At 55.3% G+C, this 55,142-nt stretch carries 64 protein-coding genes (1 of these 64 running past the window's edge); 5 read left to right on the top strand and 59 right to left on the bottom strand.

Translation table 11 applies throughout. The annotated features are described in order from the left end of the window. The 39 genes from B5G28_RS06565 to B5G28_RS06380 all read right to left on the bottom strand — a co-directional run. Positions 1-50 carry the beginning of a DUF2185 domain-containing protein gene (locus B5G28_RS06565; RefSeq protein WP_087247085.1) on the bottom strand. Its footprint begins 5,605 nt before the window's first position, so only the first 50 of its 5,655 coding nucleotides appear in the window; the start codon lies at positions 48-50; its stop codon lies beyond the left edge, outside the window. Between the two features lie 15 nt (positions 51-65). After that, positions 66-416 carry a DUF6547 family protein gene (locus B5G28_RS06560; protein WP_087247083.1) on the bottom strand — a complete coding sequence of 117 codons (351 nt, stop codon included), beginning with the start codon at positions 414-416 and terminating at the stop codon, positions 66-68. A gap of 25 nt (positions 417-441) precedes the next feature. Beyond that, on the bottom strand, positions 442-1,290 hold the full coding sequence (locus tag B5G28_RS06555; RefSeq protein ID WP_087247081.1) for a hypothetical protein: 849 nt from the start codon (positions 1,288-1,290) through the stop codon (positions 442-444). A gap of 92 nt (positions 1,291-1,382) precedes the next feature. Beyond that, positions 1,383-1,952: an RNA 2'-phosphotransferase gene (locus B5G28_RS06550; RefSeq protein ID WP_087247079.1), complete on the bottom strand. Its 570-nt coding sequence runs from the start codon at positions 1,950-1,952 to the stop codon at positions 1,383-1,385. Between the two features lie 16 nt (positions 1,953-1,968). Next, positions 1,969-2,940: a hypothetical protein gene (locus tag B5G28_RS06545; protein ID WP_087247077.1), complete on the bottom strand. Its 972-nt coding sequence runs from the start codon at positions 2,938-2,940 to the stop codon at positions 1,969-1,971. Positions 2,941-2,951: 11 nt separating this feature from the next. Beyond that, a complete protein-coding gene (locus B5G28_RS06540) occupies positions 2,952-3,362 on the bottom strand; it encodes a hypothetical protein (protein ID WP_087247075.1) in 411 nt (136 codons plus the stop codon). Between the two features lie 14 nt (positions 3,363-3,376). Beyond that, entirely contained in the window at positions 3,377-4,063 is a 687-nt protein-coding gene (locus B5G28_RS06535) for a hypothetical protein (protein ID WP_242967494.1), read from the bottom strand. Between the two features lie 16 nt (positions 4,064-4,079). After that, the gene (locus B5G28_RS06530) at positions 4,080-4,376 is read right to left on the bottom strand and encodes a hypothetical protein (RefSeq protein WP_087247071.1); all 297 of its coding nucleotides are present in this window, start codon (positions 4,374-4,376) and stop codon (positions 4,080-4,082) included. 18 nt (positions 4,377-4,394) lie between these two features. Continuing rightward, complete coding sequence (locus B5G28_RS06525; RefSeq protein WP_087247069.1) at positions 4,395-4,724, bottom strand: hypothetical protein; 330 nt, start codon at positions 4,722-4,724, stop codon at positions 4,395-4,397. After that, positions 4,714-5,157 (bottom strand): Imm51 family immunity protein, encoded by a 444-nt coding sequence (locus B5G28_RS06520; protein ID WP_087247067.1) that lies wholly within the window; start codon positions 5,155-5,157, stop codon positions 4,714-4,716. The genes B5G28_RS06525 and B5G28_RS06520 overlap by 11 nt, the downstream gene beginning before the upstream one ends. 23 nt (positions 5,158-5,180) lie before the next feature. Next, the gene (locus B5G28_RS06515) at positions 5,181-5,639 is read right to left on the bottom strand and encodes a C-GCAxxG-C-C family protein (protein WP_242967491.1); all 459 of its coding nucleotides are present in this window, start codon (positions 5,637-5,639) and stop codon (positions 5,181-5,183) included. Further along, entirely contained in the window at positions 5,627-6,496 is an 870-nt protein-coding gene (locus tag B5G28_RS06510) for an NADAR family protein (RefSeq protein ID WP_087247065.1), read from the bottom strand. Before B5G28_RS06510 ends, B5G28_RS06515 begins: the two co-directional genes overlap by 13 nt. 25 nt (positions 6,497-6,521) lie before the next feature. After that, the gene (locus B5G28_RS06505; protein ID WP_204228822.1) at positions 6,522-6,758 is read right to left on the bottom strand and encodes a hypothetical protein; all 237 of its coding nucleotides are present in this window, start codon (positions 6,756-6,758) and stop codon (positions 6,522-6,524) included. A gap of 86 nt (positions 6,759-6,844) precedes the next feature. Beyond that, positions 6,845-7,495: a hypothetical protein gene (locus B5G28_RS06500; RefSeq protein ID WP_144265492.1), complete on the bottom strand. Its 651-nt coding sequence runs from the start codon at positions 7,493-7,495 to the stop codon at positions 6,845-6,847. A gap of 43 nt (positions 7,496-7,538) precedes the next feature. Continuing rightward, complete coding sequence (locus tag B5G28_RS06495) at positions 7,539-9,020, bottom strand: hypothetical protein (protein WP_087247059.1); 1,482 nt, start codon at positions 9,018-9,020, stop codon at positions 7,539-7,541. Positions 9,021-9,104: 84 nt separating this feature from the next. Continuing rightward, positions 9,105-9,674: a hypothetical protein gene (locus B5G28_RS06490; RefSeq protein WP_087247057.1), complete on the bottom strand. Its 570-nt coding sequence runs from the start codon at positions 9,672-9,674 to the stop codon at positions 9,105-9,107. Positions 9,675-9,688: 14 nt separating this feature from the next. Beyond that, entirely contained in the window at positions 9,689-10,648 is a 960-nt protein-coding gene (locus tag B5G28_RS06485; RefSeq protein WP_087247055.1) for an NTF2 fold immunity protein, read from the bottom strand. A 13-nt stretch (positions 10,649-10,661) separates the two neighbouring features. Beyond that, positions 10,662-11,690: a hypothetical protein gene (locus B5G28_RS06480; protein ID WP_087247053.1), complete on the bottom strand. Its 1,029-nt coding sequence runs from the start codon at positions 11,688-11,690 to the stop codon at positions 10,662-10,664. A gap of 30 nt (positions 11,691-11,720) precedes the next feature. Beyond that, positions 11,721-12,485, bottom strand: coding sequence for a DUF4241 domain-containing protein (locus tag B5G28_RS06475; protein WP_242967499.1), 765 nt, complete (start codon positions 12,483-12,485; stop codon positions 11,721-11,723). Between the two features lie 3 nt (positions 12,486-12,488). After that, on the bottom strand, positions 12,489-12,836 hold the full coding sequence (locus tag B5G28_RS06470; protein WP_087247049.1) for a hypothetical protein: 348 nt from the start codon (positions 12,834-12,836) through the stop codon (positions 12,489-12,491). 5 nt (positions 12,837-12,841) lie between these two features. Beyond that, positions 12,842-13,168 carry a DUF5713 family protein gene (locus B5G28_RS06465; protein ID WP_087247047.1) on the bottom strand — a complete coding sequence of 109 codons (327 nt, stop codon included), beginning with the start codon at positions 13,166-13,168 and terminating at the stop codon, positions 12,842-12,844. A 14-nt stretch (positions 13,169-13,182) separates the two neighbouring features. Further along, the gene (locus B5G28_RS06460) at positions 13,183-14,184 is read right to left on the bottom strand and encodes a DKNYY domain-containing protein (RefSeq protein WP_087247045.1); all 1,002 of its coding nucleotides are present in this window, start codon (positions 14,182-14,184) and stop codon (positions 13,183-13,185) included. Further along, positions 14,181-14,735 carry an SUKH-3 domain-containing protein gene (locus tag B5G28_RS06455; protein WP_087247043.1) on the bottom strand — a complete coding sequence of 185 codons (555 nt, stop codon included), beginning with the start codon at positions 14,733-14,735 and terminating at the stop codon, positions 14,181-14,183. Before B5G28_RS06455 ends, B5G28_RS06460 begins: the two co-directional genes overlap by 4 nt. 26 nt (positions 14,736-14,761) lie before the next feature. Next, complete coding sequence (locus tag B5G28_RS06450; protein WP_087247041.1) at positions 14,762-15,397, bottom strand: hypothetical protein; 636 nt, start codon at positions 15,395-15,397, stop codon at positions 14,762-14,764. A gap of 13 nt (positions 15,398-15,410) precedes the next feature. Continuing rightward, positions 15,411-16,250, bottom strand: coding sequence for a DUF2262 domain-containing protein (locus tag B5G28_RS06445; protein WP_087247039.1), 840 nt, complete (start codon positions 16,248-16,250; stop codon positions 15,411-15,413). A 14-nt stretch (positions 16,251-16,264) separates the two neighbouring features. Further along, positions 16,265-16,855, bottom strand: a complete 591-nt coding sequence (locus B5G28_RS06440) for a hypothetical protein (protein WP_087247037.1) — start codon at positions 16,853-16,855, stop codon at positions 16,265-16,267. Positions 16,856-16,869: 14 nt separating this feature from the next. Beyond that, the gene (locus B5G28_RS06435) at positions 16,870-17,490 is read right to left on the bottom strand and encodes a hypothetical protein (RefSeq protein ID WP_087247035.1); all 621 of its coding nucleotides are present in this window, start codon (positions 17,488-17,490) and stop codon (positions 16,870-16,872) included. Positions 17,491-17,494: 4 nt separating this feature from the next. Continuing rightward, positions 17,495-18,574, bottom strand: a complete 1,080-nt coding sequence (locus B5G28_RS06430; RefSeq protein ID WP_087247033.1) for an ankyrin repeat domain-containing protein — start codon at positions 18,572-18,574, stop codon at positions 17,495-17,497. 7 nt (positions 18,575-18,581) lie between these two features. Next, entirely contained in the window at positions 18,582-18,926 is a 345-nt protein-coding gene (locus B5G28_RS06425) for a hypothetical protein (protein WP_087247031.1), read from the bottom strand. 37 nt (positions 18,927-18,963) lie between these two features. Next, positions 18,964-20,103, bottom strand: coding sequence for a hypothetical protein (locus tag B5G28_RS06420; RefSeq protein WP_087247029.1), 1,140 nt, complete (start codon positions 20,101-20,103; stop codon positions 18,964-18,966). Positions 20,104-20,146: 43 nt separating this feature from the next. Then, entirely contained in the window at positions 20,147-20,317 is a 171-nt protein-coding gene (locus B5G28_RS14810; protein ID WP_199648705.1) for a hypothetical protein, read from the bottom strand. A gap of 12 nt (positions 20,318-20,329) precedes the next feature. Beyond that, on the bottom strand, positions 20,330-20,917 hold the full coding sequence (locus tag B5G28_RS06415; RefSeq protein ID WP_087247027.1) for a hypothetical protein: 588 nt from the start codon (positions 20,915-20,917) through the stop codon (positions 20,330-20,332). Then, complete coding sequence (locus B5G28_RS06410; protein ID WP_087247025.1) at positions 20,908-21,288, bottom strand: hypothetical protein; 381 nt, start codon at positions 21,286-21,288, stop codon at positions 20,908-20,910. The genes B5G28_RS06415 and B5G28_RS06410 overlap by 10 nt, the downstream gene beginning before the upstream one ends. Further along, entirely contained in the window at positions 21,285-21,497 is a 213-nt protein-coding gene (locus B5G28_RS06405; protein WP_087247023.1) for a hypothetical protein, read from the bottom strand. The genes B5G28_RS06410 and B5G28_RS06405 overlap by 4 nt, the downstream gene beginning before the upstream one ends. 40 nt (positions 21,498-21,537) lie before the next feature. Further along, on the bottom strand, positions 21,538-22,368 hold the full coding sequence (locus B5G28_RS15000; protein ID WP_242967490.1) for a hypothetical protein: 831 nt from the start codon (positions 22,366-22,368) through the stop codon (positions 21,538-21,540). Between the two features lie 13 nt (positions 22,369-22,381). Next, positions 22,382-22,606 (bottom strand): Imm17 family immunity protein, encoded by a 225-nt coding sequence (locus B5G28_RS06395; protein WP_087247021.1) that lies wholly within the window; start codon positions 22,604-22,606, stop codon positions 22,382-22,384. Between the two features lie 18 nt (positions 22,607-22,624). Then, positions 22,625-23,467 (bottom strand): DUF2262 domain-containing protein, encoded by an 843-nt coding sequence (locus tag B5G28_RS06390; protein WP_087247019.1) that lies wholly within the window; start codon positions 23,465-23,467, stop codon positions 22,625-22,627. Positions 23,468-23,477: 10 nt separating this feature from the next. Next, the gene (locus B5G28_RS06385; protein WP_087247017.1) at positions 23,478-24,860 is read right to left on the bottom strand and encodes a DUF6138 family protein; all 1,383 of its coding nucleotides are present in this window, start codon (positions 24,858-24,860) and stop codon (positions 23,478-23,480) included. A gap of 14 nt (positions 24,861-24,874) precedes the next feature. Beyond that, positions 24,875-25,990 carry a hypothetical protein gene (locus B5G28_RS06380; protein ID WP_087247015.1) on the bottom strand — a complete coding sequence of 372 codons (1,116 nt, stop codon included), beginning with the start codon at positions 25,988-25,990 and terminating at the stop codon, positions 24,875-24,877. Positions 25,991-26,596: 606 nt separating this feature from the next. Here B5G28_RS06380 and B5G28_RS06375 point away from each other — a divergent pair. The 4 genes from B5G28_RS06375 to B5G28_RS06360 all read left to right on the top strand — a co-directional run bounded on the left by B5G28_RS06375 (position 26,597) and on the right by B5G28_RS06360 (position 28,839). Continuing rightward, positions 26,597-27,058 (top strand): low molecular weight protein-tyrosine-phosphatase, encoded by a 462-nt coding sequence (locus B5G28_RS06375; RefSeq protein WP_087247013.1) that lies wholly within the window; start codon positions 26,597-26,599, stop codon positions 27,056-27,058. Between the two features lie 64 nt (positions 27,059-27,122). Continuing rightward, complete coding sequence (locus tag B5G28_RS06370) at positions 27,123-27,359, top strand: hypothetical protein (RefSeq protein WP_087247011.1); 237 nt, start codon at positions 27,123-27,125, stop codon at positions 27,357-27,359. A 29-nt stretch (positions 27,360-27,388) separates the two neighbouring features. Then, a complete protein-coding gene (locus B5G28_RS06365; RefSeq protein ID WP_087247009.1) occupies positions 27,389-28,141 on the top strand; it encodes a class I SAM-dependent methyltransferase in 753 nt (250 codons plus the stop codon). 170 nt (positions 28,142-28,311) lie between these two features. After that, positions 28,312-28,839 (top strand): transposase, encoded by a 528-nt coding sequence (locus B5G28_RS06360; RefSeq protein ID WP_087247007.1) that lies wholly within the window; start codon positions 28,312-28,314, stop codon positions 28,837-28,839. 174 nt (positions 28,840-29,013) lie between these two features. On the opposite strand, the gene B5G28_RS06355 is transcribed toward B5G28_RS06360, so the two are convergent. The 5 genes from B5G28_RS06355 to B5G28_RS06335 all read right to left on the bottom strand — a co-directional run bounded on the left by B5G28_RS06355 (position 29,014) and on the right by B5G28_RS06335 (position 34,380). Then, positions 29,014-30,930, bottom strand: a complete 1,917-nt coding sequence (locus tag B5G28_RS06355; RefSeq protein WP_087247005.1) for a fructose-specific PTS transporter subunit EIIC — start codon at positions 30,928-30,930, stop codon at positions 29,014-29,016. 40 nt (positions 30,931-30,970) lie between these two features. Further along, a complete protein-coding gene (gene pfkB / locus B5G28_RS06350) occupies positions 30,971-31,876 on the bottom strand; it encodes a 1-phosphofructokinase (RefSeq protein ID WP_087247003.1) in 906 nt (301 codons plus the stop codon). Next, the gene (locus B5G28_RS06345; RefSeq protein ID WP_087247001.1) at positions 31,873-32,667 is read right to left on the bottom strand and encodes a DeoR/GlpR family DNA-binding transcription regulator; all 795 of its coding nucleotides are present in this window, start codon (positions 32,665-32,667) and stop codon (positions 31,873-31,875) included. The genes pfkB and B5G28_RS06345 overlap by 4 nt, the downstream gene beginning before the upstream one ends. A gap of 318 nt (positions 32,668-32,985) precedes the next feature. Further along, on the bottom strand, positions 32,986-33,510 hold the full coding sequence (locus B5G28_RS06340) for a flavodoxin domain-containing protein (protein WP_087246999.1): 525 nt from the start codon (positions 33,508-33,510) through the stop codon (positions 32,986-32,988). 108 nt (positions 33,511-33,618) lie between these two features. After that, on the bottom strand, positions 33,619-34,380 hold the full coding sequence (locus B5G28_RS06335; protein WP_087246997.1) for a 4Fe-4S binding protein: 762 nt from the start codon (positions 34,378-34,380) through the stop codon (positions 33,619-33,621). A gap of 166 nt (positions 34,381-34,546) precedes the next feature. Between B5G28_RS06335 and B5G28_RS06330 the strand changes: the two genes are divergently transcribed. After that, positions 34,547-35,020, top strand: a complete 474-nt coding sequence (locus B5G28_RS06330) for an Rrf2 family transcriptional regulator (RefSeq protein WP_087246994.1) — start codon at positions 34,547-34,549, stop codon at positions 35,018-35,020. A 54-nt stretch (positions 35,021-35,074) separates the two neighbouring features. Here the strand turns inward: B5G28_RS06330 and B5G28_RS06325 are convergent, their stop codons facing one another. From B5G28_RS06325 to B5G28_RS14655, 15 genes are all read right to left on the bottom strand, one after another. After that, on the bottom strand, positions 35,075-36,937 hold the full coding sequence (locus B5G28_RS06325) for an ABC transporter ATP-binding protein (protein ID WP_087246992.1): 1,863 nt from the start codon (positions 36,935-36,937) through the stop codon (positions 35,075-35,077). Beyond that, entirely contained in the window at positions 36,924-38,762 is a 1,839-nt protein-coding gene (locus B5G28_RS06320) for an ABC transporter ATP-binding protein (RefSeq protein ID WP_087246990.1), read from the bottom strand. The genes B5G28_RS06325 and B5G28_RS06320 overlap by 14 nt, the downstream gene beginning before the upstream one ends. A 49-nt stretch (positions 38,763-38,811) precedes the next feature. Beyond that, entirely contained in the window at positions 38,812-39,528 is a 717-nt protein-coding gene (locus B5G28_RS06315; RefSeq protein ID WP_087246988.1) for a GHKL domain-containing protein, read from the bottom strand. A 2-nt stretch (positions 39,529-39,530) separates the two neighbouring features. Beyond that, entirely contained in the window at positions 39,531-40,226 is a 696-nt protein-coding gene (locus tag B5G28_RS06310) for a LytTR family DNA-binding domain-containing protein (protein WP_087246986.1), read from the bottom strand. A 180-nt stretch (positions 40,227-40,406) separates the two neighbouring features. After that, a complete protein-coding gene (locus tag B5G28_RS06305; protein WP_087246984.1) occupies positions 40,407-41,138 on the bottom strand; it encodes a GNAT family N-acetyltransferase in 732 nt (243 codons plus the stop codon). A 3-nt stretch (positions 41,139-41,141) separates the two neighbouring features. Then, positions 41,142-41,873: a response regulator transcription factor gene (locus tag B5G28_RS06300; protein WP_087246982.1), complete on the bottom strand. Its 732-nt coding sequence runs from the start codon at positions 41,871-41,873 to the stop codon at positions 41,142-41,144. After that, positions 41,866-44,511: a sensor histidine kinase KdpD gene (locus tag B5G28_RS06295; protein ID WP_087246980.1), complete on the bottom strand. Its 2,646-nt coding sequence runs from the start codon at positions 44,509-44,511 to the stop codon at positions 41,866-41,868. Before B5G28_RS06295 ends, B5G28_RS06300 begins: the two co-directional genes overlap by 8 nt. A 320-nt stretch (positions 44,512-44,831) precedes the next feature. Beyond that, the gene (locus B5G28_RS06290) at positions 44,832-45,026 is read right to left on the bottom strand and encodes a hypothetical protein (RefSeq protein ID WP_087246978.1); all 195 of its coding nucleotides are present in this window, start codon (positions 45,024-45,026) and stop codon (positions 44,832-44,834) included. 185 nt (positions 45,027-45,211) lie between these two features. Continuing rightward, on the bottom strand, positions 45,212-45,871 hold the full coding sequence (kdpC, locus tag B5G28_RS06285; RefSeq protein ID WP_087246976.1) for a potassium-transporting ATPase subunit KdpC: 660 nt from the start codon (positions 45,869-45,871) through the stop codon (positions 45,212-45,214). 14 nt (positions 45,872-45,885) lie between these two features. Further along, positions 45,886-47,937: a potassium-transporting ATPase subunit KdpB gene (gene kdpB, locus B5G28_RS06280; protein WP_087246974.1), complete on the bottom strand. Its 2,052-nt coding sequence runs from the start codon at positions 47,935-47,937 to the stop codon at positions 45,886-45,888. A gap of 16 nt (positions 47,938-47,953) precedes the next feature. Continuing rightward, positions 47,954-49,714 (bottom strand): potassium-transporting ATPase subunit KdpA, encoded by a 1,761-nt coding sequence (locus B5G28_RS06275; RefSeq protein WP_087246972.1) that lies wholly within the window; start codon positions 49,712-49,714, stop codon positions 47,954-47,956. A 225-nt stretch (positions 49,715-49,939) separates the two neighbouring features. Then, the gene (locus B5G28_RS15135; RefSeq protein WP_255396773.1) at positions 49,940-50,074 is read right to left on the bottom strand and encodes a hypothetical protein; all 135 of its coding nucleotides are present in this window, start codon (positions 50,072-50,074) and stop codon (positions 49,940-49,942) included. Positions 50,075-50,287: 213 nt separating this feature from the next. Then, positions 50,288-52,258, bottom strand: coding sequence for a DUF4118 domain-containing protein (locus B5G28_RS06265; RefSeq protein ID WP_242967487.1), 1,971 nt, complete (start codon positions 52,256-52,258; stop codon positions 50,288-50,290). A gap of 466 nt (positions 52,259-52,724) precedes the next feature. Next, positions 52,725-54,428 (bottom strand): recombinase family protein, encoded by a 1,704-nt coding sequence (locus tag B5G28_RS06260; RefSeq protein ID WP_087246966.1) that lies wholly within the window; start codon positions 54,426-54,428, stop codon positions 52,725-52,727. A gap of 267 nt (positions 54,429-54,695) precedes the next feature. Then, positions 54,696-54,857, bottom strand: a complete 162-nt coding sequence (locus tag B5G28_RS14655; protein ID WP_158099592.1) for a hypothetical protein — start codon at positions 54,855-54,857, stop codon at positions 54,696-54,698. Between the last annotated feature and the right edge of the window lie 285 nt (positions 54,858-55,142).

Genomic DNA, 55,142 nt, shown 5'->3' with positions numbered 1-55,142 from the left:
CTGTCATCCGAGCCTCCGATAAAGTTGCCCCAGTATTTTTTGATATACATCTGTCACGCCTCCTTTTATTCCGGCCACTCATCTCCGTCACAACGGCTGATGAAGTCATAGTGCAGGCTCTCAAAATAGTCGTTGGGATAGGCTTCACCGTCCTGATGAAGCTCCAGCCCCTCCAGATCCATCATCTCATTGATATATGCAAGGGTATCGTGGATACCCGCAATATGTTCCTCCTGAAGCATCTCAGCCAGCACACCTTTCTGCTCCGGGGTCAGTGCGGCGAGAAGTTCATTTTTCGCCTTGTTGTCCTCTGTCTTAGGAAAGCCATCGCCCTTGACCCACAGGGCCGTCATGCTGTCTTTCCGCTCCACAAGGCCGTCAATAAATGCTTTATACAGTTCCAGCTCCTTGCTCATGGCAGATCCTCCATTCCCAAGCAATTTACTTTCGGATCAAACTCCCGTCATCAATGAAGGCAGCTTCCCGGATGCGCCGGAGGGATTCCGGTTCCAGCAAAAACTCCCGCAGGTTCGGGTCCTCAAAGAAGGACATGGGGCGCACCTGCGTCGGCCCGGCAACCGCCCACAGCCGCGATGTTGCCAACCGCTCTGCTGTCTGGAGAGCTTTTTCATGCTCGCCCAGATAGAGATAGCGGGCGATGGCATCCCGATAGGAAGAGTCCGCCAGGGGTACGCCCTGAATCTCCTCAAAGAGATCTACGGCATCCCTGGCAGTTCCGAACATACAGCAGTGATTGTACAGCTTCCGTTTGGCGTCTGGCTCATCCGGCGAGAGCTTTTTATTCTGCTCTGCCAGCTTTGCCCAGAGCTGCTCCTTTGTCTGCGGTTCCTCCGGTTCATGGTAAGGATAGTTCTTGTCGTTGTCTGCAAAGGGCATAACGCCCCGCTTGAGGTAGTCCATCAGGATGCCACAGAAACGGTCCCGCTGGGGGAGGCCATTCTCAGCCCGGATACGTTCCTGTTCCTTGGTCAGCGCCTCAATCAGCTCCTGCTCCCGGTGGAGCTGGATGGCGGCCACCGTCATGGCAATCATGTGTTCATCGCTCACATTGCTGTAGTACCACTCCTCCAGCCAGGGAAGGATGGTCAGATCTAAAGCCAGCGCCTTTTCATAATCCATGTTGAAATATGCGACCTCGGCCTTGACCGCTGCTACCTGATGGGGATATTTTCCAGCAAAGGATTCCAGGGTGTCCAAGGCTTCTTCTTTGCCATCCATGATTTCATAGCAGACCATGCGGACTTTCTTGGGAAGTTTCACGACATCCATGTTGACGCCTCCTTCAGCCTTTTTGTAAGTAGTAGGTTCCACACCGGCTCCACAGCCGGGTGTCCAGGGGTTGTTTTCTGCGGTAGTATGGGTCAAGGCTGTTTCAACCCATCCTCCAAGCGTTTCAGATAGATGGCAGGGACCACCTTTGTCAGCCACACGCCGTTGGCGGAACGGTAAAAGGAATACCCGTCCCGTTGCATCTGACCGGCATTCACCAGGTAAATCACAGGCTTGCCGTGCCGCTGGCCTACTTTCTTGGCGGTTTCGGGATCGGGGGACAGATGAACATACAGACGGCTCTGGGGGAGCAGGCCCTGGGCCTCAATGGAGGCAGCAAACCGCTGGGCTGTTCCGTGGTAGAGGGTTTCAGGCGGTTCGGTCAGGGTTAGTTCCACATCCACCTGGATGGAGTGCCCCTGGTTGGCCCGGATTTTGGTTCTGTCCTCGCTGAAGGAATACCGCTGCTTTTCATCGCTCTGCACGATTTCCTCCAGAATGTCCCGATTGATGGAATACTTCTTGCTGATGCCAGCCAGCAGTGCATTGACATCCGCCCAGCCGTGAGCATCCAAATGAATTCCAATGACCTCCGGTTTATGCCGTAGAATCAAACTCATGTATTTGCTGATCCTTGTGAGATCGGGTGCTGTTTCTCTCATGCTGTCCTCCGCATTCTCAAATGAATTCCACCCGGATGATGGGCCGGTAGAAGTCATAGTCGCCGTTCAGTTCATCGTTCTCCTGCACCTCCGGCTTGCAGTGGGGGGAACAGGGCAGGAAACCGAGGAAGATTCCAAGTCCGCCGCAGATGCTGCGCCCGCCATCACCGCCGCAGGTGGTAAACTGCTCGGCCTTCAACACCTCCCGCATATAGGGGTCATAGGCGATGGACAGGCCGAAGAAGTTGGGCTCCTCCATATCGTAGGGTCGGTCCTCGTCCTCATCCATATCCTCGAACCAGTGCAGGTGCATGGAGTAGTCCATTCCATCTCCCCAGGGGAATAGGGTGCGGCACCCGCCGCCGCACAGATAGGCCCACTCGTCTGCCGTAGGTAGCGAGAGCCCCTGCTTTTCCAGCCCGGCAAGGAGGTCATCGTAGTCTGTGCGGTTATAGATACAGATCTGAAAGCCTTTTTCCGTCCGCTCAATGCGTGTTGACTGGTGCAAGGTAAGGCTGTCAAGGTCGCTCCAGGCAAACTCCCGGAACTGCTTCAGCCAGTCAGGATGGGCGGACAGTCTGGGATCGTCCATTGTGACCGTCTCCCAGCAGAGTTCTTCCAGCTTTCGGCCCACCAGCATGGGGCCAATGGCTGCCTGCCGAACGGGAGCCATGCTTTCCCGGATCATCTCCTCTGGGTCCTGTTCCATCTCCCATTCTTGGAACAGATAGTCCAGTTCCTCTCGGCTGTCTTGATCTAGCCCAACCGCGAACCGTTCCCAGCCCAGGGTGACGGTATCGCCGGGAACGAAAACATACTCCCGGCCATCTTTCTCAAATATACCGGTGGTGCAGCTCTGGCCCCAGCGGTCAAAGGTATGCAGGCCGAGAAAAGACATAGTATAACGAGCAGCAAGGCTTTCCATCAGCGCCTGCTTCTCGGTGGTTTCCATTTGATTGAATTGGGTGCGAAATAGTCTTTTGTTCATAGCAAGTCCTCCTACAGCCTATCCAGATTCTCCTGTAGATCGCCCTGCATCAAGTGTTGGGCAATGGCTTGGTTCAGTGCCTTATGGGAGTGATAGGCTGCCTGCTCTACATCGTGGAGGCACTCCGCCATCAATGCCTCTGGCGAAATGCCTTCCCGTTTGCCATAAAGATGGCCGAAGGCATAGCACACAGACTTTAGAAAGTCAAAAATGTAGTCGTGATTTCCGCGCATACTGGGCAGATCATTGAATGAGCCCATACCACCGTATGCCCGAAGATGATGGGCAACCTCCCGCCGCTGATTCCAGTCCTGAATGTCCCGCTCCAACCAGTCGATCCAGTTCTTGAATTCCGGATGGTCTGCCTGAAGGATTGAGCGCAGACAGATCAGAGCCTCAGTATAAATATCTGTCTGTTTCATCAGATTCCTCCCAACTATTTTCCGAAATGCTCCAGATATAAATCCCGCACAGAATAAGGGCCTACAAGGTTCGTTTCCTGCCGGCCATCCCAGGAATACACATGAATTTTGCCCTCGTCCCCAATGTACTGCTGCTCCTCAAAGGATGCAGGGAAGGGGCATCTTTCTACCATGCTCCAGTCGATCTTGGATTTCAGACCATCAAACTCCTCGCGCTTGAGCCTTTTAAAGTTAAACACCAATGCTGCTCCAATCCCATCGAACAGCAAGTCTGCGTATTCTCTGGGGGTGATGCTCTCGCTCACATTGGCGGCATCAACATTCACGTCCAGAACCTTGTTGCCGTAGTTTGTCCAGATTTTATCGGGGGAGAACCAGGTGGTGCGTTCCTCAGAGCCTGCAAAGTCCTCACGGGGATACCATCCGTTTGAGCTGTCCGGCTTGACGCCTTCCCGAAGCGTCCCGTTGTACGGGGAAAGCGGATAATACCGGTGCCGCACCGAATCAAATCGGCCAAAGGCAATTTTCAGCAGATACTTGTGCTTTTCGCTACGCATGAGCTTATGGGGCTTCACAATATGTTCTTCGATCAAACTCCAAATGTACTCATCCACACGGATGGATACACGGGGACGGCTGAATAGTGTGATTTTGTGGGTGTCTGTATCCACATTGAGCCAGACACGATTGATCTCAACCATTGTCATTCCTCGCTTTTCAAAACGCTCCGCTATAAAATCGGCTTTCCCAGATGGCCTCAAATTCCGCCTGCTCTATGATGCAGGCGTGGAATTCCTCGCCCCAGACATGGGCGTTCAATTCCTTCACGGTGGGGATTGGCGTGATCTCGATGGCACCGTCGTAAAGGTCGGGGATGTTGCGGGTGTGGCCGTCGGCAAAGATATCAATGGAGCGATGGGCCAGCCGCTCCTTTTCGGTATCCACTTCATAGAGGATGACTGATGGTTCACCCGCTGGTGCGCCCTCCCAAAAGAGCTTGATGTACTCAATCATATCGATGCCCTCATCGTATCATTTGAAATAGTAATACCAATTCCCGCCAAATTCCCGGTCACATTCCTCCTGTGAGGCAAAGGTGCAGTCCTTGATTCCCTCAATGGGGTAATGACGATTTATCAGCTGCTTTCTGTGATAGGAATTGATCTGTTCTGTCAGGCCGCTCTGCTGCGCCGTCTCTAATTGCGAGTCTGTGGCAAAGATGTAGGACACAAAGTAGTTGTCCGGCTGGATGTAGTAGCCAAACTCAATGGCCTGCTGGATGTCATCGAAGTGGTGTTTTACATCCTCCATGCAGGCTTCTATTACTTTTCGCCATGCAAACTCCTGATCTTTATTTCTCATGTTCCACCTCACCTATACCCAGATAAGTCCCCATCGTTTTTTCATTGTCACAGGCCGCCCGGATCATTTTGGACAGTAGCATCAAATCATCGATGTATTGGGAGTACACGCAGAACACATCTTCGTCGGAGTCGAAGTGAAACAGATCCTCACCGCTATTGTTTTCCTCGAACTCCCGGATCACGCCCCGAACCAGCCGCTCCCAGTCTTCGCTGCTGCCGGTCAGTCCCAGTCGGCGGAATTCCTCCATCCTGAATCCGTCGCTGATTTTTAGAAGAAGGGAGATCGCATAGGGGTGGTGGGGAATAAGAAAGAATGGCGCGATCTGCTCCGGCTTCACCCAGATTTTGAAGGGCGGGCGCGGATCAGGTATCCAGGGCAGCATCTCCCATTGGTCATCCCGTCTATTTCCGTATTGGCAAAAGTCTTTCATGCAATCCCTCTCTTTCCGGCATATCAGGAGCCCAGTTGGCCTCCGTTTGCCGGGCGGAAGAGCCTGCGGCCAGCCAGCAGTTCCTCCAGCTTTTTGGCCAGTTCCTGGACAATGGCGTGGCAGGGGCGTTTGTAGCCTGGTATTTCCAGACATTGCAGCCCGGCACACTGGAGAGTTTCATATTGGTTCAACATAAACAGGGTCAGCTCTGAGATAAGCTGGTATCCCTCCATATTGTCCACGTCGGTGTGGCCTTCCTTGGCAGTCTTTAGGCCGATGATTCCTACCGCCACCGTAAAAGCCCCGCAGCAGGACACTTCCGTCTGCATCCCGATGCCCATTACCGAGAACATCTTGCGGGTTTCCTCGGATAAATGCAGGCCATAGTATTCGTTGCAGGCTCGGAACATAGCTTCGGCACAGGTCAAGTCGGTGTCGATGTGGTAAAAGTTGACCAGTTCGTAGAGTTTCATGTTTCCCATACACTGCTCCAATCGCAAAGCATTTCGTTTTCTGTCACCCGGCGCAGCTCGTCCCGCACCTCCATCAGCGCAAAGCCCAGCAGGTTTTGTCCACGCCACTTCATGGGGTCCTGGGCCTCCGGCGAACTGGCCGCGAGGCGGATGCCCCAGATGGCATCGTAGGGGCTGGCCTCCACCAGCACACTATCTCCGGTGGAAAGGAGAAACTCCCGCAGTTCGCGGTTCTGGCTGAATTTGTGCCAGTTGCCAAACAGCACAATGGCGTACTTGAACTTGTCCCACACCTTCTGGTCAAAGCCCCGTACCCTACGGCCCAGGGCCTTGATCTGCTTGGGATCGCTACACGCCAGGATTTCCTTACGGATTTCCTCGTCGCCAAACAGCTGGGCTTTGCTTGCCATCATATACTGCTCCATGCAGAGGTAGGAGTCAGCCGTCGTATAGAAGTCCTCCATCCACCACTGGCTGAGGCAGCTTTTTGTCAGCTGGCCGTCTTCAGAAGGCTGATGCCCCCAGAACAGGCACAACTCTCGTGTTCTCCCAGCGGCAAACTCCTGCTGAAGCCACTGGCGGGTGTACTTGGGCCGGCCCCCCGGCTGCCACGCATCCACCAAGAAGTCACCATGCTCCAGCACCTCACTGCTGTCCTCGTCATCCCACCAGCCCTTCCAGGTCACCGGTTCAGGAAAGAGGGTGCGATATTCCGTCCGCTCCTCCGGGGAGAGGGTGTCCAGCCAATCGCCAAATCGGTCTATGTAATCTTCCCCATAGCCCATGCGCCAGCCAATGGAGTATCGCTCGATCTCCCGGTGGGCCAGCCAGGGGGGAGGCATGATTTTCTTATCTTGTAGTGCCATAGGGTTTGTCCTTTCCTGTTGACTATTATTGCAGTTCTTCTTTCACATTCAGTGGAACACCGTCCAGAGATGTGATTTGTGCCAACTCTGCTTTGGTCAGGTTTTTCAGGAAAATGCAGTATTCGTCCGGGTGGCCTCCCACAAACTCCATCTTGGCCATCTCAGTTTGCTGTGGATCAGTGATCCACAGGCAAGGGTCTCCTGTTGCCCAAAATCGGGTCAATGTAAGGACTTGACCATTGTAGAGAACTTTCTGTTCCATACCCATACCTCTTACCGCAATTGTCTCTTTTTCTGAGAACATTGTATCATTTTTAAAGTCCTATAAAGTTCCAGACAATGTGCATTTTAGTCTGGAATGGTGATTTCGCAGACCTGTGCCCCAAAGTCTTCCAAGAACAGTTGGACGTTTTCGAGGGAGTCAGGGGAGAAGCTGTCAGAGAGAATCGGAACACCGGTGGCCAATACGGCATCGTCTTGTCCAACCACAAAGGAAACCATGACTGGGGCAGCATTTTCATAGGTGTAGAGGTAGAGGGTGTTTTCATTCAGGCCATCGCAGACGAAGGTGTCCGAAACGGTGCAGATGCTGGCAGCGGCCAAGGTTTCTGCACCGTCCATGGCATTGATCTGGTTGGCTGCGGCACTCTGGATGGCGGCATAGATGCGCTTCTGCAAAGATTCAGAAAAGCCGGACAGATCGGTCTGGCCGGTAAGGCTGGTAACGGCCTGGTCGGAAAACTGGATTTCATAGACGGCTTTGGGCTGGGAGAAGTCCCCCTGGCCAGCGTTTGACAAAATTTCTCTCACAGCGGTATCGCCTGTAAAGAGGGAAACCCAGGCTTCGCTTTGGATTGCTTCGTTCATTTCAGATACCAGTGCAAGGCCCTGACTGTAAAGTTTCGAAGCAGGGGAGGAAGTGGTTTTGCTGTTACAGGCCCCCAAAAAGAGGAGAGCCGACAGAGATATCGCTGGAACAAGAATTTTAAGGTGTTTCATTTTCTGTACCTCCTAATAGCAGAACTCACATTTTATGGATGCATCAAAAATCACGAAGCTCATCAAATTTATCAATCAGGGCGTCTTCCTGGAACGTGTCGCCCGGCAGGGCATCCAGAATACTCCGCAGGGCCATATAAATCTCATCCCGCTCCTCGGTTTCGATGAAGCCCATCTTGTTGAAGGTCTGAGTGTAGGCTGCCACCGCGTCCAGAGCCTTGGCCTGGGCGTCCTCGCCCGGTTCCGCGGCCAGCTTCATCAGCTGGGAACGGGTCTTGCGATATTGGTTGGCTGCCTTTTTCGCAGCGGAGGCGGGGATATGCTCTGCGCCGTCCCAGCCTCGGAAGGGATTGTCCAGGTTTTGCGCCAGCCACTCCGGTTTCCGGGGCTTGGTGATCCGCAGGTCCATGCCCGGCTTCCTTTTCCAGAGCTGCTTTGCCGCTTTTGCTGCCGTCTCCGGCAGGCTGGTCATCCAGAACCAGCGAAGCTCCGGCATTTGCTCCGGGGTGGGGATGTCGTCCGCGCCGAAGCTGAACAGGTCGAAGGTGGAGAAATGCGTCAGTTCCTGGAATTCCCGCACAGAGCAGAAGTGCTCCAGATTTCCGGGGGCACCCCACAGCCGCAGTTCCTTCAGGTGGGGATGGACAGCAGCCAGCCCGGTCAGATCAAAGTCCTTCAGCTCGATGCCATGCAGCCCCCGTAGGTTCGGCAGTTCCGTGTGCGGGCGGTATTCCCCGATAAATTGGAGGGTCAAACCGCTGCCATCTTCGGGGGCATGGATTGCACAGGCGTCCGGCCCCTTGTTCTGGAACAGGAGCTGCTCCGTTCCCTCACCCAGCCACAGCTCCTCCAGCCCGGTCATATCCAGCATCAGCTTTCGGATGCTGGTGCCCCGCAGATCCAGTGTCCTCTGACCGTGGTTTAGCAAAGTCACTTCATCAATAAAGGGGTTTTCCCGCAAAAACTCCAGCAGATCCGGGTGCCACCGCTCACAGATAAGGGTGGAGAGGCAAGGCAGCGCCTTTAGCTCCAGGGCCGAATCGAATGGTGCGTACTGGTCCGTCACCCGATGGCTGCTGACCTTCAGCGGGATGCAGCCGATCTCCGTTTGTTCGTCACTGTCCATGGCCTCCTTGAAGGCCCGCCGCCGTTCCTCCGGGATAGCCTGCCACCGGATCTGGAGATACACATCATAGCCGTCACTCCAACCGCCGTAGGAGCGGCAGGGCTGGTCGGTGAAGGGCGGAAGTGTGCCCACCAGTTTATACTGGGGCGGGACCTCCAACGGCACCCGCAGCAGGTGGAGGTCACGGGACCAGTACATGAAGTCCTTGTAGAGCGGGCGGAGGTGGGGCAGTTCCTTCGCAGTCAGAGGGGCGTCACCTGTCCAGTCCAAGGAGAGGACCACCGCCCAGGGCTCCTTGCTCACCGTATCCGGCGGCGCAATATAGGCCACCTGGCAGGCGGTGTAGCGTTTCAGATATTGGTTATAGACTGTATAGACCTCTCCGGCGCTGGCTTTCATGGCGCCACGCTCCTCTCATCCGTTCTTTTCCAGATAGAATCCCCGTCACGGCTCCCTTTTCATCTTCGGTAGGGATAGATTTCTCTAATAAGCAGAGCTTGTAATTTCAAAGCTAAAATTCATATCTGCATTTATGGTGGCTTTTTTGCTTGTAACTGGTTGTATCACAAACTCAAATGTAGGTTCATAGTCCCCGTCCTGCAAGGTTTCTCCACCCAAAATCTCGATATCATACCACCCATTTGCGAGTTCAATCATCGGTTTCTTGTACACTCTATAATAAGAAATCAGATCGTTCACCTTTTCAGGCGTAAATTGTTCCAATATCGGCCATGTGAAAAGCATCAGCGTATTATGATCTACTTTGAGGGAATAACCACTTTTTCTAAGTTGCAATCGGTTTCCTTCTTTGCACAGCTCTGGTCTATCACCAGATAGATTGAACAATATGGTATAGGGATAGTTTTCAATACCGGTCATTGGGATTACAATTCCTTCGGCAAACACTCTGTCGCCGCTTTCGTTTGTCGTAAACTCCATCGCCAAATCGTCTGAAAGGTTATTTGCCTGCTTCCAGTCCTCCAGCAACAAAATATCACCAAGGAGAAAATAATTGACAAGATCGTTTAATACTTCCGTAAACCTATGTATCATCAATAATACCTCCCTTACAATCCTGTCCGCTGCCAGCCGTCCAGCCGCTCCTGCACCCCGTCGATCATCCAGCCCTCGCCCACGCGCTTCATGAGAAAGCGGCGGTCAAAGCCGGTGTTTTTCTCCCTGGTGTAGATGTAGAGCTTATTCCTGGTGATCTGCTCCGCATCAAGGAATTCTTCTCCGTCGTAGGTACCCTGGGCACTGTATGAGAGGCCCAGAGGCCGGTAGCCCGGACGGGGCTTTTCGCTCACATACTTCTCCCAGATCGCCAGCAGGCGGGGCACAGCCTCGGCATCTTCAAACCCGGCCTGCTCCATGTACTGCTCCCACTGCGTCATCTCGGCAAAGAAAGCGGACAGCACCCTGCGGCATTCCGCCGCTGCCTTCTCATCCAGCTGGACGGGCTTTTTGGCTTTCTCCCGCTGGAGCTGAGAAAAGCGTTCCATTTGCTCCTTGGTAAACTGCACATGGGCCACCGGGGTGATATAGTGGTTGCCTGCAATGGCCAGCAGGCCCTCGTATGTGATGGTGGTATCGTCGATCTGGATATGGGAGAGCTTGGGGATAGCGGCGGCCTGGAGCAGCCCGGCATCATCCAGCTCGGTGCGGTTGAGTGTCAGAAGGTCCAGCTTGCAGCCTTGCAGGGCGGCCAGGCCCCTGCCATGGATGGCGGCATTGCCGTCCAGCAGCAGATAGCGCAGCTTGGGCATGGCGGAAAAAACGGGAAAACAGGCGTCAGTGAGCGCGCCATCCTCCACGCCGAAGTTGGTCATGTTTTTGTGTCCGGCAAAAGGGGAGAGCAGGTCATCCGTCACCGGATAGCCTTTCACATGGAAGCCCACCAGGGTGTAACAGGCCAGCTGCTCCATGATCTCTGCGGTCAGCTCCGGAACTTCAAACTGCTTTTCTCCGTCTAAGGTCAGGACACCGTTTTCCCAATCCGCGGTCCGCGCTCGTTTCGGCCATTCCATCGTATTGTACCTCCTATTGCTCCCAGGTCATCTCGCAAAGAACCAGCTTGTCTTTCTCATCACTGAGAAATGCCCGGTTTCCCCATACATCCAGCACATGGAAGGAAGCGTATCCACGGGGCATGGCGAGGTCGATCAGCGCCAAATCCGAAAGACGCAGCACCTTTTGTTTACCCTTCCAGTCATCATTCTTAAAAATGGGAGATAGGATCAGGCAAGTCCTGTCACCGGAGAATTTTCCGCGCATCCCGTGTTTTCCGGGCAGGCGGCTTAAATTATCTTTGCCCCATAGTTTCTTTTTGAATAGTCCGTTTTCCTCCAGTTCCAGATACCAATAGTAGCCCATGAGGGAAAGACCCGCCGGATTGATAGTGCTGCTTTCCAAAAAGGCATAAAACTGTCCATCCTGTTCCAGTATGGAGCCAATCATAGGATAGTTGTAATGAAAGTCTGCCTTGGCAAAATTGCCGCCAGCTCGTTCTACCGCCGCCAAATGGGTCTGTCGGGTTCCTGCTTTGCTGTATACACAAGAGCCGATTTCTGCCCAGTGTGCAGTCATGGCTTCAAAGTCTACCGTCAGGGTGGTAAAGCTGTTGGTCGCATCAGCGTAGTTGTCCACTCGGCACACAATAGGGAAAACGCTATGGCTTCCGGTGACTGCCACCGGCTTGGGAATACCCTGGGCACACCAGTTATCCATGGGGATCGGAATCCACTCTCCATCCATCTGCGGCATCCACCAAAGGGATTTACTGGCTGGGCAAACCAACAGTATGCCTCTGTCGCATGAGAGCAAGACAGGAACTTCCCAAACATCTTGCGGCTCTTTCGGCTCCGGGCTGAGAATCCACCTGGAAACCTCGCCTTTGACCCACAAAACGCCGCTGCACTTTTGCGCGAGATGATAGGTCCAAAACACAATTTCATCCTCGCTGCGGGCTACCATACCTTTGCATCCAGTCGGGCTGTATTTGAAGGAAGTTCCCGTCAGTTCAAATTCATCAAACTGCCAGTTTTTCATCACGCTTAATTTGGCCTTCATACCTTTACCTCACTGCACTGCAAATCCGCCTTACGCCTGTTCCCGGTAGTTGGTTTCAATGTCGATGAACCACACATATACGGCGCAGACTTCGCCCGCTGCATCATAGCCGAAGTAGACCGGATAGTAGCCGTCGCCCCAGCCAGAGGCAAAGATGGGCAGGTTACAGTCCGTGTCCGGCACCATCCAGTTGAGCCAGTCGCCGTAACTCAATTGATATTTGGGGTGGGCTTTGGCGTTTTCCTCCAGAAGATCGCAGAACAGGTCGTTGTAGAAGTCGATGTCCGGGTCTTCCTCCAGACGTTTGTCCCAGTATATCTTGAGGGCCGCCTGGGTCTGGATGTCCGCAATACAGCCCATCCCGGTATCTACGCCAAAGCCAAAATAATCACCCTCGTCCAGTTCCTCGTCCAGATTCTCTTTGCCGGTCATGCCCAGCTCATAGCGGACAGACTTTTCTCTGCTGACCTCCACCTTGGCGCAGGCGTAGCGGTCGCCGTATTTTTTACTTGGCACCACGCAGATCTTTACCGGATAAGTCCCGACAGGGAGCGTCTGGATAAAGGGCGATGCGTCTTCCGGCTCCACCATCGGGTCGCAGGCGAAGATGGTTCCGGTAGGGAAGTGAACTGCCCCAATGTCCAACACATCCACGCCCATGGTCCCAATCACGTTTTCTGTAAAATAGGCGTTCAGGTCTGTCTTGCAGGCCAGTTTCTCCTTGATGGATTCATATTTGTTCAGCCATTCGGTTGTCGGCATACTCGTTTCCTCCTGTTGTTTCGGTTTGAGGATCGGTCAGCTCTCTACGATGCGAACCGGTTTTCCTCCAATTTTAATTTCCAGCTTTACGCCATAGTCCTCTGCCCATGCGGGGCACTTGCTGAGCAGGGCCAGGATGCGCTCATCCGGCTCCCGGCCAAGGGGCACGCGTAAAATCACGGACCAGCCCCCATATTCCCTTTGAAATTCCTCGCTCTGGGTGTGGTTCAGATAGCCCTCCATCTTGTCCAGCAGGGCCTTCTGCGTTTCCGGGGAGCCGTCAATAAAGCCATTGCAGACCAAAACCATGACCACTTCTCCTGTTTTGGTTTCTGCCAGAATGTCGATCTTATCCAGGTCGCCAAACATGTTTTCAATGGACATCGTTTTCACCAGTCCCTTTCCCGAATGGCCTCCTCCATATCAATGGGAATGCCAAACCACTTCAGAATGTAGTCTACAGTGACGCCAATGCAGTCCCGGGCCACCGTTTCAATCTCGCTGTCGTTCTCGTAAAATTCATCCTGGAGGTCATTGATGCCGCAGACTGCTTCGTCCAGCTTTTCCTGCACCACTTCGGTGTCGGTTTCGCCGGTCTCCAGCAGGTCGATGACTTTTTGGAGCTGGGCCTTTACCTTGTCCACCAGAAAAGTAGGGTAGTAATCGTCCTGATACATCTCGTCCAGCAGTTTGTAATTGGGGTCAAATGCTTTCATGGGGATAGCTCCTTTCATTTTTCCTGTATTGCTTGCAGCCTTTCCAGCCACAGCGGTTCTTCAATCATCTCATCGTTTTGGTAAAAATGTTCCTTGTCACGGGCCAGATGATCGGCAAGCGGAGGTGCGCCTGGCGGGGTACATACCGTAAAACTGTCCCGATCCGCCCCCTTAATCTCCCGATTGAGGTAGTACACCCGCCTGGTATCGCGGGAATACCAATGACTGAGCAATTCCCATGAGGGGAGATCTGCCTTGGGGAGCTGCTTACCGTAAGCATAGATTCGTTTCTCATCCCTGGCAAAATAGGTATCGCCCAACGAGCGGAAAGAGGAAACTGCCGCGCCCTTGATGATCTTCACCTTGCCGTCTCCGTTGTGGAAGTAGACCTGCCGGCTGTCCTTTGCATATCCCTGTGGCGCACCCGAATCGTTCTGGCCATTGTCTAATACCTGGAAGACTGCCAGCTCTGCATCTTGGATTCTCCCGCTGGTGGTGTAGACGGCTGTTTTATCCATCGCGTAGGCATAGTTTAGCACCCGAAACGATGCCGGGTCTGCTCCACGCAGGCGAATCCCGCCGAGAAAGCAGGCCGTAGAGGATTTGCCCCAGTAATGCCAGCAGCAGAAGTCTTTGGGCGAAACACCCTTCAGCAAGCCGTTTTCATATAGGCCAGAGAAATAAACGGCTCCATCTTGAAGAAAAAACTCATTGTCCACCGGCTCTGTGCTGGTGATCGGTTGCAGCAGTTCTTCGTGATGATCTGTTATACTCAGCTCGATTTCGTCGTCGCTATAAACTAAGTAGAGCCCATGAGGGGCCTTTCGATCGAAATGCAGTTCAATGTCATGATATTTGAGGATTAGAGGTTTCCCGTCGCTTCTCATGGTGGAAACGGCATCGGGATTCCCGAAGATTTCTATGACCTCATCCTGCGATATTCCGAATTTCAGCGGGGAAATGTCCCGCGGATTCTGCAATATTTGATTGCGCCAAATAGTAAAGTCCTGTTTCATAGTTTTCCATCCAGTGCTTCAACCGTTTTCATGGCAGCGGAATCAAATTTGCACTGCCGCAGATCCCGTTCGATCAGGGCAAACACATCCGGAAAGCACTCGATCTCATCCTGATACTCATATTTCGCATACAGTTTCCCGTACTCGGAGATCCAAACCTCCGCCGGGTAGTAGTAGCCGATATGACCGATAGGCTGGCATTTTTCACCGGCAGCCTGTTCGATCTCTGCCAGTTCACAGCCGGACATATCCCGAAAATAGGCCTCTTCCAAATGGTTTTTGATCCCATTGACCAGGTAAGGAAACAGAGCGAATTGGAAGTCAGCCGCCCAGTTCAGTTTTTTCTGCTCCAAGTACCACTCACAGCACAGGCCGAAATACTTGCGGTAAAACCGCTGGGTGGTCTTCATCATCGGGACGCCATGATCGGCGTAATACTTCTCCGCAATGGAGATGTCCACTTTTCGCCCTTCCTGCCATCCGGCGTACTCCATCAGCTGCCTGACCTTGCTTTTGAGATCGCCGGAGATGGGGATGCGTTCTTTGATCATTCGAATCCTCTCCTGTCGGCTGCCAATCAAAGTTCATTTGGATACCCTATCTTGTCCAGACCCGCCTTTATTTCTTCCCATTCATTGCGCTTCGGGTTCAATGCGACGACCAGTTCTTTTGTCACCGGAACCCCATCAGCAAGCTGGCGCACAGCCTCCAAAGGCAGATCGGCCGGATAAAACCACTTCCCGTACTCCACATAGCTCTGTGGATTGCCATCCATCGTGGAGAGCAGATCCTTGGAAGCGTCCTCGCCGTCCATGGGATTGGAGTGCCATGTGGTGCCATCTTCCGTCCAGACGCAGAAGGTGCTTTTCATCTTTTTGACTTCACGGCTGCCCATGAGCTTTTGCAACGCAGGGGGCATTCCATCCGTCAGGTCTTCGACACGGGGAAGTTTTTCCTCCCAGTCGTAGAGTTCGGAATCCACACCGTTGATTACACAGCCTTCCGGCGCAAACATGACGATCATGCTCTGGTCACTGCCATCAGTTGCAAAGAATGCCTCTTTGCCTTTTCGCCATGCGGGGTTGTATGTATAGTGGCGGATGAAGCTCCATTCCTCCTCCACCATGATGATGTCCAGAGCTGCCAAGCCTTTGCAGAAGTTTTTCAGGCGCTCCGCATTGGGCAGGCCAGATAAATCTTTTGTGGAAATCATTACGCTATCCTCCTTACCCCTCAATGTTGGCAGTTTTTAGGCCCTTTTTCAAGGAGCCGTAGACCGTCACCGCATGATCGGTGAACATCTCGTCGCAGTCAAACCAGGCGGTGAAGCTGCCGCCGGAGGTGACGGACAGGCCGGTCAGACTAATCCGCCGGACAAATTCCTCCTCGGTGATGGGGGCGGTTTCCGGATTGCGGGGATTTTCCTCATCCTGGGAGAGCCAGTTGTTGGCCGGCTCAGTCAGGTTCTTGGCTGCAAGCTCCCGCATGGCTTTGTCCCAGGTTTCACAGTCGGCCAGCAGCTTCTTGGCGGCGCTGCGGGCGCGGGTCCAGGAGGGCTTGCTTTCGGCATTGACCTCCAGAGAAAGGCTCACATCCTTTCCGCACCACTGGATTTCACCCTCAAAAGAACCGTAGTCCTTGTCCAGTGTCAGTTCTCCCAGCACCTGGTCCTGAATCACCACCGGCTTATGGTACTCGTCCAGGACGGCCCCGAGTTCCGGGCAGTCCTCATGGGCCTTGACTATCTCGGAGATACACCAGGGCCGCACCACCAAATCCTTTGCCCATTCTTCCTTCATCCGGCGGATTTTCAGGCGGCAGATCTGCTCTTTTTGAAAGCGGCCCCAGCCCTTTTCGCCATTGCGTTCCTCATTGGTAACCGGCCAGTCCAGCCGCTCCTCTTTGGTGCTGACCTTGCCGGTGTCACAGAACACCATGCCCAGCGTCACAACGGTCATTTCCCAAAAGTTGCCTTTCCAGTTGAATCCGCCCCCGATGCAGCGATTGATCAGGGCGACCACTTCCTGCTCCTCGGGCTTGTACATCTCATAGAATTCTTCAAACATCGGTGTGGCCTCCTTTACAGCAGTTTCAGCACCTCGGCAGCGGGCTTGGCAAACTCTGCCGGGACTTGCTCCAATACATCCTGGTAGGCTTTCACCGCTTGCCAGGAGTAGTAATAGAAGCTGTAGAACAGGTCATCGGGGAATACCTCGTCCTCCTCGTAGCGCATCTCATCTTCTTCCTCGTCGTACTCCTCCGACCACAGGTATTCTTCCTTCAACAGATCGGAGAAGTGGGGGAGAGGGGCTGCGTGGTTCATCTCGTCTCCATCGTGAAAGCACTGGAGGATGCAGGCAAAGAAGTCCAGCAGCTCCCCGGCCAGGAAATGGGCCGCAGGGTTCTGCCCACTGTCTGCGAGGGCCTTCTCCAGAATTCGGCACAGGAACACCATACCGAAGGGGGTAGCGTGCCACAGGGTACTCTGGTGCTCCATGTTGGTGGTGAGCTCATAGAGGGATTTTTTGACGGACGCCAAATCACACATCTGCTCCAGCACCATCAGGTGTGCGGGGAAATCTGTCCCCCGGCCATAGGCGGTGGTGAGCCGATGCCACGGGACATCCGTGACCTTGAGATGGGTGATATAGGTTCTGTTTTCTTCTGTCATGTTGCTGCCCTCCTTTATTCTGCTGTCTGGCTGCGGTACTCTTTCTCCAGAGCGGTGTACCACCGATTCAGCATGGTTTCCAGGCTGGTTTTCCCGCCTCGATCTGTAAAAACAAGGAACTTTTGCATCAGTCTGGGGAATAGATATTTGCCTGATTCTGTCAGATCCTGATTGAGATAGACCATCCGCAGGATACGGCCCTTTCGATCCAGAGGGTTCTTTTTCAGAAGTCCCTTTTCATAGCAGAAGCGCAGAAACACCACATTCTCGTCGTAAAAGTCTTCCACCACAGCCGCGCCGATGCTGGTGTAGGTGATGTCGTACACCAGACGGCTCCAGTCAAATTTCTCAGCATAGAGCAGTTTCAGAGCCTTTGACCAGTGTTCCTCCGGGATCACCAGCATCCTGTGCTGGGCGGTACTGGAGTAGCCTCGGTAGACTGGTTCCGGCTGTCCCAGCAGTTCACTCACACTGTCGGCGTAGACGAAGCACAGCTCCTCATCGAACAGGCCGCCGATGAAGTTGCCGTTGCAGTACAACATATAATTCTTGGACTTGGCCGGAGAATAAGAGAGGCTATATTCCTGCGAGTCCAGGCTTTTATGTACCTTGTTCAGAAAATCTATTGATGTCATGGCTTTACTCCTCAAACTCGCCCTCGATCATCCCGTTCAGATACCGGCCGGGATCTGCGATGAAGTCATCCCATTTGGCCAGAGGGTGGAATTCCTCATGCTCGATGTCCAGATACCACAGCTTTTTATCCCTGGGGTTCCACAGCAGCAGATAGTCGCTGTAGTTGTCCATCTGCACCATGAGGGAGAGCAGCTTCTTCCGTTTCCAGGTCATCTCCTGCACATCCATGAAGGAGTAGAGCTCCGCCCACTTCACCCATTCCTGATCCGGGAACTCCAGCCGCAGGGGGCCGGTCTTTAAGTATTCCACCAGCTTTGCGGGCAGCTTGTAAGGCATGAGCTGCCGGATCTTTTCCTGCTCGTTGTGCCATTCCACCGGTTCCAGGGCCTTCAGGTAGTCGGCCAGCTCCTGATTCTTGTTTTGAACTGCCACACTGTAGGGACGGTCACCGTATTTGTCAACAAGGGTGATATCCGCTCCCTGTTCCACCAGCCAGCGCACCATGGAGAAATTGTTGGAGCGGGCGGCCTCGGTGACAGGGGTGGAGGCGTAAGGGAACACCATGTCCGGCTTGTGGTAATTGATATCCGCCCCTTTTTCCAGCAGCAGTTTGGCAAGCTCGGCCTGTCCATCGGACACCGCCGCCCGGAATGCCTCGCCGCCAAACTTGTCCACAGTGATCCCGGCCTGCTCCAGCACCTGGATATTCTCCGGGCGCTTGCCCCAGCGCACTTCCTGGAAGGCCCGCTCTTTTTGCTTCGGGCTGAGTTTTGCGGCCTGTCCAGCAAAGAGGGAGACAACCTCCGGCCCGCAGCAGCGGGCGGCGGTGAGCAGCAGGGGCTGTTCCTCTGCCAGACCGGGATCAGCTCCATGCTCCAGCAGGAAGTGGATCATGGGCACATCATTCCGAAAAACCGCGATCTCCAATGGCATCAGCTTGATGTATTCGCTGAGCTGGATGGGAACATCCAGATCCAGACCGCCTTGGAGCAGCGCCTCCAGCTTGGGCGTGTCATGGTCACAGATGGCGGCAGCCGTTTCCGGGAGGGTCTCCCAGCGGCCAATATATGCAATTTGGTACATAAGGCACCTACTTTCGTTGTGGCTTTACTTTATATGGTATCGTCCGGCCCAGCACCCGGCCCTTACCAACGACATTGGCTCCTTCATAGATCAAAAATTCCGCATTGTTTTCCAGCGGGCCGTAGTCCACAGTGTCCGGGTAAAGGGGCTGAACATTACCCAAAGCCGTTTCATCAAATGCACAACGCTCCGTTCCATCCAGGAAGCACACCCCCAGATATTCAGTGGTTCCTGTGACAACAAAATGGGGACTATACTTTCCACTGACCAGGCTGGGGGGAGCCTTTCTCTTGCCGCCCCAGAAGATGACCTCCACATGGAGCACCGCCCGGTTTTCATCTGTCCCAATCATGCTGTATCACTCCTTTGGCCAGTCCCTCTATTCTCGCTTAATCGACAAACCGCTCGGCGGCATCCTGGTAAACAGTGATGCTTTTGGCCACCTTCTTTTTCTGGCTTCGAATGTGGAAGTAGTCCCGCAGAATGCGCTTCAGTTCCGGGTTTTCCACCTTGCGGGGCAGCAGGCTGATGAACATTTCGTCGTAGTTTCCATACAGAACACCGCCCCGGTTGTAGGTCTGCCATGTCACCGTAGGCTTGCGGCTCTCCGGGTCCTTGGCCAGATCAAAGAGCCATCGCTCATCCAGATCCACATAGCGTTCAATCATAAACCTTGTGTCATAGGTTCCATAGCTATAATCCCCCCAGAAAATCAGAGCAATCATTCCATCCGGGCCCAGGCGTTCATAGGTCCAGCCTTCCGGATAACAGCGGTAATGGAGCATTCCCAGCGCATGGAACAAATAGGCTTTTTGCGGCGTATCCAGAAGGGGCGAATAGGTCTCGTACACCTGCTCCTTGGACTGGGTGAGGATCGCCTTCATAAAGACTGGCATCAGCCAGCTGCCGCCGTAGCGTTCATTCAGCTCATCAGCCAATGCTTGCAGCCGCTCCTCCGAGTTGCGGATCAGGGAGGCGGTCAGCATCACGGCGGGAATTTTCTCTTTTTCCTTTGGTGTGGCATCCCAAATGCGAAGCCCGTCCGTAATCCACCAGGAGGTGCAGTCATCATTGGAATAAACAGGCGCGCGTTTCAGCTGGGCGATCCGCTGGGTGTTCTCCGCCAGGAAGCGGTAGACCTCCAGCATTTTGGGCGAGGCTTTCCCCAGCATCAAATGGAAACAGAAGTTCAGCTGTTCGATTTCCAGCGGCTTTGTGTCCCCCTCGTCCAGCAGCTGGGAGAGAGTCTTTAGAATAACTGGGGCAATCTGCTCCGATACACAGTCGGAACAGGCATCCGACATGATATTGCTGCCCATCCATTTGCCCTTGACCAGCTTGGCCCACAGTGGGGCAGCAGGGGCATACTCCAGCTGCGCCAAAGCCTTTTGAGCAGCCGTTTTGCATTTGCCCTTTTCTGTATTCACAAGCTGGAAAAGCAGTTCGCCGTTTGCTTCATCCTTGCCCAGCTCCAAAATGGCCTGTTCTCGCTTTACGCCCTTGGGGGGCAGTTGTTCTAACCTCATCATCTATATTTATAGCCCTTCCTTTTTTGATTGTCTTGTATATCAATTACTCTTTATTTTTGTATGCTCTATATCCGCCAATGCACACAATCGCAAACAACATCGGTACTGCTGCATAACCTGCATTTGCTGTTCCGTTTGATAGGAATACATAGAACGCACCAGCAAAGGTCAGGATTGTTAAGAGGATAGAAAGTACAAGCAATAACTTTTTCATAGCAATGATCTCCTATCCCACAATGGTGGTTTCCTTGACGGCCAGATTGTCGTAATCCATGGCGATCAACTTTCCGGCGGCCTCTGAGGTACACATGAACCAGGTGCTCACACCCCAGGCGTCCATCCTTGTTACGGTGAAAAAGTCGGTTTGGGCAGGTGTGGGGCTTCTTGCATCAATAGTATGGTCGGCGTAGAGATACACCAAATCTACCTCACGCTCCGGCAGCCACTTGGCCCGGCGCGCACGCGGTTTACCATTTTTCAGAGTCTTTTCTCTGGGGTTCTCAAACCACGCCAGTTCCTTGATCTTCAGACCGGTGAAGGTATCCATGAGCCGCTGGGCAATCTCCCGGTGGGTAAATACTCCGCAGTCCCAGGAGCCCATCAGCCATGTCTTTATAAAGTCGCCCACCTTGCTGCCAGGAGCAGGCGGCCCGTAGACGCTCTCATCCGCCCACATGACCTCTATCTTTTCACATTGATCTGGCCGAGGACAGGACTGCTTGTTGCCATAGCGGTACATGATATTTACATAGCCATAGTCTTCGCCGGTTCGATCGTGACCCACGGCTTCTACTTTATAGGCAGTTATGGACATTGCAGTTCCACCTCCTGAGCCAATACAAATCCACACAGCCCAAGGGAGGAGTCGATGACAAACACCCGGATGTGCTCCCGCAGTTCCTCGATGTTGCAGCAAGCGGGAAAGCCGTAAGAGATGGTCCCGCCCAGCAGGTCTTTGTACTGTTCAAAAAAACCGTCCAGGGTGATTTCGTCCATGCCAAAGAGGATGTTATCCTGAACCACATTTTCAAACCAGTGGGCCAACAGGCCGGTGAAGTGAACGGATACTTTCTCTCCGGTCTCGGTCTGGGTATCCATGTGCAGGGTGTGGGCTTCAAAGTCAGCGCAGTAGCGGAGGACTTTGTTGTCGTGCAGATTTTCAAAGGATTGAATCAGCGTACTCACAGGGATTCCTCCTCATCCATGAGATGTTCCTGGACCTCTTTGGGCAGATCGTTCCATAAAATGTCGTATGTAAAATCTCGAATCTCCGGGTACCACTCCCGGGCGGTCTTTTCCGCTGTCTCCCGATCTAGGTAGTGCATCTCTTGGTGGAAAAACCAGTTGAGCTTTTCCATCAGCCGATAGAGGCGGATCTGTTCTTCTTGGGTCATGGGACACCTCCTCGGATTAGCAAAGGATAGATAGCTGTACTTACGCCAGCTCTGCGTCCAATATCTGGACTGGTTTTCCTTTCTCGTTCACATAGTAAAGGGCGATATAGTCAATGCCGTCCCGCTTGACCTGTTCCCAAGGCATACGCTCGCCGTTGATCAATTCCACAGTATCCGTCTCATCTGGTTCGAAGTCTTCTTTTTCGTCCTCGTAGTCCACGCTGTACCCCAGCTCCAGCACCAACTTGGAGGCGGGGATTTCATACCGCTTGAGGAGACGGCGTTCCAGTTCGGATGGATCATGTTCATTGCAGAACATATTGTCGTAGCCATGCCGTCCACCATCAAAGATGACGAACTCCTCGCCGCTCTCTGGGTCGCGGGCTGCCACCAATCCGGGAGCATCATCGCTGTCTACAATATAGGATTGGGGTTCTCCTTTCAACGTGAGCAAATCTCCGTAATACCAAACCTCCAGCAGTTCATTGCCAGTGGTAGAACACAATGTCACGGTGGGCAGGCGTTTTTGCGTCCACTCTTTCACATGGCCGGTGAGCCAGGTGGGATAACGGGGAGAGGGCGGGGATGTGACTTCTTTCGAAGATACGCCGTGTGTGCGGTTCCACGGCTCCATATCTAAACTGACTGTCCAGTCGCCGTCTATATATTTCATTTTGGAATTGGCCTTGATGTAGTCCTCTCCCCAGAGGGCTACATCCGCCTTGCTGTACCAGGTCTTCATGGTGATACCGTCGCCTCTTAGGATCTCGCAGCAAATATGCTCCTCCGGCTTTGCGTTCCGCAGTTTGAGCATACACAAAATTTCCGTATCTTCTGGGGTGATCTCCCGGAATGTAAATTTGAATGACATTTTGTTGTCCCCCTTACAGTACCCAGGACATGATGCTGGTCACAATCAGCACGATTCCCAGTAGGAAGAAGATCACCCGCCTGGAGCCGCGGCCATAGCGGTGAGAGTCCGGCTTACCGGTGGGGTCGCAGAGCCAGTTCCAGTTCAAAATGACTCCGATCAGAATCACCACGCCAATGGCTAGGGTGATAAAGTTCCAATGCTCCTGTAAAAAGGCAGTAATCTGCTCGCTGTTCATTTAGGTGTCCTCCTCTCTTTACCCCTGGATATACGCGTCAACAGCCCCTTTTTTCAGGGTGCCGTCCACTGTGATAACATGGCCCCAGAACAGATCGTCGTCCTCAAACCATGCAGTAAAGCGCCCGCCAGGAGAAACAGAAAAGTCTGTGAGGACGATGCGGCGGGCAAATTCCTCCTCGGTGATGGGGTCTTTCTCCGGGTCCCGGTCGGTCTGGTCATTGTCCGCCAGCCATTCGTTGGCTCGCACCGTGAGTTTCTGGGCCGCCATGGTTCGCAGGGCCTTGTCCCAGGTCTCCTGGTCGGCCAGCAGCTTCTTCATCACGTTGACGGCGCGGGTCCAGGAGGATTTCTTTTCCATATCTACGTCCAGCGAAATGCGGACTTCGCTCCCCATCCACGGACAGGTCCCATCGAATGTGCTCAATTCACGGTCCAGAGTGAGGGTCCCCAGCACTTCATCTTTCAGAAGGATAGGTTTTATATACTCCGCCCAGATCGCTTCCAGAGCAGGGCAGGGGACATTTTCCTCCAGCACCGCCGTAACATACCACTGAGGTTCGTAGAGGGCATCACCTTTCCAGCCGCGGGCTTTGATCCGGTAGATCTGGCCCTTGGCAAAACGATTGGTGTATGCGCCTGACTCCCGTTCCTGGTCAGTGAGGGGCCAGCTCAGGTAGCAGTGTTCGGAAACCACCTGGCCGGTCATGGCATCTGCCATAGCCAGGGCTTGGGTATGCGCCGTCCAGAAGGTATCCAGAAAAGTTTTGTCAGCGCTGGTGCCGCTTTGGATCAGCACCAGCTTTTCCTCGTCCTCCGGGGCATACAGGGCGATAAAGTCCTTTGCCGTTCTCTTTTTCATGGCGTTCTCCTTACGCAAATACTTGCTGGTATTTCTCTTTCAGCTCTTTCGGCGCCGACTTGATGACTTTGCCGCCGCCGTTTTCGGAGGCTTGCCCCCAGATGGTCCAGAGCACCTCCTGCCACAGGTAGTCCCTGGCCCGCAGGTCATGCGCTCCTTCTTCGGGCAGATAGTCCTCCAGATGCGCCTTGATCTCCAGCAAAGCGTCCAGGCTCTCCTCATTGGCAATCAGGGTGCGGAACTCCTTTGCGGGCTTCAGATTCTGCATGGACTGGACACCGTGGACCAGCACCGGCAGGGACTGGGCGGTAAAGCCATATTTTTTGAAAAATGCGTGGATGAACTTTTCTTGGAGCGAAGAGTGCTCGTCGTCACAGCAGTCCAGGTAATCGCACACCAGCCGCCACCACTTCGGCCCTTCCAGCCCCAAGGCAAACACGGCAAAGGTGCCAGGCATGGCACAGGCTTGATCCGCGAGGTTTTGATACCACTCATCCTCCCGCATGGCCAGCCCAGCATAATTCTCCATTCGGACATGGAGGCGGGGGTATCGCACCGCACAGGCGAACAACTGGTTGATGCCCTTCCTAGGCAGGCCGGGAATGGGCAGGTAGATCTTCTCGGGCCCCCTGAACTCGATGGAATAGCTGCGGGGAAACTCCGGCTGCTCCAAAATCTCAATCAGATAGGTGAGAGCTTCCTCACAAGCCCCCTCGCCGCAGTCTCTGGCGGTGATACGGATGGTGGCAAAGGCGTCATTGGCCGAGGCGGTCAGGTGCTTGGTCTTTCTCTTTTGGATGGAGGGCGGCAGCTTGCCGCTGCCATGGATTTTCAGTTCCTTTACCATGGCGGGGCGGAGCTGGGAAACTAGCCCCAGGATGTGTTCGGTGGTGATGGAGTCGTAGCTGGCCCCATACACCGTATGGCAGACGGCCACATAACAGGCAAAGTGCAGCAGGCCGTCATCTGCCTCTTCCGGCCGCAGCTCCGGCCGCACAGTACAGGGTGGATAAGGCGAAAAGTAGTCCTCTTTCTCTCCAGCCTCGAAATACCTCTCCTGCACCTGCTTTTTGATATAGTGCTCCAGTGTGTAATCAATCTCTTTCCAGCCCGCCAGCCGCCGCAGAGAATCGCAGAAGGCGACCGCTTCCTCGTAGGGAAATCCCTTTAAAGGAAGGTTGGACAAATACCGTTCCAGCAGCTGACTGGGTAGAAAAGGTGTTCCTTTGTGATTCTGCACCACGCTGGGAAAGCCAGCGTGATTTTCACGAGCGGTGCCGTTCAGGATATCCTGGATGCAGAGATCGGCCTCTGCCAGCACCTCTGGGGAGGTGTCCGGCTTGTGGATCAGATAGTAGCGGTCATGCACGCCGTCACGCTGGGGCAAACTCATGGCGCGATCTCCTTTCAAGTCTGCTGATGCTGCATGGAGACGATCTGGCAGTCCGGGCAGAACTCCACATAGAGGGTTCCCTCTGCACAGTCAAACACCGTATCCCACTGGATCTGAGCCAAATACTTCATGGGCTTGCCGCAGTGAGGACAAGTGGTATATTCTGCATCCTGCACCCAGTTGCCAAAGCCGCCGATGGTGTTTACATCCTCACAGGCACACCCATAAAACAGGGGAACAGGAGATTTGCCCAGCACAAAGGGATTCTCGGTGAGGGACTTGTACTCCTCGGGGCTAACATAGCAATCCATCTTTTCCTCCCCGTCAAAAAGTTCAGAAGGAAAGATCTCCACGCTGCCATCCAGGGTGAACCGGTTGAAGGCGGAGCCTTTCAAAAATCCCACACAGCTGGGGCAGCAGGTGGCGGTCAGGATGCCATTCAGCCCCAGAAACCGGAGCCGCTCGTCCCGACCATCCAGTACTAGTATATCCACCATACGCCCGCCGCAGTGGGGGCAGGTGTCCTTTCGCGCCCGACCAATGCGGACGGGGGATGCTTCGCCGGATGCTCCCTTGACCATGGGATAACAGGTGTCGAAATTGAGCTGGGTTCGACGGCCCTCTTTATCAAAGGTCCAGCCGCCGATCTGCGTATAGCTGGATGGGTCCACATAGAGGCCCTTTCGCCAGGGGCGAGGATTCCGCTCCAGCTCCAGCAGTGTCTCCATTGCCTTGTCATCTCCCTGCATAGCAAGGCAACACATCAGGTTGGAGGCCGCGCTGGAATATTCCGCGGACAACAGCGCATGGATCAGGCCATCCCGCACATCCTCCGGTGCGTGGTAGTAGAGCTCACAGGGCCAGAACACCTCTGCGGCCAGTGCCGCCCGCTGAATCTCCGGGGTGATGGCGTTCCGGTAACTGAGCAGCTGCCAAAAGTCAGTGAGTTCCGGGTCCTCCATCTCTTCCAGCCGCTGGATGTTCTGAATCAGATTTTGCTGCTTTTCCGCGATCTGTTCCGGTGTCCAGGCGAGGGCCGCATTCCGATCCTGTTCACACTTGCATTTCCAACACAATCCCTCATAGCCCAAGGGGGTCCCACAGCTGGGGCAGGTATATTTCAGACTCATCTTGATTGACTCCTTTCAAATAAAAGAAAAAGCCCTGCATCCTCCTGCCATTTGGACAGAAGGGCGCAAGGCAAAAAGGCCGCACAGAATCAGGCCGCGCCCAGGATGGAGGCGCTGGCGTTCGAAGAAGATGATCGCTGTGGGGCCAAGGGGCGGGGAAGAAGATTCCACCCCATTACCTAAGGGAAAAGCTATCATAATGGGCCTCATTTCGTTTGGAGGCGAAAGCCAGACATCAGACAGATGTTACAACGCTGTTAGAGTGAGTATTTATAATAATTATATCATAATGTCATGGACAATGGGAGAGGGTAATGTTTATTGTTAATACAAGCTGGGATGTATTGACATGTAGAAGCCTTTTGTATCATGTATTTGCCCATACCCATCTAACAAGCGCCGCCTGTTTGAGACGTATTCCATTTAACTTGGGGTATGAAAGACGGCATAGGTATGGTACAATAATATCGAGATTCTTTCTTCTATGGAAAAGAAATTCGCAATGCCTGAGAATCTATGTGAGCGGACATGGATTTCCATAAAGAACTATTCGATAAGAAAATGCAAAAATAGCGTAGAAATATAATTTGAAGAGGTGCGAGAGAGATGGTAAAAATCCTGTTCGTTTGCCACGGCAACATTTGCAGAAGCCCCATGGCGGAGTTCATCTTCAAAGACCTTGTCCGGAAATGCGGCAGAGCAGAGGAGTTTGAAGTGGCCTCCTGTGCTACCAGCCGGGAGGAAATATGGAATGGCGTCGGCAACCCGGTCTATCCGCCGGCCAGGGAAGAACTTGCCAAACATGGGATAGCCTGCGCGGGCAAACGGGCGGTACAGCTGACAAAAGCGGATTATAACCACTATGATCTCCTGATCGGCATGGATGAAAACAACATCCGCAATATGATGCGCATTCTGGGGGCGGACCCGGAAGGGAAGGTCCGCAAGCTGATGGATTATACTGGCCGGGGCGGCGATGTGGCCGACCCGTGGTACAGCGACCGCTTTGATATTGCCTATCGGGATATCGAGGAGGGATGCAAAGCGCTGTTGGAGCATCTGACCTGAAACAGCCGTTGTGGGCGCGAAATCAGCGCTCATGGTATAGAGTTTTTCAAAGGAGGTTGTCATTATGAAAAAGTTTTTTGCACTCGCTGACCAGTACATTCAGGAATCTGATTGGAGAATGCTTGCCGCTCTGAAATTCTGTCTGTTCTCCATGGGCGTTCTGGTGGGCAGCTGCCTGACCGCCAAGGCAAAGACCCCGGTCCGTATCCTCTGCGGCCTGGTCTTTTGGGTGACTTATATCCCGCTGATGACCAAGTTTTTCCGCATCGCCGCCCGAAGCTGGAACGCTGGCCGGGACTGATCTGCGGTAAGACATGGAGAGCCTGAGCGATGGATGCCAAGAGAGAATTACAGGATTTCTATCAAAGCTACGACGAGGAAGCCCGCCTTGCATCCCGCTGCGGGAAGGTGGAATATGTCACAACCATGCACTATATCCAGCGCTTCCTGAAACCGGGTATGCGTATATTGGAACTGGGCGCAGGGACCGGCCGGTACAGCCATGCGCTGGCGCGGCAGGGCTATTCTGTGGACGCTGTGGAGCTGATAGAGTACAACATCCAGCAGTTTCGCCAAAACACCCAGGAGGGGGAACCTGTGACCATTCGGCAGGGCGACGCCACCGACCTGTCGTGGCTGGAGGACGACGTCTATGATCTGACCCTGATTCTGGGGCCCATGTATCACTTGTTTGACCCGGAGGATCAGCGCAAAGCCTTGCGGGAGGCGGTGCGCGTGACCAGACCCGGCGGCGTCCTGTTTGCGGCCTATTGCATGGCGGACCCGGCCCTTCTGTCTACAGGGTTTGTGCGGGGAAAAATCCAGGATCTCATCAACGAGGGCTTGACAAACCCGGTCACGTTTCAAACGTTTTCCCGGCCAAAGGATACTTTTCAGCTTTACCGAAAAGAGGACATTGACGCCCTGCGGTCGGAATTGCCTGTCACACAGCTGGCTTTTGCTGCAGCCGATGGGCTGAGCCATTTTATGCGGGAGACCATAGAGACAATGGAGGAAGACGTGTACCGGCTGTACCTGGACTATCACCTTACTGTCTGCGAGCGCCCGGACATGGTGGGGTAGTCCCACCATACCCTGGACATTTTCCGCAAGAACGAAGGTGCTGCACCAATGGGTGAAAGCCTCGGCACCATGGAGCCCTGACGGTTTTTCTTGCAAAAAGGTGAAATTCCTCTGCCCACAAGGCGAAATTTGTAGTATAATAAGAAAAAGCGACGGCGGAGGAAGGCAAAATGGCGCAGTTGACGTTCAGCGATCTGGAATACAGCAGGCGAAAGAAAAGCACCCGGCGGGAAAAATTCCTCGAGACCATGAACGGCCTGATTCCCTGGGAGGAATGGGTGGCGGCTGTGGAGCCCTACTATCCGCCGGGCCATCGTGGCCGTCCGCCCATGGGCATCGAAAAGATGCTGCGGATGTATCTTTTGCAGAACTGGTTTCAGCTTTCGGCGGCAGCTGTAGAGGAGACTATCTATGACAGCTACGCCATGCGCAGCTTTATGGGGGTGGATTTCCTGGACAGCGGGGTGCCGGATGCGTCCACGCTGCTGAAATTCCGCCGCCTTTTGGATCGGAAAGGCCTCAGCGCGCAGTTCTCTCTGGATCTGCATCAGCGCCTGGCGGCCAGCGGACAAATCCTCAAGACCGGCGCCATTCTGGATCCGGCCCTGGTCCATGGATCGGCTGCAGCCCAGACCGCCAAAAAGTCGTCCAGAGAAGCCGACAACGACCCCGAGATCATCCAGCTTGAGATGGCCTGACCGGAACAGAAGCATTTCTTCAATTAAACCAAAAAAGAAACCGCCCGCGCTGCAAAAAAGCAAGCAGCTGCGGGCGGTTTTTATAATGGAGGGAAAAGGCAAAGGACCGGCTTGCGCCGGTCCTTTGGGCTGGGAATATAAGAAGGGAGGATTGCTTGGGGATGTGCCGCGGAATTACTCCTGAACCGGCTTCTTGAGCAGGCTCAGCAGGAGAGCGCCCACAACACTGCCGGCGGCCAGAGCCACCACATACAGCAGGGCATTGCCCACCACGGGGAAGACGAAGATACCGCCGTGAGGAGCCCGCAGGGTGCAGCCGAAGAGCATCGAGAGAGCACCTGCGACCGCCGAGCCGATGACGCAGCTGGGCAGGACGCGGAGAGGATCGGTGGCTGCGAAGGGGATCGCGCCCTCCGAGATGAAGCACAGGCCCATGATGTAGTTGACGAAACCGTTCTTGCGCTCCTCACGGGTCCACTTCTTGGGGCAGAAGGTGGTGGACAGGGCGATGGCGATGGGAGGAACCATGCCGCCCACCATGACGGCGGCCATGACATCGTACGTGCCGGAGGAGAGGGCTGCGGTGCCAAAGACGTAAGCAGCCTTGTTGAAGGGGCCACCCATATCAATGCTCATCATGCCGCCGCAGATGGCGCCCAGCAGGACCCTGGAGGTGCCGCCCATGGTGTTCAGCCAGGCGGCGATGGCCTCATTGATGAAGCCCATGATGGGGTTGATGGCGCACATGACCACGCCTATGACCAGCATGCCGCCCAGGGGATAGATCAGCATGGGACGGATGCCGTCCACACTGCTGGGGAGTTTTTCGGTGATGTTTTCCAGGAACTTGACCAGATAGCCGGCCACGAAACCAGCCAGCAGAGCTGCCAGGAAGCCGCCCGAGATGCCGGTGGTGCTGCCTTCCAGCAGGCCGGAGAAGCTGGTGCCGTTCATGGCCAGGACGCCGCCCACGAAACCGACGGCCAGACCCGGACGGTCGGCAATGGACATGGCGATGTAGGCTGACAGGATGGGCAGCATGTAGCTGAAGGCTGCGTTGCCCACCGTCTTGAAGAAGGCGGCCAGCGGGGTGTTCATGCCGAAGTTGGCGGGATCGATGGAGAAATCGTCAAACAGGAAGGCCAGCGCGATCAGGATGCCGCCGCCAACCACGAAGGGAAGCATGTGGGAGACGCCGTTCATCAGATGCTTGTAGACGGTGTGGCCCAGGCTGTCGCTGCCCGCGGCCTCGGCGGCAGGCTTGCCGCCCTTGGCGTGAAAGACAGGCACTTCGCCGCTCTCGATCCGCTGAATCAGTTCTTCGGGCTTGTGGATGCCGTCGTCTACCCGGGTGAACAGAACCGGTTTGCCGTCAAAGCGGGCGGTCTCCACGTTCTTGTCGGCGGCCACGATGATGCCGTCGCAGGCGGCGATCTCGTCGGCGGTCAAGAGGTTCTTGGCGCCGCCCGAGCCGTTGGTTTCCACCTTGCAGGGCAGGCCCAGCTTGTCGCCGGCCTTGACCAGGGCCTCAGCGGCCATGTAGGTGTGAGCGATGCCGGTGGGGCAGGCGGTCACGGCCAGAATCCGGTAGCCCTGCGGGGCAATTTTCTCCTGGGTGAAGCTCTCAGAGCCAAACTGCTGCTGCTCCTGGGCGTCGATGCAGTCCAGAAATTCCTGGGGCGTCTTGGCGGACCGCAGCTGCTCCACGAAATCTTCATGCATCAGCATCTGCATCATGCGGGCCAGCATATCCACATGGAGGCTGCCGTTTTCAGGGGCGGCAATCATAAAGAACAGGTCGCTCTTGCTGTCGTCCTCGGGGTTGTACTGCACCGGATTGCTCAGCCGCAGGACAGCCAGGCTGGGCCGGGTGACGCAGGCGGCCTTGGCGTGGGGAACGGTGATGCCGTTGTCCACGTAGGTGGAGGCTTCCTTTTCACGGGCATAGATGGCGGCCTTGTAGGCGGCTTTGTCGGTGATGTTGCCGTGGTTGCACTGCAGCTCCACCAGCTGGTCGATCACCGCAGCCTGATCGGCTGCCGTGCTGTCCAGAGCGATAGCCTGAACAGAAAACAGTTCGGTAATCCGCATAGAAATCTTCTTCCTTTCTCTTGTGATCAAAACGGTTTTCTCAGAACTCGTTCAGCAGAGCGTCGATTTTTTCTCGGGTGGCCAGACCCAGCGAAAAGGCGGTGGCGCTGCCTGCGGCAGTGCCCAGCCGCAGGGCCCACTCATAATCGCCCTTTTGCAGATAGCCCGCCAGGAAGCCGGCCACCATGCTGTCTCCGGCGCCCACGCTGTTCAGGACCTTGCCCTTGGGCACGCCCATCCGGTGGGTATTGCCGTTTTCGTCCAGCAGCAGGGCGCCGTCTCCGGCCATGCTCACCAGAACATTCCGGGCGCCGCGGCTCTGCAGCAGGGCTGCGCAGGCGATGATTTCGGCATCGGTGGTCAGTTCCCGGCCGAAGATTTCACCCAGTTCGTGGTTGTTGGGCTTGATGAGGAACGGCTTGTATTTCAGAACGTTCACCAGCAGATCCCGGGTGGCATCCACCACAATCCGAACCCCGCGTCCGTCCAGACGGGCCATGATCTTTTCGTAGGTGTCGCCGGCCAGACAAGAGGGGATGCTGCCCGCCAGAACCAGGGCGTCCCCGGCCTTCAGGCAGTCCAGCTTGGCATAGAGCTGCTCCATGTCGGCCTCGCCAATCTGGGGACCCATGCCGTTGATCTCGGTCTCCTCCGAGGCCTTGATCTTGACGTTGATGCGGGTGACACCTTCGGTCAGGTGAATGAAGTCGGTGTGGACTCCCTGGTCCCGCAGACCGTCCTCCAGCCAGCGGCCGGTGGGTCCGGCCACAAAGCCCAGTGCGGTGTTTTCGCAGTCCAGAGCCCGCAGCACGCTGGAGACGTTGATGCCCTTGCCGCCGAAGAGATATTCCTCCTGAACGGTGCGGTTGACGGCGTCCAGTTCCAGGCTGCCGGGCAGGTGAACCACATAGTCAATGGCCGGATTGAAGGTAACCGTATAGATCATACTTGACTCTCCTTTTCCTGAGAAATGATTTGTTCGGACGCGTCGCTCTCTTTGATCAGGACGTACCGGCGGTATTTTTCGTTGGGGAGGCGGTTGGTCACGATGGCCGCGTCGGTGAGCTCACAGATCACAGCGGAGTAAATCTTGCCGAATTTGGAGTCGTCCACCAGAAACCAGCTCTCCATGGACCGGCTGATGGCCAGAGTCTTGAGGGCGGCTTCCTCTACGTCGGGGGTGGTGAACCCGCGGTCCAGTGAGACGCCGTTGGCACCCATGAACGCTTTGGTGAAGTTGTAGCGCCCCACGCTGGACATGGCCGCCGTTCCCACCACCGCCTCGGTGTTGGGGCGGACCTGGCCGCCCAGGGTGTAGACCCTGCATCCCTTTTGGGCCAGCAGGCGGGCGTGGGCGATGCCGTTGGTGACGAAGGTGGCCCGCAGCCCCTGACCCTGCAGGGCGCAGATCAGCTGCAGGGTGGTGCTGCCTGCATCCACAAAGACGAAGTCGTCGGCCTGGATGAATCCGGCGGCCATCTGGCCGATGCTCTGTTTTTGGGCGACGGCCTGGTGCTCTTTGGCGGCCATGCTCTCTTCGTTGGTCAGGAAAGCGTTGTCCGGCAGGGTGGCGCCTCCGTGAACCCGGTTGAGGCGGCCCTGCTGGCTGAGCAGCACCAGGTCCCGCCGGATGGTGGATTCGCTGGCGTCCAGCGCGTCGCACAGCTCCTGTACCGTCACCGAACGCCGCTGAGCCAGGATTTTGAGGATATTGTCAAACCGTTCTTCCGCTAACATCTGAATGCTCCTTTCTGAATCGCGCCCCGCGTCCTTGCTTGAGCGGGTTTGGCGGATTGTGATTGGATGGGTGGGTGAGCGTGAACTGTTTTGCTTGTCTGAGCTGAGTATAGCACCAAAAACAGTCAAAGTCAATCAAAATCAATCGTAAAACTTCACAAAGATTTCCTGAAAAAAGCATCACATCCCCTAAAAGACGGAACAATCACGCAAAACCAATCAAAACCGCGCAGAAAACAGCCAGACATAAAAAGAAACCAGCAGGCCAGGTGACCTGCTGGTTTGGTTCGATGGGAATGTCTGCGGCGGACCGGGAATTCAGCCCAGAACCTCCACAATGGGGTCAAGAGCATTCAGGTCCACAAAATCGACCTTTTGGTTGAAGGTGTCGATGAGGGCCTGGGTCTCGGCGTTCCGTTTTTCCGGCGGGAGATTCTTTACCTTGTTGTAGAGGAGGGTCATCATGGTTTTGTGCTTGAAGCCCAGTCTGGAGTAATCAATCCCGCCCCGCAGATGAAAGATTTGGGTGCGGCGGAGAAGCTCCGCCGGGACCTGTTTCTGGATGGATGCGCGGATGCTGCGGATGTTCTCGGGGTCAGACACATCCGCCAGCCCCACCGTCACCAGGATCAGCTGGACGCCGGGGGACAGGGACTTGATGGTTTTCTTCAGTCCGCAGACGCCGCCTGCATACAGGCCGCCAAAATAGATCACCTGGTCGCAGCTGCCCAGATCCGGGGCGGACCGGTAGTCCACCGCCGGGATGCCGGTCCGGGCGGAACAGGCTTCCGCATAGCGGCGGGTGGTTCCGTATTCGCTGCCGTATACAATCCAACGTTTCATAACCTGTCCTCCCGGATGATTCAGTAAATTGTCATCAGTATAGCACCGAACCTCCTCTTTGAAAAGAGGCCCGCGCAGTCCGCTGCCGGGACGACGGGGGAGAGCCCCTTAGAGGAACAGCTCGTTTTCCTTGCGGTCCGAGCAGACCTTTTTCAGCATGGTATTGGCGGCGGCCAGCATCACCGGATTGAGCTTCCGTGCGCCGTGGGGGCAGACCGCGACACACCGCATACAGGAGATGCAGGCGTGACTATCCACCTTCTGAGGATTGGCCGGGTCAATGGCCTGAACGGGGCAGCTCTGGGCGCAGAGGCCGCAGCTGGCACATTCCTTGGTGGGCTTGGGTACCATACCCGAGCCGCCCGCCTTCTTGTAGGGGCGGTTGCCGGGGATAGCGGGCTGGGTGGTGCGGCCTGCGGCCAGCTTTTCCTGAACCTGTGCCGCAAAGGCAGCCAGCTGGGCGGCGTCCTGCGCATCGGGGCGGCCCGCGGCAAACTGCCGGGCGATGGAATGCTCAGCCACCGCCGCAACACCTGCCACCACATGGAACCCGGCCGCCTTGGCGGCGTCCTCCAGCTCCGCCATGGTGTCCTCAAAGGCACGGTTTCCGTATACCACCATCAGAACGGCGGCTGCGCCGTTACCGTGGACGGCGGACAGGCGCTGAATGGCCACCGCAGGGACCCGTCCGCCATAGGACGGCACCGCGATGACGGCCAAATCCTCAGCCGACAGGGAAACTGCGCTGAAGTCTGCACGGCTGTCGCACAGGTCCACGGTCTGCACCTGGCCTGCCAGAGCCTGGGTGAAAAGATCGGCGGCTTTCTGGGTGCCGCCGGTGGGGCTGAAATACAATTCGGTGATGTTCATGACGGTCCTTCTCTCTTTGGGGGAATATTCCCGGTTGCATTTTTGAAAAGATGGATTACAATAGGATGTAAAGGAAACCGTTACATCTGACCTTGTCCAGTGTACCACCAGCTGGATGTAAAGTCAATCTTTACATCTTGCGTTCCACAATCCGAGGGGGAGAACCATGCAGATCAGTATCAAGTGCTCCATTGCAGTGCACTGCCTGATATTCATTCATGAGGCAAAGGGAAAAGCGCGGGTGACCAGCGCCCTGCTGGCCCAGAGCACCGGCTGCAATCCGGTGGTGATCCGGACCGTCATCAGCGCCCTGAAAAAGGCCGGGCTAATCTCGGTGGCCCGGGGGACCGGCGGCGCAGAACTGTGCCGGGACCCGGCGGACATCACGCTGTATCAGATTTACCGCGCCCTCAAGCCCGACGGCCTGTCCTGTCTGATTGGAATTCACCCCTGTCAGGAACGGCCCTGCCCGGTGGCGCAGAATATCCGTACAGTGCTTCGTGCTCCTTACCAGAAGATTGAAGATTCGGTCCGCCAGGCCATGGAGGGGATTACCCTGGCCTCCCTTTTGGAGGAGTACCACCGCTGCCTGGCTGAGCAGCAGGCCGCAGGGGACAACGAAACTCACCCGCAAACCTGAAAACACCAAAGGCTGACAGTGGATGCACTTTGCATCGGCTGCCAGCCTTTTTGCTTATTCGGTATAGTACTGGGCCTGGGCCATCCAGAGGGCGTAATACTTGCCGTCCTCGTCGGCCAGCAGGCTGTCGTGGGTGCCCTGCTGAATCACCTGGCCATGGTCAAAGACTGCAATCTCGTCGCAGAACCGGCAGGAGGACAGCCGGTGGCTGATGTAGATGGCGGTTTTGTCTGATGCAATCTCGTTGAATTTTGCGTAAACCTGGGTTTCGGCGATGGGGTCGAGGGCTGCGGTGGGTTCATCCAGAATCAGGAAGGGCGCATCCTTGTAGAGGGTGCGGGCGATGGCGATTTTCTGGGCCTCGCCGCCCGAAATTTCCACCCCTTCCGGGTCAAACTCTTTGTACAGCGCCGTATCCAGGCCGTGGGGCAGGGTGTTCAGCCGGTCCCCAAAGGCGGCTTTGCGCAGGCAGTCGGCGGCCCGGTCGGGGTCGTATTGCCGTGCGCCGGCCACGTTCTGACCCAGCGGGAAGGCCAGCAGCTGGAAGTCCTGGAACACCACCGAGAACAAAGCCAGGTAATCCTTGTAGTTGTATTTCCGGATGTCGATGCCGTTTAAGAGGATTTCGCCTTCGGTGGGGTCGTACAGGCGGCACATCAGCTTGATGAAGGTGGTTTTGCCGCTGCCGTTCTGGCCCACCACCGCCAGCCGGCTGCCCACCCGGAACTTCATGTTCACGTGGCGCAGGGCCCACTGGTCCGAGCCGGGGTACTTGAAGGACACATCCCGGAACTCGATCTCATACTGGCGGTCGGAGCGCTTTTCGGTGGTGAGGCTGCCCTGATACATCTTGTTGGGCAGGTCCAGGAACTGGAAAAACTGCTCCAGGAAAGGCTGGTTGTTCTTCATTTCTCCCAAGCCTTCCAGCAGGTCGGCCACGCCCTGGGCCATGCTGGTGATGGCTCCCACATACTGGGTGACAGCGCCTACGCCGAAGGCCTTGCCCATGGCTTTCAGACAGACATAGAGGTAAACCAGGCCGGTGAACAGCCAGGTCAGGGCCCGGCCCAGGGCATTCAGACCGCCCATGGGACCGCGGTAGGCCTTGAAATAGGAGCCGTCCAGCCGGAACACATTGTTTTCCGGGGCGCGGTTGATGGCGTCGATCAGCTGGTCCTGGCGGTAGGTGCGGGCGTCCAGGGCCTGTTCGGTGCCGTCTTTCAGAAGCCGGAAAAAGAAGGAGAACAGCCGGTTGCTGAAAGTCACCTGCTGCACATTGCTGGCCCAGATGGCATAGGACCGGGTGCGCAGCCATCCCGATCCCAGGGCGGACAGCACCAGCGCGGCCAGCAGCAGGACGGTGCACAGGGAACTGTTGAGCCAGGCAAACGCGGCGTCTGCCGCTGGCAGCCGGAACAGATTCACCGACAGTACCACGGCGCCCAGAATCCGGGTAACAGCACCGCTGAGGCTGGGCAGGATCTCGATGGTCCGCAGGAAGCCCCAGCCTGCCGCGTTGCTGCTGGTGAGGATGGCGTCATACAGCTGGGAGGTGGCGGGGTCGTCCGCCACTTCGTAGTCCATCGAGAGCATCTTGTCCGCCAGGCAGCGGGTCTGGCCAAAGCCGCGGGTTTCATCCAGACCGGTTTTCCAGTGTTTCAGCAGGGCGTTGGCCCCGCCGCAAAACAGGGAGGCAAAGAGCAGTCCGGCCAGCAGCCGCCAGAGGGTATCGGCCGGCGCGCCGGCAGCGATGGCGTCCAGCAGCCGGGCGGTGAAATAGAGGGTGATGTAGGGCAGCACCGCCGTCAGAAAGGGGCTGACGATGCAGGCGGTGACATACCGGGGATTCAGCTTCCACCACAGGCGGAGGGCCCGCAGCTGGATGCGGAGCGAAGGGGTGGAATCAGCAGCTTTCATTCTGGATAGCTCCTTTCTGATAGTAGCGGCTCTGGAGGGCAAAGAGCTGGGCATATTTGCCGCCCTTGGCCAGCAGCTGGTCGTGGGTGCCTTCTTCTGCAATGGACCCGTGGTCCAGCAGGAGAATCCGGTCACAGAACCGGGTGGAGGCCAGCCGGTGGGAAATGAAAATCGAGGTGTTGCCCGAGGTCATCCCCTTATATTTCTGATAGATGTCGTCCTCGGCGATGGGGTCCAGGGCAGCGGTGGGCTCGTCCAGCACCAGGACAGGGCCGTTTTTGTAGAGGGCCCGGGCCAGCATCAGGCGCTGGGTCTCGCCGCCCGACAGCTCCACCGCGTCCTCATAGACGGTGCGGACCATTTTGGTGTCAAGCCCCTGGGGCAGAGAGGCGATTTTGTCGGTAAGGCCTGCCTGCTGGATGCACCACGCCACACGGTCCTGGTCGATGCCTTCTTCGGTGCGGCGCTGGGCCACATTTTCCGCGATGGTGCCGGGCAGGATCACAAACTTCTGAAAGACCGCCGAAAAGAGCTTGTAATAATCCCGGCGGTTGTACTGACGGATATCCTGGCCGTCCAGCAGCACTTGTCCCTCGGTGGGTTCCAGGAACCCGCACAGCAGTTTAATGAGGGTGGTTTTGCCAGCGCCGTTGAGGCCCACCACGGCCAGTTTCTCTCCCGGCGCAATGGTCAGATTCAGATGGGAGATGGTGTCCCGGTCTGCCTCGGGGTAGCGGTAGGATACATCCCGCAGTTCCAGCTGGTAGGGGTGATGGGCCTGGATGTCCAGAGGCTTGCCGCCCTCCAGCGGGTAGGGCTCGGGCAGGGAGAGGTATTCTTTCAGGGCCGACAGGTCCACGCACTGCTGGGACAGCCGGACGAAATCCGATAGAATCCCGCTGACCCAGCCCGAAAAGCCGCTGACAGCCGAGAAATACAGCAGAAATTCCGCTGCCGACAGCCGGCCCGCTGCGGTGATATACACCAGATAGCCGTAGGCGATGCCGTTGCGGGCAAAGGCCAGCAGCAGGTCCAGCAAATCGGCCCAGAGCTGGCGCCGTTCTTTTTTGAAGCAGAAATCCTGATACACCGCCAGGCTGCTGTCAAACAGGTCCTGCATCCAGCCCTGGAGGCCGAAAATCCGGATATCCTTGGCCAGTTTCAGGTCCCGGGCCTTGGCGGAGGCATAGCTCAGCTTGTGAAGGGCGGCGTCCTCCTGGTCCTTGCGGCGGTAGCCCCACTGCCGCAGGCCCCGGCCCAGCCAGTAGCCCGCCGCTGCGGCCGCGGCGGCCAGCACCGGCACCCAGAGGGCCACCCCGGCCAGCAAGACCATATAGATGACAAAGCAGATCAGGTTGGTCAGCAGGCTGACCAGGGTGGGCCAGATCTGCTCCGAGGAGGCCCGGCTGCCGCGGCCTTCCAGCTGGATAACCCGGCTGGTCCGGGCCAGAAAGGCAGGGTCGGCCATGTGGCAGTAGGATGTGGAAAAATATTTGTGTTCCACCTGATAGAACAGGTTCTGCCGCACCACAATCCAGGGCATCTGCTGGATGGTGTCCAGATAGTCGATGGCGCAGTAGAGCACCAGCCCTGCCAGCACAAACCCTCCCAGGGTGCGCAGCAGCGCCGGCAGGGGCGCGCCGGTTTCCAGCAGGCCCAGCAGGGCCGGGCCCATCAGCAGGGTCAGCAGGTTGGCCCCCACCGCCGTGGCGGTCTGGCCCAGGCTGACCCACAGCACCAGGCGGCAGGAGGTCCAGGCCTGGCGGAGCATAAAGGCACAGCTGGACAGGATGCTGTACCGGGGTGTTTGCTTTGTTTCTTTCATGTTTGTTCACCTCACGCCCAAAGTATAACAAAAGACCCGCCGAAGCGGGTCACTTGGGGGACGAACTGTCGTTTTTGGGGGACGAATTGCAATCCAGCGGCAGCAGGATCTCGGTGGAGAAGGCGCCGTCCTCGCTGTTGCGGCTCAGATATCCGCCCATCCGCTCCACAACGGCATCCATCCGCACCAGCCCGAAGCCATGGCCGGCTTCCTGTTTGGTGGTGGCAAAGAGGCCGCCCAGCTTCTTCTGCTTTTTCCCGGCGGTGAAATTGGTAAAGGAGATGTAGAGCTGATTGCCCTTGGTGTCCATATACACCCGGATCAGCCGCTGTTCCGGGGGCAGGGGGAGACTGGCCTCGATGGCGTTGTCAAACAGATTGCCCAGAATGACGCACAGGTCGATTTCCGAGATAGGCAGGGCATAGGGAATGTGGGCGTCAGCGTGCACCTGGATGTCCTTGGACTTGGCCAGAGAGATTTTGCTGTTCAGGATGGCGTCCGCCATGGCGTTGCCGGTCTTGATGACGGTATCCACCGTGTTCAGGTCGGTGTCCAGCAGGTCCAGGTAGTTTTTAATGGCCTCCCAGTCCCCGGCGGCCGCATAGGCCTTCATGGTCTGGATGTGGTTGCGGTAGTCATGCCGCCAGCCCCGCATCTGATGGTACATATTGTTGACCTCGGCGTAATGGGTCTCTAACAGTTCCCGCTGATAGGCTTCCACCTGGCGGTTCATCCGCCTCTGAAAGAATTTGGACAGGAAAGACATACTCAGCACCTCTCAATGATGGCGCGGTTGATCTTGTCGTAGTAGCCGCGGGGCAGGGGAATGCGTGCGCCGTCCTGCAAAATGGCTTCCTGCCGCGTCACCCGCTGCACAAAGTGGAGATTGACGATATAGGAGCGCCCCAGTTGAAAGAACCGCTCATCCAGCTCCTCAGCCAGCTTGGCCAGAGTGCTTTTGAGGGTGTAGTCCTGCCCGGCGTGGATGGTGACATAATTTTGCTGCACCTCAAGATAGCGGATATCCCGCAGAGCCACCCGGACCATTTCGCCCTCCAGTTTCAGGAACAGGGCACGCTCCTCCACCTGCAGCCGCTGGGCGGCCCGGTCCAGAACGTCCATTAGCTTTTCTTCCCGGACCGGTTTCATTAAGTAGTGGAGGGCCGATACCTCATACCCTTCGGCGATGTAGTCGGAATAGCCGGTGATAAAGACGATCTGAACCGGGTCTTTGGCCTGGCGCAGCCGCTTGGCCAGGGAAACTCCGTCCATTTCGCCCATTTCCACATCCAGAAGCAGGACGTCGTACTGCTTGTCCTCCGCATAGTGAAACAAAAAGTTCTCGGCGGAGGAGAAGGTCTGCGTCTGGATTTCTGCGCCGCGGGCCGCAGCCCAGCGCTGCACCATGGCGAGAATCAACTGGATATCTTCCGGCGTATCGTCACAAAGCGCAATGTGATACATGAAACCATTCCTTTCTTTGAGTAAAGCGGCCGTGTTTTATTGTAACAGCTTTGCAGCCCCGGTGCAAGAGAAAGCGCCGCCGGCAGCCCGGAAAACGGGATGTTTATGAGCTATTCTTTCGCTGAATCAAACAAAAAAGCCTGACCTCTTTGCAGAGGTCAGGCGGTTTGAATGGCGTTTTCAGTCCAGCTTGAGGGTACTGAAATCGGTGCAGAGGTATTCGTAGACGGTGTCGGTGATCTGGAACCCCATCCGGGCATACATGTCTTTGGGGGTGTCCTCCGGGTCGGCGTGGAGGTAGAGGACATTGCCCTCCCGGCGGGCGGTTTCGGCAAGGTATTTGATCAATGTGGTGGCGATGTACCGATGACGATAGTCTTCATCCACCACCAGGCTGTCCATGCAGGTGTATCCGCCGGCGGAATAGGTATAGCAGGAGCCCACCAGCTTGCCGCCCAGATAGGCCCCATGGTAGGTCAGCTTTTCCCGGAGACGCCGGTTGTTCCGCACAGTGAAATCCTCCCCGTACAGGGGACCGTAATATTTCAGCTCGTGCTGTTCCAGCTGGGCAAAGTCCGGCGCCTGGATGGTGATGTCGGGATTGACCTTCCAGGAAGAAAAAACCGCATCCCCGGGCAGAACCATGGTCAGGGTTTCTTCCTGCTCCATTCCAAAGGCGTATTCCAGAGGCTCATAGCCCTCCAGCTTGATGAAGGAATCCCCGCGGGCCTTTTGATAGGCCAGGGCTCTTTGGAATTCTTCCAGAGAGGGCTGGCCGGAATAAATAAAGGAATTGTGGTCGTATTTGTCCCGCAGTTGGTTGTCCTCGTGCTTGATGAGATGTTCGGAAAACACCGTAGGGACAGAAAATAAAAGCGAAAATGCGCTGTCTGTATTTCTCGTTTGAATCATGGTTTAGTTTTCTCCATTGTCGTTTTTTTCGCAGGGCTCGACTTTCGTCATGCGGTATCCGACGCCAATGTGCGTCTGGATGTATTGGGGGGAGCCCGGCTCTTTTTCCAGTTTTTTCCGCAGGGTGGCCATAAATACACGAAGCGAAGCCACATCGTTGTCCCAGCTTCTTCCCCAGATCTGCTGTGTGATATAGGTATGGGTCAGGACTTTCCCTACATTTTTGCACAGCAGACAGAGCAGCTTGTATTCGCTGGGGGTCAAGTGAAGCTCCTGCCCATCCAGAAAGGCGCAGCCCGCCGCATAATCCACCTTGAGCTTGCCGTTGGTAAAGACGGACTCGGTATTGGCGGACCCAACCTGCAGGGCAGCCAGCCGCCGCTGGGTTACCCGCAGCCTTGCGAGCAGTTCTTCCACAGAAAAGGGCTTGGTCAGATAATCATCCGCGCCGGCGTCCAGAGCCTCGATTTTGTCGGTGTCCTCGCTCCGGGCGCTGATGACAATGATGGGCACATTGGACCAGGAACGCACTTTGTGAATCACTTCCACGCCGTCCATATCCGGCAGGCCCAGGTCCAGCAGAATGATTTCGGGGTTATGGGAGGAGGCCTCCAGAACCGCGGACTCTCCGTTTGCCGCAGTCAAAAAACGGTACTCGTGGGCTTTTAAGGTCGTAGTTATCAGGTTGCGGACCGGCGTGTCGTCCTCAACCACCAGAATCAAAGGTTTATTCATGCAGTTCTACCTCCCCGGCTGGCACAGAAAATGTAAAGACGGACCCATGGGGCAGGTGATCGGCCACGGTGATTTCTCCTCCATGTGCGTTGACGATGGATTTGCACAGTGCCAGGCCCAGTCCCATGCTGCGGCGGCTGTCCGCAATTTGATTGGATACCGTATAAAACATGTCGAAGATATGCGGCTTGGCCTGGTCGGGAATGCCCGGCCCGTTGTCCGCAACCGAAATGTAAATAAAACTCCCTTTGCGCTCCCATCCAATGTCGATGTCAGATCCCGCCGGCGTGTACTTGATGGCGTTATCGATGATGTTGATGAGGACCTGAACAATCAGCTTGGCATCGATTTGCGCCAAAAGGTATTCATCGCTATTTTGCACATGCAGGTGATACTCTGCACTTTTCCGGTTGATGTGGCGCAGCGCTTCCGCGACGACTTCGTCCATCAGTTCGGTGGATACATGCAGATTCATCCGCCCTTCTTCCAGCCGGCTGACAGATAGCAGATTTTCCACCAGATTGATGAGCCACATGGCGTCGTCGTAAATGTCGGTGTACATCTGCTTTTTGGTCTTGGCGTCAAACAGATCCCCGTTGGAGAGCAGGTTGCTGGCGTTTCCGGAGATCGAAGTAAGCGGGGTGCGCAGGTCATGCGAAATGGACCGAAGCAAATTGGCGCGGAGCTGTTCGTTTTTGGCCAGAACCGCAGCCGCTTCTTTTTCCTCCAGGTTCTTTTGGTTTTCAAGGGCCAGCGCACATTCGCCCAGGACCGAGAGGAGAACACTGGTCTCAAAGGAATCCAGCGGTTTATCCGAGGCGGCAATGCCCACCACCCCATAGACCCGATCTCCTTTTCGAACCGACAGATAGGTGCAGCGGGAATCGGAAAGGGTTTCGGTTCCCGCGCCGGCCCTTTTGTTGTTGGTCACCACCCATTGCGCCACCTCGCGTTCCTTTTCCGAGGTGTAATAATCGGACGAAGCAGTGTCATCCACAAGGAAGATGTCCGGCGCTGTAAGGTTCTCTTCTTTGATGCGGTATACAATGATGTCGCGTTGGAAGATCTTTAGCAGCTGTTTTGCTGTGACCGAGAGAATTTCCTCCTGCGTCCGGGCCTTCTGGAGATTCTGATTGGTTTCAAAGAGGAGCTTTGTGCGCCATGCAACCTGGGCCGACCGCTTGGCGTGGGATTTCAGCTTGGAGGCCAGTGAGCCGGTGAGCAGGGAAGCCAGGAACATCACAAGAAAGGTGACCGGGTAACCGCTGTCATAGGCGTGCAGGGAAAACCTGGGGGCGGTGAAAAAGAAATTGAAGGTGAGCACGCTGAAAATGGATGCAAAAAAGCTGCAGATGGAGCTCTTTGTGGACACGGAAACCAGCATGATGCCCAAAATATAAAGGGTGATGATATTGGCGTCGGTGAAGCCCAGATGATAGAACAAAAAGCCGATGAGGGTGGCCAAAACCAGGATCAGTCCGCTTTTGAGCAGGTCCAGAAGGGACAAGGGCGGCAGATGCATGATTTCCCGATGCCGGGTGGCGAACAGATGGTTCATTCCGTTGTCGGGAATAATGTGGATATCCAGCTCCGGCGTAAGCTCAATCAGCCGGTCGGTTAGAGATGCCTTGCGGAACAGGGGGCGGGAAGGGAAGCCGCTGCGGCCCAGCACAATTTTCGTGACCCCTGACAAGTGGGAAAATTCGGAGATTTGATAGGCCACATCGTCGCCGTATACGGTCTCAACGGATGCGCCCAGCTGCTGCGCCAGATGTATGTTGGCGCGCAGGCGCTCTTTGTCCGGCGGTGACATCCACTGAAAGTCCTTTGTTTCCACAAACAGCGCGGTAAACTCACATTTGAAAGCGCAGGTCATCCGCGCGGCGGTGCGGATGATTTTCTCGTTGGACGGAGCAGAGGAGAGGCACACCAGAATATGTTCGTGGGAACGATATCCCGTCCCGTTTTGCCCCGCCTGGGTGTACAGAGCGGCCCGGTCTGCGCAGCGGCGCAGGCCAATTTCCCGAAGCGCGCTCAACTGGGAGAGGGAATAGCCGGAAAGCAGCTGGACTTTTTTGTGCTCCAGCAGGCGCTGCTGGAGCCTTTCCGGGTCCATGTCGATGAATTCCACCCGTGATGCCCGGTCAAATACGTGGTCGGGGATGCGTTCGGAGATGGAAGAGCCCAGAATGGAGACAACGGTGTCCTGGATGCTTTCAATGTGCTGCACGTCCAGCGTCGTATAGACATCGATGCCCGCAATCAGCAGTTCCTCGATATCCTGGTAGCGCTTCCGGTGGCGGGATTCGCCCCGGTTGGTGTGGGACAGGTCATCGATCAGGATCAGCTGCGGCAGCCTTTGGATGCAGGCGTCCAGATCGATTTCGGATTCTGTGCGCCCGTCCTGGGTGACGGTCTTGCAGCGCACCGCCTCAAAACCTTCGGTCTCTGCTTGAACAGACGGCCATGCATCGCAGGACAGCAGGCCGATCACCACGTCCCGCCCTTCCTGCTTTGCTGTTCTGGCGGCTTCCAGCATGGCGTGGGTTTTTCCGGTGCCGGAAAAATAGCTGGCAAAAATGGTGAGTTTGCCGGGTGCTTTGACTGTGACTCGATCGGATAATGTGGGGGCATCCATGGTCCCGCCCTCCTTTCGCTCCGGTGTATTATAACACACTTTCAAGCGGATTGCCTAAAGAGTTGGCGAATTCATTTCGATTTCAATGCATGAAACAGATGTTCTGCCGGACGACCTGCGTTCTGTTCGCCGGATTTCGGCCGCGTCTTCCTACCTTCTTTATAGCCTCATTATCCATATCGCATCTAAAGGGGGCGTTAATCTGTTAAGACAGACATTAAGATGGCATTAAGACCGGGAACTACCGCTGGGCTTCGGCTGCTTGGGGATGGGCTGCCTGGGAGTACCCCAATTCCGGCCTGAATGCTTTCTTGAGTCAATCACATCCAGCCGAACAGAAACGCTAGGGACAGGGCAGCAGCGGTGGTGCATACACCAACCGCGGCCATTGTGAAAAGGGGCAGTCCAATATAAATCAGGAACAGCTTAAACCCCTGGTGACGGAGCAGGAAATTTTCAATCCGGGCGTCCATCCGGCTTTCACAACAAGAGATGCGTTTTATACGTGTGAACATATCAATCTCCTCCTTACGGCTCTATCATAGCGCACAGGGACTAAAACTGGAGAAAAGATTGCCGGGATGGGATTAAAACCAAATAAAAGGCCGCCGGCCCGCCTGATGTACAGGAGAGCCGGTGACCTTTTTGGATCACAGGATATGGTTTGTGCGCTATGCCGGAAAGTCCGCAGGGGAGGGAATTACGCAAGGCCCATTGCTTTGGCAATGTCCAGATTTACGCCGAGGACGTTGACGGTTTCTTCGCCAAAAATACCCAGTAGCTTTCCCTCTGTATTGTCCTCCACAATCTGCTCCAGTTCCTCCTCGCTCAGGCCGGAAGCGGCCGCCAGAGCAGGAATCTGAATGCGGGCCGCCGCGGGCGTGATATGGGGGTCCAGACCGGAGCCGGAAGCGGTCATCAGGTCGGCGGGAATGTCCTCCCGTTTCACGTCCGGGTTGGCCTCCAGGAAGGCCTCGATGTCAGCCTCGACCCGTTCCGTCAATGCGGGATTGGAGGGCGCGTAGTTGTTGGAACCGGAACCGATCCCGGCGAACGGGGTGCCGTCACTGTAGTACCGGTTGCCCTGTTCATCCTGGTAGTAGGTGTTGTAGTGGTAAGCGGAAGGGCGTCCTTTCATGAAATAGGGCTTGGTGAACTCCTGGCCCACATGGGCGGACCCCACCGCCTGGCCGTAGGAATAGACCAGACTGCCGTTGGCCTGGCTGGGAAAGAGGACCGCAGAAATCCCGCTGAGCAGGACCGGAAACACAAAGCCGCAGAGCAGCAGCAAGATCAATGTCACCACCAGAGACTGGCGCAGACTATGAAAAAATGCGTTCTTATGGGTTGCTTCGTTCATAGTAAGGAACCTCCTCAGATGCCCAGTGTGGTCAGGACAGGGGCAATCATGGTGTCGATGATTTTGATGCCGATAAAGGGGGGGACCACACCGCCCAGACCGTAGATCATCATGTTCCGGGCCAGCATTTTGCCGGAAGACATGGGGCGGTATTTGACGCCCTTCATGGCCAGAGGAATCAGGCAGGGAATGATGAGCGCATTGAAAATCAGGGCCGACAGGATGGCGCTGTTCTGGGTGCTCAGGTGCATGATGTTCAGGACGCCCAGCTGGGGAATGGCCGCCATAAACATGGCGGGAATGATCGCAAAATACTTTGCAATGTCGTTTGCAATGGAGAAGGTGGTGAGGGAACCGCGGGTGATGAGCAGCTGCTTGCCGATCTCCACCACTTCCAGAATCTTGGTGGGGTCAGAGTCCAGATCCACCATGTTGGCGGCTTCCTTGGCCGCAGTGGTGCCGGAGTTCATGGCCAGGCCCACGTTGGCCTGGGCAAGGGCGGGGGCGTCGTTGGTGCCGTCGCCGGTCATGGCAACGATCTTTCCCTCGGCCTGCTCTTTTTTGATGACGCGGATCTTGTCCTCGGGCTTGCACTCGGCAATAAACCCGTCCACACCGGCTTCCTTTGCGATGGTGGCTGCGGTCAGGGGATTGTCGCCGGTGCACATGATGGTTTTGATGCCGATGGCACGCAGACGCTCAAAGCGCTCCGCCATGCCGGGTTTTACGGTGTCTTTCAGGTAAATAACGCCCAGAATCTGGTTGTTCTGGCACACGACCAGGGGCGTGCCGCCCAGAGAAGAAACCTTTTCTACATGGGTGTGCAGGTCGGCAGGGACGGTTCCGCCCTGTGCCGTGACATACTGCTCGATGGCGTCCGAAGCACCCTTGCGGACCCGGGTACCGTCGGGCAGATCCACGCCGCTCATGCGGGTCTGGGCGGTGAACTCCACAAAGGAGGAACCGGGGATCTCCTGACTGTCATCTCCCAGACGGCGAGCCAGCTCCAGCGTGGATTTTCCCTCGGGGGTCTCATCGTGAAGACTGGTCAGAGCCGCACAGCGAATCAGATCGCTGCGGCTCGCCCCCTCCACGGGGAAGAAGTCGGCAGCCAGACGGTTGCCAAAGGTGATGGTGCCGGTTTTGTCCAGAATCATGGTGTCCACGTCGCCGCAGGCTTCAACGGCCTTGCCGGACATGGCGATCACATTGAACCGGGTGACGCGGTCCATGCCGGCGATGCCGATGGCGGACAGCAGGCCGCCGATGGTGGTGGGTATCAGACAAACCATCAGGGCGATCAGGGTGGACAGCGGCAGCTGAACCCCGCAATACATGCCGATGGGGTACAGGGTGACAATGACAATCAGGAAGATGATGGTCAGGGAGACCAGAAGGGTGCTCAGGGCGATTTCATTGGGAGTCTTTTTCCGGGAAGCGCCTTCCACCAGGGCAATCATGCGGTCCAGAAAGCTGTTGCCGGGATCGGAGGTGATCCGGATTTTCAGCCAGTCGGACACCACCGTGGTGCCGCCGGTCACCGAGCAGAAGTCGCCGCCGCTCTCACGAACGACGGGGGCGGATTCGCCGGTGATGGCTGACTCATCCACCGAGGCAATGCCCTCGACGACCTCGCCGTCGCCGGGAATCACCTCTCCGGCCGATACCATCACGATGTCGCCTTTTTTCAGCTCGCTGGAGGAAACAAGGGTCTCGCTGCCGTCCGGATGCAGCAGGTGGGCCTGGGTGTCCTTCTGGGTCTTTTTCAGGCTGGCGGCCTGGGCTTTGCCCCGGCCCTCCGCTACAGATTCTGCAAAGTTGGCGAACAGTACCGTAATCAGCAGAATGATGGAAACAATCAAGTTGTAAGTACGCAGGCCGGTGTCGCCTTCGCCGAACAGCCCCGGCATGATTGTCAGCAGCAGTGTAATGAAGAAGCCGGTTTCCACGACGAACATAACCGGGTTCTTAATCATATACCGGGGGTCCAGCTTTTTTACCGAGCCGATGAACGCCTGTTTGAGGATTTCACCGGTCAGCAGCTTTTTGTTTTGTTTCTTGCTCATATTACGAATATCCTCCTTAGCCCCAGAGGGTCAAATGCTCGGCAATGGGGCCCAGAGCCAGCGCCGGGAAGAAGGTTAACGCGGCAAAGATATACACCACGAACACAAGAATCACTGCAAAGCTCGCCGTGCTGGTTTGCAGTGTGCCGGCAGACTCGTTGATATAGTTTTTCTTCATCAGGGAGCCGGCGATGGCCAGTTGAATCACAATGGGCAGATACCGCCCCAGGAACATGACGATGCCGGTGGTCATGTTCCAGAAGTAGGAGTTGTCCGCCAGCCCTTCAAAACCGGAGCCGTTGTTCGCCGCAGAGGAGGCGTATTCATACAGCACCTGGCTCAGGCCGTGGAAACCGGGATTGGTAACGCCGGCCTGCCCGGCGGATGTCGTCACCGCCAGGGCAGTAAAGGACAGGATCAGCAGGGGATGGATGATGATGGCCAGTGCCGTCAGCTTCATTTCGCGTCCCTCGATCTTCTTGCCCAGATATTCGGGGGTGCGGCCCACCATCAGCCCGCAAATGAACACCGCCAGGATGGCGTACAGAATCATATTCATGAGGCCCACGCCCTTGCCGCCAAAGACACAGTTGAGCATCATGTGCAGCATGGGCACCATGCCGCCCAGCGGCGTCAGGGTGTCGTGCATGTTGTTGACGGTGCCTGTGGTGAAGGAGGTGGTTACGGTGGTGAACAGAGCGGATTGAGCGATGCCGAAGCGGACTTCCTTGCCCTCCATGCTGCCTGCGGACTGGCTGAGGCCGATCTGTGCCAGAGCCGGATTGCCCTGCAGCTCGGCCCAGTAGCAAAGACTCAGGCCAACAAGGAACAAGATACCCATGGCCAAAAAGATGCTGCGGCCTTCTTTGCCAAACAGCCGGGCGGTGATGCTCTCCGGATGGGTCGGCAGCATGTTTTCCTGGGCCGGGGTCTTCTGATGCTGGAGACGTCCGTCGCCCACCATCTTGCCAAAGGTAATGACGCAGGCGCCGGGCAGCAGCATCATAGAATACAGCTCGATCAGGTTGGACAGGATGGTGGGGTTCTCCATGGGGGTGGCGGAGTTGGCGCCAAAGAAGCCGCCGCCGTTGGTGCCCAGGTGCTTGATGATTTCAAGCGCCGCCACCGGCCCCATTCCCAGAACCTGATATGTGCCCTCCAGAGTCTGTACCACGACATTTTCCGAGAAGTTCTGCGGTACGCCCTGCCATACCAGCAGAAGCCCGCCCACCAGGGAGAAAGGCAGCAGCACGCGGGTGGTGATGCGAACCATATCGGCAAAGAAGTTGCCTACGTGATCCTTGGTCTTGCCGGCCAGGCCGCGGATGAATGCGACACAGGCGGCGTAGCCGCTGGCTGCAGAGACGAACATCATAAAGATGATGACCAGCATCTGGGAAAGGTAGCTCAGGCTGCTTTCGCCGGAGTAGTGCTGCAGGTTGGTGTTGGTCATAAAACTGATGATGGTGTTAAAGGCCAGATCCGACTTCATGCCTTGCATCCCGTTGGGATTCAGAAGGGGGATGCTCTGGATGCGGAGAATCACATAGCCAATGGTCATCATCACCGCGTTGGTGCCCAGCAGGGCCAGGGCGTACTGCTTCCAGTTCATGCCCTTTTGAGGGTCCACGCCGCCCAGTTTGTAAATGGCCCCGTCGACCCGATCCATGACGGGGTCGGCGAAGGTGTGTTTTCCTGCGGCGATATGATAGAGATACCGCCCCACTGGAATAACAAGGATCAAATAAATGATCAATGTCAGGACCAGCTGTACCATACAAAAACCTCCTATACGGTGTCCTGGATCTTAAAACCGATCCGGATGCGCCAGGGCGTATACCAGATACCCGCCCAGCAGCAGAACAATTATTCCAAGCAAAATCATGGGGATCAACTCCTGTGCTTTCTTATTCTTCCGATTCGACCTGCCGCTGGCACCAGCTCGCCAGCAGCTTGACAACGCCAAAGCCGGCCAGAATGATTCCGATCATCAAGCAATCCATCATCTCCGGTGCTCCTTTCGCTGATAGAAACTGTGCCATGTTGCATACGCCATTTTTCCGACAAAGATCGTCAGCGCAAACATTCCGGTGGTGAAGCCAATCATAGCTATACGAAGCAGCATATAGTCTGCCATAAGCTCGTTCTCCTTTCAAAATGGGTGAATCCGCAAGACATACAACATTTGTCTTGCGTCCATAGAATACCGCAATTTGTAGTAAGGAGGGATTAAGGAAGAAACCGCGGCATTAACGGGAGATTAAGATTTCTTCATCCCTTCCGGCGGGGGGCGGACCCGCTTCCTGTGAAACAGCCGGGGCGGAAATGCCGTCTTGCAGTCACTTTTTGGTCAGGGCACGGCTTTGCCGCGCTCTTCCTGCAGGCGAATGCGTTCCTGGCTTAGGCCGCACTCGTTTAAAATGGCAATCATAAGATTCTTTTCAAAGGCGTCGGGGATGGAGTAACCTGCAACGGGGACAGCCACAATTCCCATGACGCCCTGCGTCCCTCTGACCGAGAGAAAAAGCCATTTGGAGTCCGGCAGGGTGCTGGTGGTGGCGCCGGCGTACTTGTTGTTCTTTTGTACCCATTTGGCCACGCCCATTTCTTCGGTGCCCAGTTCGGCCAAGACGTCCTGCGCATCGGACGGCTCCACCCGGAAAGCCAAATCCCGCTCGGGCTGGCTTAAGGCATAGAGGATGGGACGGTCAAAAAGCCGGTTCAGCTGTTCGGCAGTCAGACGAAGACAATCCCATTCGGTGCGCCCTTTTTGCAGCTTTTGGCTGCTTTCCAGGAGCAGCTCGGTGTAATAGCTCTTTTGCGCGGCCATGCGGGCCTGTGCTTTGACCCGGCTGGCCAGAGAGCTGGCAATGATGCTGGAGGAAAGCATAATCAGGAAGGTGACCGGATAATTGGGATCGTTGGCGCGGAAGGTAAAACGAGGCTCTGTAAAGAGAAAATTGAAGGCGGCAACACTTAAAAGGGAACCCATTGCCCCATAAAAGTGACCGTTTGTCGATACTGCTGTGATCAGGACGCCCAAAATGTATACAGTGATGATGTTGGATTCACTGAAACCGGCATGGTAGAATGCAAACCCGGCCAGTGAGGAAAGCACCAGGGCCGCCAGTGTAATGCAGGCGTCTTTCCATGTGAAGTGTGATTTGGGAATACGGAGCTTTCCGAGGGGCTTTTTGTAGAGCGGCTGGTGATCCGGAATAATGTAAATGTCCAAATCTGTCAGTTCAATCAGCCGGTCCGCCAGACTCTTTTTCCCGGTTACAGGGTTTTGCTTGTGGTTCATTCGGCCCATCACAATTTTGGTCACGCCGCTGACGCGGGCATATTCCGCAATTTGTACGGCCGGGTCGATTCCATAGACGGTGGAGATCTGTGCACCAAGCTGTTCCGCCAGATGCAGATTGCTGCGCAGGCGTTTTAAGTTGTCGCCGGACAATTCGTTTGTCTCGGGTGTCTGGACAAACAGCGCAGTGAATCCGCTGTGGAAGGCTTCCGCCATGCGTGCAGCGGTTCGGATTACTTTCGCATTGGATGGCGAAGAAGAGAGGCAGATCAAAATGTGCTCTCCGGCTTTGGCGCTCTTTTCCTTGCCTTCCTGCACGGCGGTCCGGTTTAGCTGGTCCGCCGTGCGCCGCATGGCAATTTCACGCAGGGCAGCCAGATTTTCCGATGTGAAAAAGTTTTGGAGCGCCTGTTTTGCCTGGCGCTCCCGGTACACTTTTCCGGCTTGGAGGCGCTTCATCAGCTCATCCGGCTCAATGTCCACCAGTTCGACCTGATTGGCCCGGTCAAAAACACGATCCGGGATTCGCTCATGGACCGCAATGCCTGTGATGGAGGACACCAGGTCGTTCAGCGACTCCAAATGCTGTACGTTGACCGTGGTGTAGACATTGATTCCGGCCTGGAGCAGTTCTTCTACATCCTGATACCGCTTTGTGTGCCGGCATCCCTGGGCGTTGTTGTGGGCCAATTCGTCCACCAGAATAAGCTGGGGCCTCCGTTGGAGCGCCCGGTCCAGATCAAATTCTTTCAGCTTGATTCCGCGGTAATCGATCTCCCTGCAAGGCAAAATTTCCAGCCCATTCAGGAGGGCCAGCGTGTCTGGCCTGGCATGCTGTTCTACATAGCCTACCACCACATCGAGCCCCTCTTTTTGAGCCTGGTGGGCTGCCTGCAGCATGGCGTAGGTCTTGCCGACACCCGCCGCATATCCAAAAAAGATTTTCAGCTTTCCGGTGGGAAGGGGGCTTTTCTTATCCGGGCGGAAATCTGACATCGTTTGAGGTGTATTCTCCATATTCATCTTCTCCTGCAATATCGGTCTGTGAGATTCATAGAGAGCCACTGATATCGTATCATGCAAAACGCTATCAAAGAATAAAAGAGTTTCGATGCGTGTTAAGATAAAATTAAGATCCAAATCAATATCCCCGGCGGGTGCAGGGGACATGATTTGGATCCTATGCAGGCAACAAAATTTTCTTGTGACATGAGGTGATAGAAGAAGATGGGGAACACCGAACACTTTTGAGGATGAATTCATTTTGGGAGCAGCCTGGTGAGGCTGACAGTTCCAGTACAAGGCTTTCTATTGGATGCAAATTTTAAAAGGAAGTGACTATACACCCAATCCGCCAATAAGAAACGCCGAACATACTCCGTTAGGATGTATGTCCGGCGCCTTGCCTGAGGGGGCGAAGTTATTTGAAAAGATTTTAGCATTTTCAGGATGGGCTTTTCCTTGGTTGGGACAAGCCTGCAAATTACATATAGACTGTTTTTGGGGTAAATGAACCTTTGGAAAGTTGTATTACCGTCTCGTGCGTCGATTTTCCGTCCCAATCCAACATATCCACTTCCTGATCGTTAAAGAAGACTGGAATTCGGAAATCAATGCGTTTCAAGATCCGGCCGTCCGCCTGCTGCTCTGGGAAAATTTCGACGCGTTTGATAAAGCTCTTCATGAACTCTTTTCTCTCAGCATCTGTAAATTCATCGTAGAGCTGATCGAAACAGACGAGATACTGGTAGATGTTATCGCGGCGGATTTTTTGGCTTCGGACGTTTAGGATTCTGGCCTGGAGTTCATTGATGGATTTTTCTATGGCTGACATCTCATCGTAAAGGCGATCCTGACGGTCCTGGAGATCCTGGCTCTTGCGCTCATAGTGGGGATCGTCAAAATTCAAGTGGTCAATCTGATCTCCAATATGATTCTTGGCACCGTTCAGCTGCCGGAGCTTTTTACGGAGCGCATCCAGCTGCTGCTCCAACTCCCGGGTATCAATGGACTGACCGATTTTGTTCTGGATGGCATTTGAGAATTTGGGGTTGTGAATCAGATTCTGGATTACGGTCACCACTGCATCGTTGATGAAATCTTGACTCCATTGCTTGCTGTAGGTGCACGAATGACCATCGACTTCTTTGCGGTGCTTGCACTGGTAATAGAAATAGTCCCGATACGACTTCCCGTCCGGACCGCGCTTTCGGTTGACGTTGCCATACATTCCAGCGCCGCAGATCGGGCAGCAGAGAAGCCCGGAAAGAATGTGTTCATGCTCCAGGCTGTAGGTCTTTTCTTTCTTGCCGCCATTGTTTGCCCGTTTCTGTTTTGCCAGGTGCCAATCGGCTTCTGAAACGATGGGTTCGTGGATACCATCGTAGAGCATATATTTTTCCTGCTTCACAATATGGTATTGGTTCCGTGTGCCCTGGCGCTTTTCGTTGTGTCGGCGTCCGTAAGCCAATTTGCCGCAGTAGATCGGGTTCTCCAGGACACCTCTTACAAAGACGGCAGAGAAGCTATCCAGCGTGTTGTTCTGGCGCTTTTTCTTTTTGTAACCATGGGAATTCAGCCAGATGGCGATTTTGGATACGCCCATCGTGGTGTGAACGTATTTGTCATAAATGATGCGGATTACTTCGGCCTCATCTTCGGCGATTGAGAGCTCGCCGTTTTCCAGCTTGTACCCATAGGGTGCAAAACCGCCGTTCCAGCGTCCCTCGCGGGCTTTCTGCTTGCGACCCTCCATGGTCTGCACGAGAATGTTCTCACGCTCGATCTCGGCGACCGCCGATAAAACGGAAATCATCAATTTACCGCTGTCTTTGGAGCTGTCGATTCCATCTTCCACGCAGATCAGGTTGACGCCGCAATCCTGCATCTTTTGCAGATAGGTAAGAACGTCTGCGGCGTTGCGGCCAAAACGGGACAGTTTGAAAACAAGAACAAAGGAAACCTGGTCTTTGAGCGATTCAATGTCTTGGATCATTTTCAGAAACTCCGGGCGGCCTTCGACACTCTTGCCGGATTTGCCCTCATCTGAATATTCGCCGACAACGACCATGTCCTGGAACTCAGCATACCTCCTGAGTTTCTCTTTTTGGGCATCCAGGCTGTATCCATCCACCTGCATGGCTGTGGAGACTCTGGTGTAGATATAACATTTGGGGTGAGTTTTCATGATAGTACCTCTCGCAATCGTAGTGGTGAATCTGAATAGGGGAGGAGTGACGTGTTATTTCTAGTGGGAATGATTTGAATTTGGGATAAATTTTAGAGATTCATAGTTTCAAAAGCGAAAATTACAGTCAAAATAACTGTCCCAACTTCATTTTACTATAATCCCAACTGTGCCGTCAATAGCAAAACCGAGATTTTTGCCGAACAGACGATAAAAATAAAGATGTGGGAGGCCACTGGGATGAATAGGTGACCTCCCACATACATTTTAGGCGGCTATTTGATTTGCCTCACCATCAGCAGGAGCCATCTTATTAGGATACTCATGTTCAGGTTCATCAGGGAACTTGACCCGGTCGCCGTATTTTTCAATCATACGGGCGAGGAAGTCCATGCACTGATCGAAATACATTTCTTGTTCTCTATTCATAACAGTTATCTTCCTCCCCGCTTCTTTGATAAGGTGTCCAGGTCTCGGTTGACGTAGGAATCTATAACTTCCGGCGGAATTCGCTCCAATACGGCGAGGGCCTCCTCATACTCCCGCTGGAGCTTGGTATCGTTCAACTTTTTCAGAACGCTCTCGTGAGTCGCTTCCTGAACTGCTCCAGTAAAAGTAGACAGTGAAAAAAGAAGGCCTCCTGTGGTAGAATAAAACTACTACAGGAGGTCTTTGCTATGCCCAGAAAATACAGCCACATTCAGGAACACGAGA

Origin of the sequence: Faecalibacterium sp. An77, from assembly GCF_002161315.1 — a bacterium.
GTDB lineage: Bacteria > Bacillota > Clostridia > Oscillospirales > Ruminococcaceae > Faecalibacterium.
Note: the sequence above shows the minus strand (reverse complement) of the source record. Positions and strands in the feature narration are given on the sequence as shown.

Coding starts and splice junctions, on each gene's coding strand:
- B5G28_RS06560 (WP_087247083.1), bottom strand. CDS start 416: ATGAGCAAGGAGCTGGAACTGTATAAAGCATTTATTGACGGCCTTGTG.
- B5G28_RS06555 (WP_087247081.1), bottom strand. CDS start 1,290: ATGGATGTCGTGAAACTTCCCAAGAAAGTCCGCATGGTCTGCTATGAA.
- B5G28_RS06550 (WP_087247079.1), bottom strand. CDS start 1,952: ATGAGAGAAACAGCACCCGATCTCACAAGGATCAGCAAATACATGAGT.
- B5G28_RS06545 (WP_087247077.1), bottom strand. CDS start 2,940: ATGAACAAAAGACTATTTCGCACCCAATTCAATCAAATGGAAACCACC.
- B5G28_RS06540 (WP_087247075.1), bottom strand. CDS start 3,362: ATGAAACAGACAGATATTTATACTGAGGCTCTGATCTGTCTGCGCTCA.
- B5G28_RS06535 (WP_242967494.1), bottom strand. CDS start 4,063: ATGGTTGAGATCAATCGTGTCTGGCTCAATGTGGATACAGACACCCAC.
- B5G28_RS06530 (WP_087247071.1), bottom strand. CDS start 4,376: ATGATTGAGTACATCAAGCTCTTTTGGGAGGGCGCACCAGCGGGTGAA.
- B5G28_RS06525 (WP_087247069.1), bottom strand. CDS start 4,724: ATGAGAAATAAAGATCAGGAGTTTGCATGGCGAAAAGTAATAGAAGCC.
- B5G28_RS06520 (WP_087247067.1), bottom strand. CDS start 5,157: ATGAAAGACTTTTGCCAATACGGAAATAGACGGGATGACCAATGGGAG.
- B5G28_RS06515 (WP_242967491.1), bottom strand. CDS start 5,639: ATGGGAAACATGAAACTCTACGAACTGGTCAACTTTTACCACATCGAC.
- B5G28_RS06510 (WP_087247065.1), bottom strand. CDS start 6,496: ATGGCACTACAAGATAAGAAAATCATGCCTCCCCCCTGGCTGGCCCAC.
- B5G28_RS06505 (WP_204228822.1), bottom strand. CDS start 6,758: ATGGAACAGAAAGTTCTCTACAATGGTCAAGTCCTTACATTGACCCGA.
- B5G28_RS06500 (WP_144265492.1), bottom strand. CDS start 7,495: ATGAAACACCTTAAAATTCTTGTTCCAGCGATATCTCTGTCGGCTCTC.
- B5G28_RS06495 (WP_087247059.1), bottom strand. CDS start 9,020: ATGAAAGCCAGCGCCGGAGAGGTCTATACAGTCTATAACCAATATCTG.
- B5G28_RS06490 (WP_087247057.1), bottom strand. CDS start 9,674: ATGATACATAGGTTTACGGAAGTATTAAACGATCTTGTCAATTATTTT.
- B5G28_RS06485 (WP_087247055.1), bottom strand. CDS start 10,648: ATGGAATGGCCGAAACGAGCGCGGACCGCGGATTGGGAAAACGGTGTC.
- B5G28_RS06480 (WP_087247053.1), bottom strand. CDS start 11,690: ATGAAGGCCAAATTAAGCGTGATGAAAAACTGGCAGTTTGATGAATTT.
- B5G28_RS06470 (WP_087247049.1), bottom strand. CDS start 12,836: ATGTCCATTGAAAACATGTTTGGCGACCTGGATAAGATCGACATTCTG.
- B5G28_RS06465 (WP_087247047.1), bottom strand. CDS start 13,168: ATGAAAGCATTTGACCCCAATTACAAACTGCTGGACGAGATGTATCAG.
- B5G28_RS06460 (WP_087247045.1), bottom strand. CDS start 14,184: ATGAAACAGGACTTTACTATTTGGCGCAATCAAATATTGCAGAATCCG.
- B5G28_RS06455 (WP_087247043.1), bottom strand. CDS start 14,735: ATGATCAAAGAACGCATCCCCATCTCCGGCGATCTCAAAAGCAAGGTC.
- B5G28_RS06450 (WP_087247041.1), bottom strand. CDS start 15,397: ATGATTTCCACAAAAGATTTATCTGGCCTGCCCAATGCGGAGCGCCTG.
- B5G28_RS06445 (WP_087247039.1), bottom strand. CDS start 16,250: ATGTTTGAAGAATTCTATGAGATGTACAAGCCCGAGGAGCAGGAAGTG.
- B5G28_RS06440 (WP_087247037.1), bottom strand. CDS start 16,855: ATGACAGAAGAAAACAGAACCTATATCACCCATCTCAAGGTCACGGAT.
- B5G28_RS06435 (WP_087247035.1), bottom strand. CDS start 17,490: ATGACATCAATAGATTTTCTGAACAAGGTACATAAAAGCCTGGACTCG.
- B5G28_RS06430 (WP_087247033.1), bottom strand. CDS start 18,574: ATGTACCAAATTGCATATATTGGCCGCTGGGAGACCCTCCCGGAAACG.
- B5G28_RS06425 (WP_087247031.1), bottom strand. CDS start 18,926: ATGATTGGGACAGATGAAAACCGGGCGGTGCTCCATGTGGAGGTCATC.
- B5G28_RS06420 (WP_087247029.1), bottom strand. CDS start 20,103: ATGATGAGGTTAGAACAACTGCCCCCCAAGGGCGTAAAGCGAGAACAG.
- B5G28_RS14810 (WP_199648705.1), bottom strand. CDS start 20,317: ATGAAAAAGTTATTGCTTGTACTTTCTATCCTCTTAACAATCCTGACC.
- B5G28_RS06415 (WP_087247027.1), bottom strand. CDS start 20,917: ATGTCCATAACTGCCTATAAAGTAGAAGCCGTGGGTCACGATCGAACC.
- B5G28_RS06405 (WP_087247023.1), bottom strand. CDS start 21,497: ATGACCCAAGAAGAACAGATCCGCCTCTATCGGCTGATGGAAAAGCTC.
- B5G28_RS15000 (WP_242967490.1), bottom strand. CDS start 22,368: ATGTCATTCAAATTTACATTCCGGGAGATCACCCCAGAAGATACGGAA.
- B5G28_RS06395 (WP_087247021.1), bottom strand. CDS start 22,606: ATGAACAGCGAGCAGATTACTGCCTTTTTACAGGAGCATTGGAACTTT.
- B5G28_RS06390 (WP_087247019.1), bottom strand. CDS start 23,467: ATGAAAAAGAGAACGGCAAAGGACTTTATCGCCCTGTATGCCCCGGAG.
- B5G28_RS06385 (WP_087247017.1), bottom strand. CDS start 24,860: ATGAGTTTGCCCCAGCGTGACGGCGTGCATGACCGCTACTATCTGATC.
- B5G28_RS06380 (WP_087247015.1), bottom strand. CDS start 25,990: ATGAGTCTGAAATATACCTGCCCCAGCTGTGGGACCCCCTTGGGCTAT.
- B5G28_RS06375 (WP_087247013.1), top strand. CDS start 26,597: ATGGTAAAAATCCTGTTCGTTTGCCACGGCAACATTTGCAGAAGCCCC.
- B5G28_RS06370 (WP_087247011.1), top strand. CDS start 27,123: ATGAAAAAGTTTTTTGCACTCGCTGACCAGTACATTCAGGAATCTGAT.
- B5G28_RS06365 (WP_087247009.1), top strand. CDS start 27,389: ATGGATGCCAAGAGAGAATTACAGGATTTCTATCAAAGCTACGACGAG.
- B5G28_RS06360 (WP_087247007.1), top strand. CDS start 28,312: ATGGCGCAGTTGACGTTCAGCGATCTGGAATACAGCAGGCGAAAGAAA.
- B5G28_RS06355 (WP_087247005.1), bottom strand. CDS start 30,930: ATGCGGATTACCGAACTGTTTTCTGTTCAGGCTATCGCTCTGGACAGC.
- pfkB (WP_087247003.1), bottom strand. CDS start 31,876: ATGATCTATACGGTTACCTTCAATCCGGCCATTGACTATGTGGTTCAC.
- B5G28_RS06345 (WP_087247001.1), bottom strand. CDS start 32,667: ATGTTAGCGGAAGAACGGTTTGACAATATCCTCAAAATCCTGGCTCAG.
- B5G28_RS06340 (WP_087246999.1), bottom strand. CDS start 33,510: ATGAAACGTTGGATTGTATACGGCAGCGAATACGGAACCACCCGCCGC.
- B5G28_RS06335 (WP_087246997.1), bottom strand. CDS start 34,380: ATGAACATCACCGAATTGTATTTCAGCCCCACCGGCGGCACCCAGAAA.
- B5G28_RS06330 (WP_087246994.1), top strand. CDS start 34,547: ATGCAGATCAGTATCAAGTGCTCCATTGCAGTGCACTGCCTGATATTC.
- B5G28_RS06325 (WP_087246992.1), bottom strand. CDS start 36,937: ATGAAAGCTGCTGATTCCACCCCTTCGCTCCGCATCCAGCTGCGGGCC.
- B5G28_RS06320 (WP_087246990.1), bottom strand. CDS start 38,762: ATGAAAGAAACAAAGCAAACACCCCGGTACAGCATCCTGTCCAGCTGT.
- B5G28_RS06315 (WP_087246988.1), bottom strand. CDS start 39,528: ATGTCTTTCCTGTCCAAATTCTTTCAGAGGCGGATGAACCGCCAGGTG.
- B5G28_RS06310 (WP_087246986.1), bottom strand. CDS start 40,226: ATGTATCACATTGCGCTTTGTGACGATACGCCGGAAGATATCCAGTTG.
- B5G28_RS06305 (WP_087246984.1), bottom strand. CDS start 41,138: ATGATTCAAACGAGAAATACAGACAGCGCATTTTCGCTTTTATTTTCT.
- B5G28_RS06300 (WP_087246982.1), bottom strand. CDS start 41,873: ATGAATAAACCTTTGATTCTGGTGGTTGAGGACGACACGCCGGTCCGC.
- B5G28_RS06295 (WP_087246980.1), bottom strand. CDS start 44,511: ATGGATGCCCCCACATTATCCGATCGAGTCACAGTCAAAGCACCCGGC.
- B5G28_RS06290 (WP_087246978.1), bottom strand. CDS start 45,026: ATGTTCACACGTATAAAACGCATCTCTTGTTGTGAAAGCCGGATGGAC.
- kdpC (WP_087246976.1), bottom strand. CDS start 45,871: ATGAACGAAGCAACCCATAAGAACGCATTTTTTCATAGTCTGCGCCAG.
- kdpB (WP_087246974.1), bottom strand. CDS start 47,937: ATGAGCAAGAAACAAAACAAAAAGCTGCTGACCGGTGAAATCCTCAAA.
- B5G28_RS06275 (WP_087246972.1), bottom strand. CDS start 49,714: ATGGTACAGCTGGTCCTGACATTGATCATTTATTTGATCCTTGTTATT.
- B5G28_RS15135 (WP_255396773.1), bottom strand. CDS start 50,074: ATGGCAGACTATATGCTGCTTCGTATAGCTATGATTGGCTTCACCACC.
- B5G28_RS06265 (WP_242967487.1), bottom strand. CDS start 52,258: ATGGAGAATACACCTCAAACGATGTCAGATTTCCGCCCGGATAAGAAA.
- B5G28_RS06260 (WP_087246966.1), bottom strand. CDS start 54,428: ATGAAAACTCACCCCAAATGTTATATCTACACCAGAGTCTCCACAGCC.
- B5G28_RS14655 (WP_158099592.1), bottom strand. CDS start 54,857: ATGAATAGAGAACAAGAAATGTATTTCGATCAGTGCATGGACTTCCTC.